This window comes from Paraburkholderia tropica (genome assembly GCF_914484835.1).
Taxonomy (GTDB): Bacteria; Pseudomonadota; Gammaproteobacteria; order Burkholderiales; family Burkholderiaceae; genus Paraburkholderia; species Paraburkholderia tropica_A.
Genome location: NZ_CAJZAR010000046.1, coordinates 56,498 through 110,706, shown reverse-complemented (window position 1 = coordinate 110,706; position 54,209 = coordinate 56,498). Strand labels below are relative to the sequence as shown.

Genomic DNA, 54,209 nt, shown 5'->3' with positions numbered 1-54,209 from the left:
CCGAGCTTCGTGCAGGTGCCGCGCGAACTGCGCGACGCGGCGCTCGTCGATGGTGCGTCGCCCGCGCGCGCGTTCTTCGGCGTGATCCTGCCGCTCGCGGTCAACGGCATTCTCGTCTCGGCGATTCTCGTGTTTTTGCAGTCGTTCGGCGAGTACGTGTACGCCCGCTCGCTGATCCTCGACGACCGCTATCAGACCGCGACCGTGGGGCTCTCGGCCTTCGTCGGCGCGACCAAGGTCGACTGGATCGGCATCATGACGTACTCGGCTATTTTCGTCACGCCCATCCTCGTGGCTTTCATGCTGCTGCAACGCAGGATCGTCGCCGGGCTCACCGCCGGCGCGCTCAAGTAACGCATACGGAGAATCGCAGTGGATCGCATACAGATCGAGCGCCTGAGCAAAAGCTACGGAGCCGTGCAGATTTTGAAGGACATCGATATCAGCGTGCCCGAGGGGTGTTTCGTCGCGCTGGTCGGACCGTCGGGTTGCGGCAAGTCCACCTTGCTGCGCACCATTGCGGGACTGGAGCCGATCACGGGCGGCACGCTGCGCATCGACGGCAAGGTCGTGAACGACGTGCCGCCGCGCAAGCGCGATGTCGCGATGGTGTTTCAGAGCTACGCGCTTTATCCGCATATGAATATCGAGCGGAACATGTCGTACTCGATGCGGCTGCGGCGCGCGGCGCCGCAAGTCATCCGCGAGAGTATCGACGGCGTCGCGCGCACGCTCGGGCTCGACCATCTGCTCACGCGCATGCCGCGCCAGCTTTCCGGCGGCCAGCGTCAGCGCGTGGCGATGGGTCGTGCAATTGTACGGAATCCGAAGGTATTTTTATTCGACGAACCGCTGTCGAATCTCGACGCGGCGCTGCGTGTGCACATGCGCACGGAGATCCGCAAGCTGCATCAACGCCTGGGCGCGACGTCGGTGTACGTCACGCACGACCAGATCGAAGCGATGACGATGGCTGATCACGTCGTCGTGATGCGCGCCGGAGAAGTCGAGCAGCAGGGCGCGCCGCTCACGCTGTATCGGCAGCCGGCCAATCGTTTCGTGGCGGGTTTTATCGGCTCGCCTTCGATGAATTTCGTCGAAGCGGTCATTGGTCCGGATGGACGCAGCGCGCGTTTTGGCGGCGCGCAAAGTCTCGATCTCGGCCGCGCGCTGCCAGCGGGCACCGAGGTCTGGATCGGCCTGCGTCCCGAGCATCTACAGCTGCATCGCGAGGCGCACGGCGTGCGCGGCGTGATCGACACCGTGGAAAGCACGGGATCGATGAACTTCATCGCCGTGAAGGTCGATGGCGTTGACGCGCCGTTGATGATCGCGCAGTCCGGCCCGTGCACGTTGCGCAGCGGCGAGGCGATCGGGCTCGACATGGCGAGCGAGCACATTCACGTTTTCGACAGGAAGACCGAGCGCGCGCTGTGAGCGCGTGCCGGTTGGCATGGACATTCACGTTCAATCAGCATTGAGCACATCTAAATGAAAATCAGCGACGGAAACTGGTTGATCCGCGAAGGGCTGGGCGTGACTTACGCAGCCTCGCCGCACAGCGTGGAGATCGTCGGCGACGAATTGCTCGTGCACGTCGCGCCGCGCGATGTGTCGAGCCGCGAGCGCCAGCTCGATACGGGGCTGTTCACGTGGCGGTTCTTCTCGCCGCAAAGCGGCGTGATCGGTGTGCGCGTCGAGCACTTCTCCGGCGTGCGCGATCGCGGTCCGCACTTCACGCTCGAGCGTGCGCCGACGCAAATCGTCACCACGAACACCGAGGACGCCGCGAGCCTCACCAGTGGCTCGCTCACGGTGCGCATCGTCAAGTCGGGCGACTGGTCGGTGGATTTCCTGCGCGACGGCGAGCGCATCACGGGCAGCGGCTTTCGCGCGAGCGGGCAGGTGCACGATGCGAGTCAGCAGGGCGCGGCTTTCATTTTCGAGCGGCTCGATCTGGGCGTCGGCGAGAACGTTTATGGGCTCGGCGAACGCTTTACCGCGTTCGTGAAGAATGGGCAGGTGGTCGAGAGCTGGAACCGCGACGGCGGCACCGGCACCGAACAGGCGTACAAGAACGTGCCGTTTTATCTGACCAATCGCGGCTATGGCGTGCTGGTCAATCACCCGGAGAACGTGTCGTTCGAAGTCGCCAGCGAGAAGGTCGCGAAGGTGCAGTTCAGCGTGGCGGGCGAGCGGCTCGAATACTACGTGATCGACGGCCCGACGCCGAAGGCCGTGCTGGACCGCTTTACCCGGCTCACCGGACGTCCCGCGCTGCCGCCCGCCTGGTCGTTCGGTCTCTGGCTCACGACGTCGTTCACGACGAATTACGATGAAGCGACGGTCAATCACTTCATCGACGGCATGGCCGAGCGCGGCATTCCGCTGCACGTGTTTCATTTCGACTGCTTCTGGATGAAGGCTTTCCACTGGTGCGATTTCGAGTGGAACCGCGAAACCTTCCCGGACCCGCAGGGCATGCTTGCGCGGCTCAAGGCGCGCGGGCTGAAAATCTGTGTGTGGATCAATCCGTATATCGCGCAGCCGTCGCCGCTATTCGCCGAAGGGATGGAGAAAGGATATTTGCTTCGGAAACCTAACGGTGATGTGTGGCAGTGGGACCGCTGGCAGCCGGGTCAGGGTATCGTCGACTTCACGAATCCCGAGGCGGCGCAGTGGTACGCGGGGCATTTGCGGCGCTTGCTGGAAATGGGCGTCGACTGCTTCAAGACGGATTTCGGCGAGCGCATTCCGACCGACGTGGCGTATCACGACGGCTCCGATCCGCAGAAGATGCACAACTACTACAGCTACCTTTACAACAAGGTGGTGTTCGACGTGCTGCGCGAAGTGCGCGGCGAAGGCGAGGCCGTGGTGTTCGCGCGCTCGGGAACCGTGGGCAGCCAGCAATTGCCCGTGCATTGGGGCGGCGATTGCAGCGCGACCTATGAATCGATGGCCGAAACGCTGCGTGGCGGGCTGTCGCTCGGATTGAGCGGCTTCGGCTTCTGGAGTCACGATATCGGCGGCTTCGAGCACACCGCGCCCGCCGACGTCTATAAACGCTGGTGCGCGTTAGGGCTGCTGTCGAGCCATAGCCGTCTGCATGGCAGCAAGTCGTATCGCGTTCCATGGCTGTTCGACGACGAAGCCGTGGACGTGGTGCGCCATTTCACCGAATGGAAATCACGTCTGATGCCGTATCTGTTCGACGCCGCACAGCAGGCGGTCGAGCACGGCACGCCGATGCTGCGCGCGATGCTGCTGGAGTTTCCCGACGATCCGGCCTGCGATCATCTGGACCGGCAGTATCTGCTCGGCGATGCGCTGCTGGTCGCGCCGGTGTTCAACGCAATCGGCGACGTGGACTTTTGGCTGCCCGAGGGGCGCTGGACGCATCTGTTCACGGGCAAGGCCGTCGAGGGCGGCAGGTGGTTGCGCGAGCGGCACGGCTTCACGAGCCTGCCGGTGTACGTGCGGCCGAACACGCTGCTGGCGATCGGGACTGAAAATCAGCGCCCGGATTACGACTACGCGTCGCGCAGCGAACTGCATCTGTTCGAACTGGCCGATGGCGCGAGCGCGACTGCAACGCTGCGCGACGAGCGCGGCGCGAGCGTGACGCAGGTGAGCGTGACGCGGCAGGGCTCATCGTTGAGCGTGCGCTATGCGGGCGTGAAGGACGTAAAGGGCGCGAATGGCGTAGATGGTGCATTGCCGTTGACGCTGCGGCAATGGCCCGAGTTGCGCGATGCGGGCGGACTGGCGACGCAAACGGGAGAACTGGGCGTGGTCGTGCAGTTGCCGGCGGGCGACGGGGAAGTCGTGTTGCACGTATAAGCCGAAGCGCCCTGGTGCGCTCGACGCACGCAGGGCTGCGATCAACGTTCCGCAGTCGGCGCAAGTACGTTGCCGACCGCGGAACGAGGGAAACTCAGCGATTCTGGAAGCTTTGCAGCACGGTGAGCAGGCTCGTCAGGTTGTCGGCGACACCGCCCTGCGCGACCTTCTCGGTGGCGGCCGCGCCCGCCATCGTGTTCATGCTGTAGATCTGCATCACGCCCTGATTCGCGGCAGCCTGCGCGAGCGTGTTCTGTTGCTGCTGCGCCGAAACCGCGTTCTCGAACAGAATGCCGGTCGAGTGCGCCATGGTCTGGTAGATCGAGCCCATCGCCATCGCGGGCGCTTCGCCGAGCACCTTCACGTTCGATTGGGTGACGGCGTCGGTGATCTGGTTATTCACGGAAGTCGGAAAGCTCATCTGGGTTCTCCTTTGACAAAACGTCGTAGCGTCGGCAGTGCGCGCTCAGCGCGCACAGTGCTTCAGCGGTTCTGGAACGCCTGCATCGTGGCGAGCAGGCTGGTCAGGTTGTCGGCAACGCCGGCCTGACTCACCTTTTCGGTGCTGGCAGCGTCGGCCATCGTGTCGACGCTGTAGATCTGCATGACGCCCGTGTTCGCGCCCGCCTGCGCGAGCGTGTTTTGCTGCTGCTGCGCCGAGACCGTGTTCTCGTACAGAATGCCGGTCGAGTGCGCGAGGCTCTGGAACAGCGAGCCGAGCGCGAGCGCGGGTGCCTGGGCGAGCACGTTGACGTTCGCCTGGGTGACGGCGTCGGTGATCTGCGCGTTGACAGAGGTGTTGTAGGCCATGGTTCAGCTCCGGTGTCGAGGCGGTCGATCAGCGGCGGAACGACTGCAACACGGTGAGCAGGCTCGTCAGGTTATCGGCGACGCCGCCCTGGGCGACTTTCTCCGTGCCCGCCGCGCCGGCCATCGTGTCCATGCTGTAGATCTGCATGACGCCCATGTTCGAAGCGGCTTGCGTGAGCGTGTTCTGTTGCTGCTGCGCCGAGACCGAATTCTCGAACAGGATGCCCGTCGAGTGCGCCATCGTCTGGTACAGCGAGCCGATGGCCATGGCGGGCGATTCGCCGAGCACCTTGACGTTCGATTGCGTGACGGCGTCCGTGATCTGGTCGTTGACAGAGGTCGGGAAAGACATGGTGTTGCTCCTTTGGTTGAAGAGTGGATGCACGGCGCTGACGGGCGGCAGCGCTGCATGTCGCGCCGTGCTACTGCATGGACGAGCCGCCGGACGGCTCGTGAACACCACCTGACTGCTCGGTGTGTGAGGGGGACGTGGCTGCGCCGGCGTCGTTCGCGCTGTGTGCAGTGTTATTTCCAGCGCTATTCGCCGTTGCGTCGGCACTGCCGTTGTTGCCGCTGTTGTTCCCTTGCGCGGCCTTCGCCGCTTCCTGCGCATTGATCCGCTGGATCAAATCCTGCAACTGCGTGACGAGCGGCCCGAATTGCTGGTTGAAGCAATTCTCGACTTCCTGCTTCGCAAGCCCAGCCAGATGCGCGGCGATCTGGGTGAGTGCGAGCTGGTTGCCCGGCTGCAATTGCGCGAGGTCTGGATTGAGCGTCGCGGGGCGCAGATCGGAGAGCGTCTTGCAACTCTCCAGCAACGCGAGAATGGCCTGCTCCTCCTTTTCCTGAACGTCGAGCGCCTGAGCGGAGCTTGCCTGGATCGTCTCCAGAATGTTGCGCATGCCGGACGTGGCCTGCGCCTGCCCCTGACCGATGGCGGACTGCACCTGACGGCGCGCCTGCTCGACGGCGTCGAGCGATTGCGTCGCGGGCGTCGTCGCTGACCGGCCCTGGAAGCCTTGCTGTAGCCGCAGCAAAGTGGCTTCTTCCTGCGCTTCGAGCGAGCGGTTCAGATACTGCTCGGCGATCTGGCGCAACGCCGGGTTGAGCGTGGCGTCAGCCATGACTCGCGTCCTGTTGCTGGCCGCCGATAAACGGCGCGAGTGCGCTGCGCACCGACAGCAATGCGTGCAGGATGCCTAAGTACTTGTTGTCGTCGTGACCGGCGGTGGCGTTCAGGAGCGATTCGCCCCATTCGGCCAGATGGCTGCTGACCAGTTTCGTGGCGATGTCGTGGAGCTGGTTCAGATCGTTTTGCATGGTGGTTTCTCCGGGAGTGAACGTGACGGGACAGACGCAAAGCGTGCACGCCTGTCGTGCTCAGGACGCTGCGTGTGCATGGGTTGTGAACGCTCAGCCTGCGAGTGGCGTCAGGAACAGCGCCTGTTCGGCCCGACGCCGTTTCAGCAGACCCGGCAACTCGCGGCCACCGGCCCGGTCCCAGCGTGGAAACTGGTTCGCGGCGGCCGCGTAGTCGCCCCGGTTCAGGTCGCGCAGCAGCGTCGAATTGCCAAGATTGCCGAGCCCGAGGTTGAAGCTGAAACTCACGAGCGCCGAAAACTGATTCGGATTGAGCGGCACGCGTGCGAGACGGCTAACGCCCTTTTCGAAGCGAGCGAGGTCGTCGTCGAGTAGCTGGTCGGCTTGCGTCTGCGTGATGATCAGTCCCGGCTTCACGTCGGCACCCGTGTGTCCGTATCCGATCGTCAATACGCCCACCACATCGGCGTAAGTGATCAGAAAAAGTCCTTCGTACTGCTTGATGAGTAAGATACCAGCGGAGTTGACTTTCATGATGGTTCCTCGGCGATCTTGTCGTAGGGGCCGGGTCAGGCGGGGTCGGCGTCGGTGTTTTCGGGAGCGCTGCGCTCATCGGGATCGTCGTCGAGCCATTGCTGAAGGCACGCCTGAAACGCAGGGGAAATGTCGCCGAACCATTGCATCAGCGCTTCGTTCTGGGCATCCCATGTCTTGCGCGCCGCCTGCTGGGCCTCGTTGGCGATCAGCGCGGCGTCGGCCTGGCCGCGTGCGTCGAGCCATTGCGGCAGCAGCGCGAAGCCTTGCGCGCGCCATTGCGCCGCTGCCAGCAGTTGCGCGTCGAGCCACTGCTTGCTGAGTTGATGGGTGGTCAGCGCGACTTGCCGTCCGAATTCGACGAGCCCGGCGGTGTCGTTGCGAAGATGCCAGGCGCGCGGCCATTGCCACGCGTTTTCTTCGATGCGCTCGACGAGGGCCTCGCGCCAGTCGAGCGCAGCTTTGAGCGCTGGCTTCCATTGCGCCGCCGACGGCGGCTGGGCCGCAAGCATCGGCGCGGGCACGTAGCGCACCAGCGCTTCGAGAAACGGCTCCATGAGTGCGCCCGCGATCGGCCCGAACATCGTGGCCGCAAGCGGTCCGCACGCGGGCGCAACCGTCGCGCTCGCTGCCTGATCGCCATTCGCGGCGGCCGTGGTGTGATGCGAAGTCGACGTGTTCATCGTGCCTCCTTTGCGTTGCGTGCGCTGAGCAAGCGTTGGACCATCGCGTCGATGGCGGCCATTTGCGGGGCCGATTTGATATAGAAGTCGGGATGCGCAGGATCGTCGCTGGTGTAGCCCCAGAAGTCCCAGCAGCCCTTGGGATTGCGCCGCGCATCGGTACGGATCTGCGGGTAGAGCACGATGATGCGATTGCTGTCCGCGAGCTGGTTGTAGCCCGTCGTCGTGTAGTAGCGATCCCCAAGGCGGCTGTCTTCCTGCGTGCAGCCGTGAAAGACGACGTGCACGCGGCATGTCTGCGTGAGGCAGTCGGCGGGGATGTAGACGTGGCCCACGTCGGACAGTCCCGTGCGCCGGCCCTGGAAAAACTCGGTCTGGTCGAAGTCGAGCAACTCGCCGCTCAGCTTGCTGGACGGCCGCTCCAGTTCGCCGTAAAGCTGGCGCAGGATGTCGTGCGATTGCACGAAGCCGCAGTTGTTGAGGTTGGGCGGCGCGTTGGCCGGGCAGGGCAGGTCGTTGCGGTTCGCGGTGATGAGCGCGTGACCGGCGTTGATGTTGTCGACATAGGCGATCTGCGCATCCGGGACGCCCGCGCTACGGTAGAACGCGCGGGTCTGCGCGACGACCTTCGGCAGGACGATCTTGTCCGAGGCGCCCGTGAAGATATAGAGGCGCTGGCGCTTGAGGTTCGCGACGTCGTCGATCAAGCCGTCGTCGGCGAAGCGCTGCGCGGCCTTGAACGCGGCGGCCCCGGACGGTGCGGCGCCCAGTGGCGTCATGCAGAGCGTGCTCGCGTTGATCAGAAAGTGGTCCAGGCCGCCGTGCGGGCCGAGCCCTGCGCAGTAAAACGGCCCGCCCGCGACGATCCCGGCGCCCGCAACGCTTTGCGAATACGCGACGCTGAATTGCGCGGCCATGAACGCGCCCGACGACAAGCCGGAGACGGTCACCTGGTTGGCATCGGCGGCGAGGGCGGGCAAGGGCGGCGCGTCCGCGGCCCGCGCGTCGTCGCAGGTCGCGCCGAGTGCGGCCAGCGTGCCGAGTGTGCCGAGTGTGAAGAGGGTCGCGACGGCGAAGCGTCGTGACAGGGTCATTAGCGAATCCACGGGACGTTCTCCTGTTGGGTGAGGGAAGAGGGGTGATCCGGGTTCGGCTCTCGCCGATGCTTCTGGCTCTGCTTCTGCAACTCGTTGATGCCCGACCAGCCGATGAACAGCATTCCCATTTCCGTCGCGCTGAAGGTGTAGGGCAGGCTGGCCAGCACGCCCATGGCCAGTCCCTTGGCGAGCGCGACGCCGGGCGAGTCCGTGTCGACCCGCGACTGCGTGAGCGTGGTGCTGACCGAGGTGACGACGAACAGCAACAGCCCCACGATCAGCAGGAAATGTGCTTTCTGTTCGAGCGGCATGGGTTTGACCATGTCGAGCAACATGCTGTCCCAGAGCTTGTCGACGGATACCGTGACGAGTGCGGATAGCAGATGAATCGGACTTCTGCTCAGCGAGGGCAAGCCGCCCGTTCGGGGCGCTTCGGGGCGCGATTCCGGTGCGGGGGGAGGCATGTCGGTCGATCCGTGAAAACTGCGAAGCGGTTGCTGAAAGGAACGCGCACGGTAAGTCGCTGTGAAGCGCGGTTTTTTATCGATGCAGGATCAATCGGATAACGAAGTATTTTCATGAGGCGGTGTAGCGCTCGTTGTGCTCGCGCGCCGTGCGCGCAAGCACAACCTGGGCGATGGACTCACGTCCGTGGGCGCTTACAATCCGCCCCACACGAGGCCGCCGCGTTGCTGTCCGGCCTGCTGCACGAGCAGCGCGAGATTGCGTGCCATGCTGTCCGCGTACTCGTCGATGGCGTTCTGCACACCACGGCTTTGCGTGCCCATCGGGATTTCCGCCGTCAGCGAAATCGGTGCGTCCGGCAGTTTGCTCGCGTAGAAAATACGGTAGTCCCCTTCGGGCTTCATGCTGAAGCGAAACAACGCACCGTGCTCGGTTTTCGCCGCGGGTGGCGTGCTGCAGATGTCGCGCCGCGCGCTCGCGTAGAACGAATCGTCGGCGGGCACGACGATGGTCTTGTGCGCCGACGGCAGCATCAGGCGCTGCACCGCCCACATCTGCCACGCGGACGGCAGGCTGCTCGCTTCGTCTCCGTCGTTGAGGCCGAGTGCGAGGATGTCGCGCTCAGCAGTCGGCCTGCCGATGATGCTATCGGCGAAGATCGGCGCTTCGATGGGCATGTTGCTCATGCAGCCGCCATCGGTGTAGAGGAAGTCGCGCAGCGACGGTGACGGCCCGAGCGGCGGCGCGGCGAACAGCAGCGGAAAGGCGCCGCTCGCCTGCGCGGCCGCGAGCAGGCAAACGCCCTCGTGACGCACGAATGCCTTGTGGACGGGATTGCGCTCGGACGTCCCTGCGCCCGGCGGCAACAGCGTCGATACATAGTTGAGCGAACCGAAGGTCTCGGCGCGTGCCGCGCTGTCGACTTGTGCCGAATAGAGCCGTGTGAGCGTGACGCTCAGGTGCTTCCAGCCGGCGTCGATGCCCGCGTCGCGCAGCAGTGTGACGATGCGGTGATGTGTGCTGACGAGATAGCAGCCGAAGCGCCGCAGATCGCGCAGGCCGGTCATCAGCGCGGTGCGCAGCGCGGCGATATGCGGGCCGCCCGGGTCGACGTCGTAGTCCCAGAAGAAGCCCATGCCGCGCCCGTGCAGCTCATTCAGGTAATAGCGCTCGCCGTCGAGCGCAAGGTAGCTGTCGCCTTCGTCGTCGAGGTCGATTTGCTCGACGATGCGGCGCATCAGTTGCAGCAGCGCGGTTTCGGCCCAGATCATCAGCACCGAGGGAATCGTCGAGCCGTCGAGCTTGTCGGCTGCGTAGTCGACGACGGTCGACGCGCGGCTCAGGGCGATGCGCGTTTCGCTGCGATTCGCGAACGATTTGGTGGCGAAGGGCAGCGCTTCGGTGATGGTCGGCGAAAGGCGCGCGATCGCTTCGGGCGTGCCGCCGAGCGCGAGGATAAAGCCGGTCAGCGCGCCTGCGCTCGCGCCCGCCACGTGGGGCACGGCGCGCAGGTCGATCTGGCGGTCGCGATGCAATTTCTGGAGTGCCTTGGGGTAGACCACGCCTTTGGCGCCGCCGCCGCCGAGCACGAGCGAATGTAGGTCGAGCATGTCGTTCTCCTGTCGATGAGATGGGTCGCCTAGCCGCCTTTGCGGTCCAGCAGCGACTGATACTTGTTGATGCTCTGGTCGATCTTTTCGAGTGCGAAATGCGCGGACTCGCCTTCGATGGCGCCCGCGGCCGCCGCGACGGCCGCTGCCGTGCCCACCAGCAGATCGGTGATCAGTACGCCGAGCGCATCTTCTGCCGCGCCCTTGATGTCTTCCTGGAGCAGCTTCTCGGTCATGTTCTTGAGCAGCACGCTCTTGCTGGCGAGCGCGAGCTTGCTCGCGCCGTCGAAGTAGTTCGCGGCCGACTGCGCGACGAGTCCGCTCGCCTGGCTGATCATCATGTTTGGACCGGCTGCGATCTGGCTGCTCGCGTAGGCGGTCGTCTCGGCGTTGCTCAACTGGACCGCCTGCACGATCTGACTGTTGAGCGCGTCGGTCGCGGGCGCCGCCGAGGCGCTTTGCATCTGCTCGGTGAAACCCGCAAGCGGGCTGGTTGGCGCGCTTGCGGGCGGCGTCGCTGCGCCGCTGTTCGTGCTACTGCCGTTTTGACTGGCGGCGCTCGCGCCAGCGTTGTCCGCGGTGGGCGAGGCGCTAGCGTTCGCCGCAGGCGACGATGAGGGCGGTGAGGGTGGCGAGGGCGGCTCGGCTGGCGCGACGGGCGGCGGCGTGGCCGGCGTTGCGCTGACCGCGCTCGCGCCGGACTTGCCGCCAAAGAGGTCCTTGAGGCTCATGGTTCAGGTCTCCTGGCGCGCGTCAGCTCTTGTCGCCGACGGCGAGAATCATCGTCACGGCCTTCGAAATCACGGCGCTGGAAATCTGGTTCAGCGCCTGCTGGCTGTGCACGGCGTTCTGCAACGACAAGCCCGCCGAATGGCTGGCGAACTGATAGAGCGAGGCAAGCGCCTGGGCCGGGGCTTCGGCCACGACCTTGACGTTGGTTTGCGTGACGGCGTCGGTGATCTGGCCGTTGACGGCGGTGTTGTCTGCCATGACGACTCCTTCGGTACGACATGGGGGTGGAAAAAGCGCGAGTCGACTGGCGCCGCGCTGCGTGGTTTGCATGAATACGGACGTGTCGTCGGCGCGCTTGTGAAGGTCGGTGAGCGTTGCGAAGCAGACCGGCGAGGCTCGCCTAGTCGAGTTTCTGGCGCAGCTTTTTGCGCAGCAGTTCGACGCGCTTGCGCGCGAGCGCTTCGCTGATGCCAAGCGCATCGGCGATTTGCGGATACGCCAGTTCATCCTCGAATTTCAGGGCGAACAGCGTGCGTTGCGCGGGCGCGAGTTCAGCGACGGCCTTCTCCATGCGAGCAAGTTGCTGCTTGAGCGCGAGTTGCTGTTCGATGGGCGGCGCACGATCGGCGATGGCAATGCATTGCTCGTCTTCCCATTCGCTGCCGTGCTCGATCACGCGATCCTCGCGGCTGCGTCGGCGTGCATGATCGAGAAACGCGTGGTTGAGCGCGAGGAAGAAAAAGCCGGCGAGATTCTTGACGCGATCCGGGGAGCGCTGCATGTAGAGATGCACTTTCAGCGCGGTGTCGGAGAGGAGATCGTCGGCGCGCGAAGGATCGCCCTTGCATAGCAGACGCGCGCGTCTGCGCAGCTTGCCTTGCACGTCCCGCCAGGTGCAATCGAATTGCTCGCGGTAGGCCGTGGTCTCGTCGCCGGCATAAGTTGTGATGTTCATTCTGCGTCCTCCGTGGGTGGAATCCGCAGAATCCGGCCAATCGTATGAGGAAATCAGTTGCGTACGTAACAACGTGCTCGACGCCCGCGCAATGTGCTTCATCGGGCCGCCGCAATGTGGCGAAGGCGTTCGGGATTTTCGATGCATAACGTGCGTGCGTGCGGCCGGATCAGACCTTCGCGTTGCCAGCGTTGCAGCAGCGTATTGAGGCGCGGGCGGCTTACGTTGAGCATCGCGGCCATGATGCTTTGATTGCCGGGCAGGCGGACTTCGTGACGCTCGCCGTCGTCCATGCGCGTAAGCAGATGGCGCGCGAGCCGCGCTTCGAGTCGATACAGACAGGCCGATTCGACGAAATCGCTCAATTGTTCTAGGCGGTTGCAGAGCAGTTGCTGGACGCGCAGCATGAAGAGTGGATTGGCCTGCAACGCGGCGAAATGCGTTTCGTGCAGCAGCGATATCTCGCAGTCGGGGCTCAGTTGCGCGTTGAAGCTGCGTCGGCGCGGATGCAGCAGCGCACCCTCGCCGACGAGCCCGCCCGCGAGCGTGTAGTCCAGGATGAGTTCTCGCCCGCCCGGTTCGTGCAGCGTGTGATAGATGTGTCCGCGATGGACAAGCGCCACGAAATTTTCTGCGTCGCCCTTGAAGAACAACAGCCGGCTGCGGTGCGCGGGCCAGGGCGTGAGGTGCTCGTCGATATGCTGCATGAGTGATTCGGGCAGCCCCTGTAGCAACGCAAATGAGCGAACCCCGTAATGGTCTTTGGCGGCTGGCATGACGTCCTTGCCTTGTCGTAATGTTGTCTGGTGACCCCCTCGCGGAAACGTCCTGTCATGCCGGATGTGAAGGGTCAGCGCCTTGACCCTGTCAATGTTGATAGTGAGTATTGCAAACGCAGCGAATGCGTGCGGTACGCGAGGAATGAACGAACGATGCGGGGCGCATTGCATCGCGCATAAGCGGACCGCCGGCTGGCGAGCGGTCATGCAAGATGCGTAATGTGCCTTGTTTCAAGGCATGGCTCGCGAAATCGCGGGGTGTGGACTACAGGGGGCGCGGGAGAAAGGGATGCGAAAGAATGCAGCCCTATGCGGCGGCGAAGATCGATGGGCCTTGTGACGCAATCCGATTTTGTCGCCAGGCCATTGTTTCGGGTTTTCGATGTCTTTCCCGGCGTGCGGGAAATTTTCGCAAGACAGGCGAAGTGAACGTCACCTGAATCGGTGACGGTCACGATTATCCAGTGAAGCGGGAAAGAGACGTGTAGTCATCCTGATCGTAGTGTCGGGATCAGGAGCGGCGCGGAGAGTAGGCTGCAACGGCGTTCCTCAGCCCTTGATTTGAGGAACGCACGCGTAGATCGTGTCAGTCACTGCGCAATGGCGGCATCAGCCAGTAGAAAGACATTTCATGATTGGCCGAAGAGGATGTGAGACGCGGAAATCTGCGGCGCTTAATGAGGTTATTGCACGTATCGCCGATGCACCGCGCTATTGAATGAAGCGCTGCAATTCCACCGTCGACGGCCGCTCGAAAATGGCTTCCGGCGGCCCGCTCTCCCACACGCGGCCTTCGTGCATGAAGACGACGGTATCGCTCACCGCTCGCGCGAAACGCATTTCGTGCGTGACCATAATGAGCGTCATGTGTTCGCGCGCGAGACTTTCCACCACGCTCAGCACCTCGCCCACGAGTTCGGGGTCGAGCGCCGAGGTGATTTCATCGCACAGCAGCACGCTCGGCTTCATCGCCAGCGCGCGGGCGATCGCCACGCGCTGCTGCTGGCCACCCGAAAGCTGATCGGGAAGCGCGTCGAACTTGTTGCCGAGTCCCACGCGTTCGAGCATCTGCTGCGCGGTCTCGCGCGCCTGGGCGCGTGACATTTTCTTGACCACCGTCTGTGCGAGCATCACGTTCTGCCCGGCCGTGAGATGCGGGAAGAGGTTGTATTGCTGGAACACCATGCCGACCTTCAGCCGCAGTGCGCGCAGGTCGGCGTGGCGTGCATCGACGTGTTCGCCGTCGATTTCGATCGAACCTGCGTCGATGCTTTCGAGACCGTTGAGCGCGCGCAGGAACGTGCTTTTTCCGGATCCGCTGCGGCCGATGATGCTCACGACCTGGCCTCGCTCCACGCTGAGGTCGATGCCCTTGAGCACATGATTCGCGCCGAATTGTTTTTCGACGCCCTGGGTTTTAACGAGCGGCATGCCATTTCCTTTGCAGCGAGCGCGCATACCGCGTGAGCGGGTAGCACAAGACGAAGTAGATCAGCGCGACGAGGCCATAAACGAGAAACGGGCGGAACGTCGCGTTCGAGATAGTCGTGCCGGCCTTGGTGAGTTCGGCGAAGCCGATGATCGAGACGAGCGCCGTGTCCTTGATCGCCTGCACGCCGAAGCCGACGGTCGGCCCGATGGCGATGCGCGCCGCTTGCGGCAGGATCACATGGCGCAGTTGCTCGAAGTAATTCATCGCGAGACTGGACGAGGCTTCCCACTGGCCCCTGGGCACCGCTTCCACGCAGCCGCGCCAGATTTCGGCGAGATAGGCGCTCGTGAAGAACGTGAGGCCGAGCGTGGCGGCGACCCAGGGCGAAACGTCGACGCCCACGAGCGGCAAACCGAAGAACACGATAAAGAGTTGCAGCAGCAGCGGCGTGCCCTGAAACACCTCGATATAGATTCGCACGATCGCGCGCAGCACACGCGAACTGGACACACGCATCACGAGCAGCACCAGACCGACGGCCCCGCCCGCGACGAAGGACACGAGCGAAAGCAGGACGGTCCAGCGCGCGGCCAGCAACAGCCCTTCAAGGATTTGCGCGAAAGTGAATTCGATCATCGCGTGCCTCGCGGGTTGCGTGCGAACAGCTTTCGGCCGGCCGCGTTGAGCGCGGCGCGCAGCACGAGCGCCATGGCCAGGTAGATGCCCGCGATCAGGAAATACGTTTCGAACGCGCGGAAATTACGCGACTGCACGTAGCTCGCCGCGTACGTGAGGTCGGCGACGGAGATCTGCGAGACGACGGCCGAGCCGAGCATGGTAATGACGATCTGGCTCGTGAGCGCCGGAAAGACCTTCGCGAACGCTTGCGGCAAGAGCACGTGCACGAAGGTTTCGCGCGGCGACATGGCGAGCGCGGCGGCGGCTTCGCGATGCCCGCGCGGCACGGCGTCGATGCCCGAGCGCAGAATCTCCACGGAGTACGCACCAAGATTGAGCGTCATCGCGAGCACGGCCGCCGTGTATTCGCCGATATGCACGCCGAGTGCGGGCAGGCCGAAGAACACGAAGAACAGCTGCACGAGAAACGGCGTGTTGCGGACCGCTTCGACATAGCCGTGAACGATCGCGCGCGCGGCCGTCTGGCGGCTCTGGTGCACGGCAGCGCCCGCCACGCCAAGACTCAAGCCGAGCGCCGTGGAGGCGGCGGTGAGCGCGAGCGTGACGGCCGCGCCGGACGCGAACATGCCGCTATAGGCGGCAAGGTCGCCGAACTGAAGCTGATAGCTCATGAACGGAAAAAGGACTCGCGGTGATGACGCGCGCCGCGCGCGGCGGCGGCGCGAGAGAGGCGTCAGAGATTGGCGGGCAGCGGCTGGCCAAACCACTTTTTCGACATCGACTGAAGCGCGCCGTCCTTCTTCGCTTCGTCGATCGTGGCGTTGACCTTCGCGAGCAGTTGCGGCTCGTTCTTGTTGAGCCCGACGAAGCAGGGCGAGTCCTTGATGACGAACTTCATCTGCGGCTCGCGCGGCGGATGCTTCGCGAGAATCGCCGCCGCGACGATGTTGCCTGCCGCGATCAACTGAACCTGACCGGAGAGAAACGCCTGGATGGTGGCGTTGTTGTCGTCGAAACGGCGGATCGTCGCGTTGGGCGCCATGTTGGTGAGCGCCACTTCTTCCAGCGCGCCGCGCGTCGCGCCCACGGTCTTGCCGGTGAGGTCGGCCGGGCCGCTCACCTTGACGTCGGCGGGGCCGAACACGCCCTGGAAATACGGCGCGTAAGGCGCCGAGAAGTCGATAACCTTCTCGCGGTCGGGCGTCTTGCCGAGCGACGAAATGACGAGATCGACCTTGTCGGTCTGGAGATACGGAATGCGGTTGCCGCTGTTCACGGGCACGAGTTGCAGCTTCACTTTCATGGACTTCGCGAGCAGCGCGGCCATGTCGATGTCATAGCCTTGCGGCTGCATGTCGGGGCCGACCGCACCGAACGGCGGATAGTCCTCCGGCACCGCCACGCGCAGCGTGCCGCGCTTCTGGATCGCGTCGAGCGCGTCAGCGTGCGCGCTGGGCGCGGCGAAAACGGCGAGTACGGGCGCGCTCAGCAGCGCGGCGAGCAGGCGTCGGCGCGACGCGAGTGTTTGGGCGAGAGCCATCCTGTGTTCCCCGGAAAGGTGGTTGGCGCGACGGGTGTTGCGCAGCAGGCGATGCACTAAGCAAGGGTCGAGCCAAGCGAAGCGGGGCGGGCGTGCGCGGGCCGTCAACGGGGAATGAGAGGCGATGAATTCGCGTCGATGGCGCGATAGTTCACGCTTTTGGTGCATTGCATTAGCGCAATGCGATGGCGGAGATCGAGGGGGGATCAGGCGGGGTACGCCTCATGTGGTGAGCAGCGAGGAAAGAGCATGTCATCGGTCGGCGGATCGTCCCGAAGGGAGCACTTGATCCACGATGGAATCGCCATCCTAATGGCGTGCGGCCGCTGCAATGGGGCTGATCTGGAAAACGACGTCGCGGCGATTACGATGATGAGTGCGCGCCGCCTGCCGCTCGTTGAGCTTCGCTAGTGCGGCGCGCTTCGGATTTTTTACTGGATGGTAAAGCTTTATTCCTCAAACCTTCGCGCAGCGAAACCCCGCGTACACGTACTGATATCGCGGCTGAAACCAGTTACGAAACGTCGGCCGCTGCATGCACCCCGCGGTGCGCGCGGAGCCGCCTTTCATCGCGTAGTGCTGACCGTCGAAGAAGTTGGCCGAGTAGCCTTCGTAGAACGGAAACGGCGTGAAGCCGCGCAGCGGAGCGAACACCGTCGAGGTCCATTCCCAGCCGTTGCCGAAAAGGCCTTCCACGCCCCAGGTGCTGGCGCTGTCCGGCGTCGAATCGACGGCGACCGGGTCCCAGCTGCGGAAGTCGAAGTTGTCGGTTTCAGCGGGCAGCGCGCCATGCGCCGCGCGCTGCCATTCGGCTTCGGTCGGCAGCCGCGCGCCGCGCCAGCGCGCGAAGGCGCTCGCCTCCGCGTGGCTCACGTAGACGGGCCAGGAGAGCGGCAGCGGAATATCCTCGAACATTGTGCGCAAACGCCAGCCCTGTTCGCCACGCACCCAAAAAACCGGATGCTCGATGCCTTCGGCCTCGCGCCAGGCCCAGTCGGCATCCATCCAGAATTCGCGGCGGCGATAACCGCCGTCGGCCACGAAGTCGAGAAACGCGCCGTTCGTGACCATAAAGCGGTCGATCTCGAACGCGGGCACGTCCACCTGCTCCTCGCCGAATTCGTTGTCCCAGCCGAACAGGCCGCGTTCGAGCGTCATGCCGAGTTCGGTGCGGCCGGCCGGCACGCTCACCGTTTCGGGCGTCACCTCATAGAGATGGTCCGCGCGAGCGCGGGCTGCGGCGGGCGCCTGCTTCTGCTCGAACGGTAGCTGATGCAGCATGTAGGACAGTGTCTCCACATGCATCAGCCGATGTTCGATCGCGACGTTGAGCAATTGCCCTGGCGTGTCGTGAATAAGCGCGCCGGGCGCCAGATCGAGTCCGGCGAGCCGCGCGTCGATGCGCGTGCGGGCGTCGCGCGCGTACTCGTGCACGGCGTCGAGGCTCGGCCAGTCCGAGGGCATGTCGGTCGGCAGCGCGCCATCGACGGGGTCGATGCCGAAGGCAAACAACTGGTCGAGACGGGCGTCGGCGGACGGCAGGTCGAACAGGCGCTGATCGAACAGATTACGGTCGAACGCCTCCAGATGACCGATATAGAACACGATGCGATGGCGCTCGCGAATCGGGCGTTCGTAGAGAAATTCGGGCTTGACGAGGGCGAAGAGTGCGTCGCTGGCCGCGCGGGCGTCGACGAGACGGGCGGCCAGCGAGGGCGTGGTCGGGAGCTGCATTGCGGCGAGTCTCCTGGCGTGGGCGGTGAGTGAGACTCTACCGCTGCGCACGCGCTGTGCCAATGCACTTCGAATCGCGATGCGGCGCGCGCGGGGCGCGCTCAGGACGACGCATACGGCTGCGCGCCGCCTTGCGGGGCGGCGCGCATGGGACGAACGGGCGGGCTTACAGGTGCCGCAATCCGTCGATATCGATAATACGGATGAGCTTGCCCTGGGCGTCGATCAGGCCGCGCTTTTGAAATCTTGACAGGGTGCGGCTGACGGTTTCGAGCGTCATGCCGAGATAGCTGCCCATGTCCTCGCGCGTCATGCGCAGGTTGAATTCCGCGTGCGAGTAGCCGCGCAGGCCGTTGCGCTCGGACACGTCGAGCAGGAAGGCGGCCACGCGTTCGTCGGCGGACAGCGAGCCCAGCACCATCATCTGCGACGATTCGCGGATCAGCTGCTCGCTCATGAGCCGGTGCAGCCGGTCCTGCATCGCGCAGGTTTCGCGGCACAGATGCTTGAGCGCGGGGTAGGGGATGATGCAGACCGAACTGTCTTCGAGCGCCACGGCGCTGCACGTGTGGGTGTCGGTGCTGATGCCGTCGAGGCCCAGCGGATCGCCCGCGAGGCGCAGGCCGGTGACCTGCTCGCGCCCGTCGCGATGCGCCATGACGGTTTTCAGCGAGCCCGAACGCACGGCATAGAGGCTGTCGAACGGGTCGCCGGCGCGGTAGAGGGATTCGCCGCGGCGCACGCTGCGCGCGGTGCAGATGAGCGCTTCGAGCTTGGGCAGGTCGTCGAGCGCGAGACCTTGGGGCATGCACAGATGCCGCATCGCGCAACTCGAGCAGCGCGCCGAGGAGCGCGGGCTTGTCACAGGTGCGCGGCTGCCTCGACGCACGGTGGTGGTATGAGTAACGACGGTAGGGGTCAGCATTTGCACGCTCCTGTTATCGGTTTCGGAGCATTCTCCCACCAGGGTCGAATCTCAAAATGGAGGCAAAAGGTCGCGCTTTTGAGATGAAGCCGCTTGCGCCTTGTCAGAAGGCGCTTTCGCGGCAAATGACAAGGCGCAAGCGGCACTTGAAATGCATTATTTCTTTGATTATCTCGATATTATTCCGAGATATTCGCGGTGCCTGCCGCACTCGGAATAAGCAAAACCGGCAAGGTCGCCTGACGCACGCAGCGTTCGGCCACGCTGCCGAGAATCAGACGCTGAAAACCGCGGCGTCCGTGTGTGCCCATGACGATCAGATCGGCGCCGCTGGACTTCGCGGCGTTGAGCACGAGCGTCGGCACGTCGTCGAGCGAGGACGCTTCGCCGGTCAGCATTTCGCCGGTCACGCCGCGTTCGCGCATCAGCTTGTTCATTTCCTCGGCAAGCTCGTTGCCCTGGGCGATCATCTGATTGCGCAGGATCGACGGGTCGTAGCCGGGCGCGTCGAAATACATCGGCGTGTTTTCAACGACATAGAACGGTTGCAGCGTCGAACCCATCGCCTTGGCGAGTTCGAGCGCGGCTTCGAATGCGCGGCGCGACGTTGCGCTGCCGTCCACCGCTACCAGGATGCGTTTGTACATGGAACCTCCGCGTAAATGAGCCCGAAAACAGGCGCGGCTGCGCGCGTCCGGGCATCGTCGGCCGGGTGCGGCATGTCGCGATCTGCGATGAGCTTAAAGGATCACTGACAAAGATGCAGTGCCGCTGTATGAAAGATGGAAGCCGAGGGGAGGCGGATCAAGAGCGCTGCGTCAGACGGCCACGGGCGAGTTCCGTCAGGATAAACTGACAGATGGCGACCGTTTCTCTTAATGGTCTGGTTGCGCGCGCACCGTGAGGCCGCTATCGTTGCGTCTCTTTAGTCCTTGCGCGCCGCAGCAAATCCCCGCCGTGACCTCTACCCACACTCCCTTGCCGTTTCGCAACGCGTTGCTGGCCATGCTCGGCATCGGCCTCGTCAACATGCTGGTTGCCCTCGATCAGACCGTTGTCAGCACCGCTTTGCCGTCGATCGTCGCCGAACTGCACGGTTTCGAGTATTACGCGTGGATTGCCAGCGCCTATCTGCTGGCTTCGGTGGTGACGGTGCCGGTGTTCGGCCGCCTCGGCGATTATTTCGGCCGCAAGCGCTTCGTGCTCGCCGCCGTGATCGTGTTCACCGTAGCCTCGGCGCTGTGCGGGCTCGCGACCGACATGCCGTTTCTCGCGGCCGCGCGCGCGTTGCAGGGCGTGGGCGGCGGCATGATGGTGGGGACCGCGTTCGCGTCGATTCCCGATCTCTTCCCCGATCCGCGCGCGCGCGTGCGCTGGCAGGTGGTGATGGCGGCCGCCTACGGCATCGGCACGGCGGCGGGGCCGTCGCTGGGCGGCTGGCTCAGCGAACACTTCGGCTGGCGCTCGACCTTCATGGTCAATCTGCCGGTCGGCGTGCTCGCGCTGTATTTCATCTGGGCGCATCTGCCGAACTATCGCCACGCGCGCACCGGCGAGGTCAAGATCGACTGGACCGGCGCCGCGCTGGTCGCGCTCGTGCTGGGCGGCTTTCAGACCGTTATCGAGGCGGTGCCGAAGGACGGCTTCACGAGCGCCAATCTCGTCCTGATCGCGCTGGTGGCGGTGGGAGCGGTGGCCTTGCTGGTGTGCGAGCGGCGCGCGACGCATCCGATCATTCCGCTCGACCTGTTCCGCGATCCGCAGCTCGTCACGCTGTTCACGCTCTCGGTCCTCTCCGGCTTCGTGATGTTCTCGCTGATCTTCTTTGCGCCGCTGCTGCTGCAAGGCGGCTTCGGTCTGTCGCCGCAGGTCGCGGGTCTGCTCGCGACGCCGATCGCCGCCTGCATCGCGCTCGGCAGCCTCGTGAACACGCGCATCGTGATCCATCTGAAAAAGCCCACGTCGATCCTGACGGTCGGCTTCGGCCTGCTCGTGGCGGCGTCCGTGGGTCTCGCGTTCGCGACGCGCACGACGGCGCATCTATGGCTCGAACTGGCGATGGGTGCGGTCGGCATCGGCCTCGGCTTCATCCTCAACAATCTGAACGTGTTCGGCCAGGAGATCGCCGGGCGCGAGCGTTTCGGCATCACGACGGCGCTGCTGCAATCGACGCGGATGGTGGGCGGCATGCTCGGCACGAGCATCGTGGCGACGATCGTGAATCACCGCTACGCGGCCGGAATCGGCGACGCGCTCGCGGTGCTCGGCGCGCCCGGCGCGGCGCGCTGGCAGCCGCAGCTTTCCGATCCGCGCGTGCTGATCGATCCGGCGCTGCGTGACGGCCTGACGGCGCAGATGAAAGCCGCGGGCCTCGACGGCGCGGCGCTCATCGAGGCGGTGCGGCACGTGCTGGTCGACGCGATTCACCTCGGCATCGGCCTGACCGGCCTCGCGGCGCTGGTGGCGGCGTTGTGCGTGCGCCGCATTTCGCATATCCGTTTTGGCAAATCCGCCGCGAAACCGGCACCGGCTCAGCCGGAATGACGGCAAAAATCCGGCAAAAGACGGGAAAAACGCGGCGCTGATCCCCGGATTCGCGTGAGCGGCTCGCCCGCTGCGACGTTTTTCGGCCGTCTTTGGCGCAATTCGTCAGACAAAAGCGTATGATGTCTGACGCCGCACCGCGAACCGTGACGCGAAATCCGGGGTTTTTCGTCGCGTTCTGAGCGCGATTCAGGCGGCCGCAGCCATCGGGCCGAAGATCGCGTTATGCGTCTGCTCGCTCATGGCGATGTCGAGCGCGACCGCATTTTCCACGCCGATGCGCATCGGCGCGCCGAGCCGCGTGATCTCCATGCCGGTGCGGCGAAGCATGCGTTCGATCGGCGTGGTGGTCACCGTCACGTAGCGCGAAATGCCCATGCGGTCGGCAAACTGGATCGCCGACTGGATCGCGTGCATGGTCAATTCGGCGAAGCCGAAGGCCTGATCGTTGCCCGTTTCGATCGCAAAACGGCTCAATTCCCAGATGTGGCGGCCCGTGGGCGCCGTTTCGCCGTGCAGCAGTTGCGGGAAGGTGTCGCGCAGCATGTTCGGCCCGTCCGTCGGCATCAGGCGCCAACAGCCGCGCACCTGCCGCTCGTCGTCCTGAATGAGCATGTAGTGGGGTCCGAGCGCGTCGTACCCGTCGATCTCCATGCCGGCAATGGTGGGAATATCCCAGCCCATCCGGTCGCGGAACACCCGCGCTCGTAGCCGGTACATTTCGTTGATGTCCTCGTTGTCGAACTCCTGACGCAGTCCGATCCTGATCGCAGCTTGCATGACAACTCTCCCTTGAACTGGTGGAGGGGGCAGCGGTATGGATCGAAAGCTATGCGTTATGAATATAAAAAAACACCTATCCAGATAGGTAGGTGCGGAGGGAGGGTCACTTCTGGAGAATGGCTGGGCGGCAGTCACTCATCAGGCATATCTGACAGCGAGGTCAAAATGGAACTTCTGGACAATCATCAATGGCAGGCAGGCACGAATTCCCTTCATAACGCGGGGGACCTGTCGTCGGTAATCGACCGTGTCCTGATCATCGCGTATCGGAAAAAGAAGAAGGAAAGTCAGCGCCGCTTCTGGGCGCGTTTCGGCGTGACGCAGTCGCGCGGCAGCCGTTTCGAGTCGGGCGCGGAGATTCCGCCGCCGGTGTCGATCCTGCTGGGTCTGTACTTCAACAAAACGATTTCGGACGGCGATCTGGGCCGTGCGGAGCGCGTGCTGCGACGTCCCGAGGCGTCGATGATGCTTAGCCCGGGTCAATAAGGCCCATCTGCGTCGCAATCACGGCTGCCGCACGCCGTGAGTTCACGCCGAACTTCCCGCGAATATTTTTCATGTGGAAGTTCACGACGGCCTCGGAGCAATTGAGGATGTGCGAAATCTCCCAAGTGGACTTGCCGAGGGCAGTCCACTTGAGGCATTCCTTTTCGCGCGGCGTGAGCTTGGGAACCAGCGACTGGGCGTGATCGTTCAGATGGCGCTGGCTCGTGTCGAGCACGAGATCCCGCAGCAAGACCAGGTTCGGCAGCGCACGATTCACGTCCTGCCAGAACTGGTCCGACGGATTCACGTCGTTCACGAAGCACAACATGCCGGTTTCCTGGCGCGGGCCATGGATCGGCAGCGTAATGCCGGCGCGCAGCCCATGCGAGCGGGCTTCCTCATACATGGTTTGCTGCTGCTCGGTGGCAAACAGTTCCGGCGACCAGATGAGCGGCGACGAACGCGTCGTGCAATGCGTCACCGTCGGGTCGAAATACGCCATCCCGTTGTCGTTATAGGTCTGCCGCCAGGCAGCCGAATAGTTCGTTCGGATGAACGCGTCCTCGAGCCGCATGCCGGCACGCGGCAGGATCGCCAGCATGACCTGGCCGAAACCCCACGAAACGGCAAGCTGCGACACCGCGTCGAACCACGCGGCCTCTTCGGGCGCGTCGAGCACGGGCGACATCTGCTCAATGAAATGTAGAGGCACGTCAACACTCTCCGTCGGCGGTGGGCCAGTCCGCTACCAGCGCCCGGCGGGCTCTGGCCTCGCTTCTTATGGCTTCTTATGATGTAACAATTTATCACTAAATTCCGTCATGCTCGTCTTTATCCCGCAGCGCTGTGGGCTTTGATCCAGGGATTTGCCCGCCGTTGGGGAAAATCCCTGGCGAGTATCTCGTCGGCGGCTGAACAAAAGTGCCGATCGGGAGCGAGCGCCGCGCGCGTTCGGGCGCGGAAAACGGAACTGGATTGCCGCTTTCATTACCGATTCTGTAATTCGCTTAATCAAATTCGGTAATAAAGCGACGAGCGCGGCGGGATTTTACCGTCGGCGCAATGACATGCGAATGGCTGCAATGACAGTCATCCGTGCTTGAGACCGGCTTTACGAAAAAACGGCGGCGCGCCGATATCGGCGCATTCGGTGTCTTTAAATCGGCGTATGCGCGCGCATGACGGATTGATTGCGTCATGCGCGCGTCATGTTTTCCAGCATTCCCGCATTCGAGCGTTACGGTTTGCGTTGCAATTCGATGATGCGGGTCGGCCGCAGATGGTTGATCGCGTAGTGGATGCGGCCGGGGCTGCGGCGTGCGCCGCGCTCGCCCGGCTCGGCGAATTGCCGCTCGGCGTCGAGGGTCGTTTCCGGCGGGGCCATGCCCTTGTCGACAGCTTCGAAATCGGCCTGCGTCGCGAACGGATGACGATGCGCGCCGCTGCGGCTGTCGAAGCCCGCGAAGCCGTCGTTCGCTTCGGGCATGCTGTTGTCGAGCGTGGCGTTGCTCGTGGTGATCTCGTCGGGGCCGATGTCGCCGGCGCCCGCGAGCCGCGCGGCTTCGCGATTCTTGCCGTCGGTGTCCACCGTGCTGTCGTGCGTGCGATCGTTGTGCAATTCGGCGCTGCGCGGCGCGCCGGGCTGCGTGGCGTGCGTGTCGTCGGGGCGATTCATGATGTCCTCCGTCAAAGAGGCTGGCTCAGAAGCGGTACTCCCTGGTTCAGCAATTGGCGTTCCACACGGTTTTGAAATCTGGAATCGGACCGAAAATCAAGCCGGTACGCCAGGAGAACGCCTCCAGCGATTTCGCATTTTTTTCGTTGGATCGCCGTATTTCCTCGGAGTATGATCCTCTTTCAACGAGTTGGCGCGCTTTAGATTAACGGCCTGAAATCACGGCCGGGCTGTGGCTTTGCCGCATCGATCCTGCACGCGCCTGACAAAAAACGAACGAGGCAGTCAGGGGCGGACGAGACACATGCACTTCGACGCTGCATTCACGCATCGCGGTTACCTGCTCAACTGTGCACCGGCGCGCACCGGCGACGGCACGTATCAACCCTATGTCGTGATCTCGCGTTCGAGCGACGGCGAACTCGTGGCCAATCGTTTTTTTCCCTCCGATCTCCGTTTCGACGACGAACGCGCCGCCATCGCCCACGCACGCGACTGGGCCGTGCGCTGGATCGACGCCAGCAGCGTCACGCTCTGATCCGCGTATCGCCCCGCGCCTTGCCGCTTGCCGATGCTGAATCGATGCGTTCCGCGCCCAGGCGGACCTCGGCGAACTATCGAGAAAAGCGGTAATCTCTGGGGTCGATACACTCCTGTGCGGTGCCTGCCGCCGCCGCCGCATTACCATGTCCACACCTGCCAGCCCCGACTGGGGCCTCGAACAGATCGTCGCCGATCTGCGCGCGTCGCGCGAGGAACGCCACCGCACGCGCCATCCGCTCGGCATCCGCGAATTGCCGTCGCGCGACGCCGTCATCAATATCGTGCAGGGGCTGCGCGCGGCGCTGTTCCCGACGCATTACGGCGCGCCCGACCTGACCGACGAGAGCGTCGATTACTACGTCGGCCACACACTGGAAAGCACGCTGCGCCTGCTTGCCGAACAGATCCGACGCGCGCTGCGCTTCCTGCCGGAATACGCCGATGCCGCCGACGACATCCTGCGCACGCGCGCCTTCGAAGTCGCGCGCGAGTTCGGCCATCAGCTGCCCGGCATTCGCGCGCTGCTCGTGAGCGATATTCAGGCCGCCTTCACGGGCGACCCCGCCGCGCAGCACATCACCGAAATCCTGCTCTGCTATCCGGGCGTGTGGGCGATGACGCATCACCGGCTCGCGCACGCGCTGCATCGGCTCGGCGTGCCGTTGCTCGCGCGCTTCATCAACGAGATCGCGCATTCGGCCACCGGCATCGATATTCACCCGGGCGCGCAGATCGGCCCGAGCTTCTTCATCGATCACGGCACGGGCGTGGTGATCGGCGAAACGGCGATCATCGGCGAGCGCGTGCGCGTTTATCAGGCGGTGACGCTGGGCGCGAAGAGTTTTGCCGCCGATCTCGACGGCACGCTCGTGAAGGGCAACGCGCGTCATCCGATCGTCGAGGACGACGTGGTGATCTACGCGGGCGCGACGATTCTGGGCCGCGTGACCATCGGCAAGGGTTCGGTGATTGGCGGCAACGTGTGGCTCACGCATAGCGTGCCGCCGGGCAGCAGCGTGCGTCAGGGCAAGATCCGCGAAATCGAGCGCGGCAACGACGGCCAGTAATCTGGCGTTGGTTCGCGTTCGTTCGATAGGGCGGACGCCGCGGGCGCGGCGTCCGTCTGATCGCGAGGATCAGGTATTCGCCACGCTCATCGCGCCCGGATTGCCGACGATCGCGAGAAACTCGCGGCGCGTGGACGGGTCGGTGCGGAACGTGCCGAGCATGCGCGACGTGACCATCGACACGCCCGCCTTGTGCACGCCGCGCGTCGACATGCATTGATGCGCGGCTTCGAGAATCACGCCCACGCCCTTCGGCTGCAGCACGTCGTTGAGCGTGTCGGCGATCTGCGCAGTCATCTTTTCCTGAATCTGCAGGCGCTTCGCGAAAGCGTCGACGAGGCGCGCGAGCTTCGAGATGCCCACCACGCGATGCTCGGGCAGATACGCCACGTGCGCGCGGCCGATGATCGGCACCATATGGTGCTCGCAGTAGCTCTCGAAGCGGATGTCCTTCAGCACGATCATCTCGTCGTAACCGTCGACTTCCGAGAACGTGCGCGACAGGATCTCGCGCGGATCGAGCTGATAACCCGCGAAGAATTCCTCGTAGGCGCGCACCACGCGCCCGGGCGTATCGATCAGACCTTCGCGCGTGGGATCGTCGCCGGCCCAGCGCAGCAGCACGCGCACGGCGTCTTCCGCTTCGGTGCGCGACGGGCGCGCGGCGATCTCCACGGCGTCCTTCGACGGGCGTTTCTTACCTTTCTTTTCAGTGTTCTTTGCGTCGCTCATGCATCGGCTCCTGTCATGTGGCCGACGCCCGCTCGGCGCGCCACGAACGCGCATTGTTCCATGAATCCTGGATGACCGTGCGAGCGCGCGAATGTTCGGAGGCCGCGCTCACTTCGGCCATTCGTCCATCGCGTCATTGAAGAGTTCGGCGACCACGCTGCGCAGCCACGCGCCGCGCGGCGCGTTGTGATACTTGCGATGCCAGTACTGCTTGAGGTCGAAGTGCGGCAAGGGCAGCGGCGGCTCGACGAGCGTGATCGACGCGTGCTCGGAGACATACGCGAAGCCGATCGCGTGCGGCACCGTCGCGATCAGGTCGGTGCGCGTGAGGATGAACGGCAGGCTCATGAAGTGGGGCGTTTCGAGCACGGCGCGGCGGCGCAGGCGCTTCTTCTCCAGGAAATGTTCGAGCACTTCCTGGCTGCGTCCTTCGGCGCGGACCACCGCATGGCCGAGCGCGAGAAATTGTTCGAGCGTGATCGGCTTGCCCGCGAGCGGGTGGTTGCTGCGCATCAGGCAGATGAAGCGATGCGTGAAAAGCCGCTGCTGGAAAAAGTTATTGCCGCCGAGGTCGGGAAAGTAACCGACGGCCAGATCGATGTCGCCCGATTCGAGGCCGCGTTCGACCTGGCTGGGCGGCAGCGACACCGAGCGCAGATTCGCATGCGGCGCGCGCTCGGCGAGCATTTGCAGCAGCCGCGGCAGAAACACGATTTCGCCGACATCCGAGAGCGCGATCGAAAACGTGTGCGTGCTGGTGGCCGGATCGAAGGCCTGATCTTCGAGCATGCCTTTTTCGATGCGAATCAGCGCGTCGCGCGCGGCGGGAATCAGCCCGAGCGCGCGTGGCGTGGGCTCCATGCCGCGCGACGTGCGCACGAACAGCGGATCGCCGAAATACTCGCGCAGCTTGCCGAGCGCCGTGCTCACGCGCGGCTGGCTCACGCCGAGCCGTTCGGCGGCGCGGCTGACGTTGCGCGTGTCCTCCATCGCAACGAGATAGGGGATCAGATTCAGGTCGAGGTCTTGCATCGGGCGGGAGCGCGCGGGCAGCGCCGCACTATGTCTAAACGGGATAGACCTTAGTGCAAACATGCGGATTCCAGATATTGGGGTATGTGCCCGGGTCGGGGCGCGGCGGTGGACGGCGTGCCGCCGCGCACATGCATTTCAGTGCATTGTTGTAGGTCAATGCACGATATTTCCGCTGAAGAATCCGCGCGCGCTCGGGGTTGCCCTAAGGAAGTCCCGCCTTGACAAGCGCGCCTGGGCGCTCCGATAATGCGCTGGACGTTCGCTAAACGAATCAGTGTTCGTATATAGAACTTTTTCGCGATCGAGTGGCGTGGACTTTCCGCGATGCGCATCGCTTTCAGGAGCAGGCATGATCAACAAGATTTTCGACTCGCTTCAAGCCGCCGTCGCCGACATTCAGGACGGCGCCACGGTGATGATCGGCGGCTTCGGCACGGCCGGCATGCCGGCGGAACTGATCGACGCGCTGATCGCGCAAGGCTCGAAAGAGCTCACGATCGTGAACAACAACGCCGGCAACGGCGACACGGGCCTGGCCGCGCTGCTCAAGGCCAAGCGGGTGCGCAAGATCATCTGCTCGTTCCCGCGCCAGACCGACTCGTACGTGTTCGACGGCCTCTATCGCGCCGGCGAAGTCGAGCTTGAACTCGTGCCGCAAGGCAACCTGGCCGAGCGCATCCGCGCGGCGGGCGCCGGTATCGGCGGTTTCTTCACGCCCACGGGCTACGGCACGAAGCTGGCCGAAGGCAAGGAAACGCGCCTGATCGACGGCCGCCAATACGTGCTGGAAGCGCCGCTGCACGCCGACTTCGCGCTGATCAAGGCGTACAAGGGCGACCGCTGGGGCAATCTGGTCTATCGTAAAACGGCGCGCAACTTCGGCCCGATCATGGCGAGCGCCGCCAAGGTGGCGATCGCGCAGGTGTCGGAAGTGGTCGAACTCGGCCAGCTCGATCCAGAAAACATCGTGACGCCGGGCATTTTCGTGCAGCGCGTCGTTGAAGTGCCGCAGGCCGCGCATCAAGCGCAGCAAGCCGGCCAGGCCGCCTGACGCTACGGAGTTATGCAATGAAACGGTTGAATCGCGACGAAATGGCTCAACGCGTGGCTCAGGACATTCCTGAGGGCGCTTATGTGAATCTCGGCATTGGCGTGCCGACGCTGGTGGCCAACCACCTCGATCCGAGCAAGGAAATCTTCCTGCACAGCGAGAACGGTCTGCTCGGCATGGGCCCGGCGCCCGCGCCCGGTCTGGAAGACGACGAACTCATCAACGCAGGCAAGCAGCACGTCACGCTGCTGACCGGCGGCGCCTTCTTCCATCACGCGGACTCGTTCGCGATGATGCGCGGCGGCCACCTCGACTACTGCGTGCTCGGCGCGTTCCAGGTGTCGGTGAAGGGCGACCTCGCGAACTGGCACACCGGCGCACCGGACGCCATCCCCGCCGTGGGCGGCGCGATGGACCTCGCGCTCGGCGCGAAGCAGGTGTTCGTGATGATGGAACTGCTGACGAAGCAGGGCGAAAGCAAGCTCGTGAGCGAATGCTCGTACCCGGTCACGGGCGTGAACTGCGTGGGCCGCATCTACACGGACCTCGCCGCGTTCGACGTGACGCCGGACGGCCTCGCCGTGCGCGAGATCTATTCGGACATCGACTTCGACGCGCTGCAAAAGCTTGCCGGCGTGCCGCTGATCGACGCGACGCAGAATCGCCGCGCGGCGTAAACTGCGGCAACGCGCGTTCCTCTCGCAGATGAACACCAGCGTGGCGCGGGTCTGGCGGCAACAGTCGCCGGGCGCCGCGCCATCTGCGTTTGCGCGCATCCATATCTTTTTCATATCGATCCATGATTGAACGCCTGACGAGCCTCATTTGCGGCACCGAGCCGATGAACGCCGCGTGGTCGAGCGAGGCCACGCTCCAGCGCATGCTCGACGTGGAAGCGGCGCTTGCCCGCGCGTCGGCGCTGCATGGCGTGATTCCGCAGACGGCCGTGGCGGCGATCGTCGCGACCTGCCGTGCGGATCGGCTCGATGCCGAAGCGCTTGCGCGCGACGCCGCACTCGGTGGCAATCTGGCGATTCCGCTCGTCAAGCAACTGACCGCGCGCGTGAAAGAGGCCGATCCCGAGGCCGCGAAATACGTGCATTGGGGCGCGACGAGCCAGGACATCATCGACACGGCGACCGTGCTGCAACTGCGCGACGCGCTCGCGCTGATCGAAACGGGTCTCGACGCCACCTGCGCCAATCTCGCCGAACTCGCCCGCGCACACCGCGCGACGCCCGCAGTCGGACGCACGTGGTTGCAGCAGGCGCTGCCGATCACGCTCGGTCTGAAATTCGCGCAGTGGCTCGATACGCTGCTGCGTCATCGCGAGCGTCTTGCGGCCTTGCGCGAACGCGCGCTCGTGTTGCAATTCGGCGGTGCAGCGGGCACGCTCGCGAGCCTGCGCGACGCGGCCGTGAACGTCAGCACCGAACTCGCGAAGGAACTCGGCCTCTCGCAGCCCACGCTGCCGTGGCATACGCAACGCGACCGCATCGCCGAAGCGGCGGCGTTCTTCGGCATGCTGATCGGCACGCTCGGCAAGATCGCGCGCGATATCTCGCTGCAGATGCAGACCGAGATCGGCGAACTCGGCGAGCCGGCGGCGGCGGGCAAGGGCGGTTCGTCCACCATGCCCCACAAGCGCAATCCGGTCGGCTGTGCAGCGGTGCTCACCGCCGCCACGCGCGCGCCGGGTCTCGTCGCCACGGTGTTCGCAGGCATGGTGCAGGAGCACGAACGCGCGCTCGGTGGCTGGCAAGCCGAATGGGACGCGCTGCCCGAACTCGCGCGTCTCGCGGGCGGCGCGCTCGCGCAGATCGAACAGATTACCGGCGGACTGGAAGTGCGGCCCGAACGACTCGCGGCCAATCTCGACGTCACGCATGGCCTGATTCTCGGCGAGGCCGTGATGCTCGCGCTCGGCGACCGCATTGGCCGCCTCGATGCGCATCACCTCGTCGAAAAGGCCTCGAAACAGGCGGTGCAATCGCAACGCACGCTCTACGACGTGCTCGCGGACGATCCCGCCGTCACGCAGCATCTAGACGAAAATCGTCTTAAAGCGCTGCTCGACCCCGCTCATTACGTGGGCGAAGCGCACGCCTTTGTCGACGCGGTGCTCGCGTCGTACGCGAAGCGTTCGCCTCATTCTTCATCGCAGACTCATCAGGAGTAACCGCATGCCTTATGCAGCCGTCAACGACACGCAGCTGTTCTACCGCATCGACGGTGCGCAAGACAGCACGGCGCCGTGGCTGGTTCTGTCGAACTCGCTCGGTAGCGACGTGTCGATGTGGACGCCCCAGCTCGTCGAATTCTCGAAGCATTTCCGCGTCCTGCGTTACGACACGCGCGGTCACGGCCATTCGGCCGCGCCGCAAGGTCCGTACACGATCGAACAACTGACCGGCGACGTGATCGGCCTGCTCGATCATCTCGGCATCGCGCGCGCGCATTTCGCGGGTGTCTCGATGGGCGGCCTCACGGGCGTGGGCCTCGGCGCGCGCTTCGCCGACCGCATCGACCGCCTCGTGCTGTGCAACACCGCCGCGAAGATCGGCACGCCGGAAGTGTGGGTGCCGCGCGCCGCGAAGGCCCGCGCCGAAGGCATGCTCGCGCTCGCCGACGCCGTGCTGCCGCGCTGGTACACGCCGGAATTCATCGCGCGCAACGCGCTGGTGATGTCTCAGGTGCGCGACGTGTTCGTGCACACCGACAAGGACGGCTATGCTTCGAACTGCGAAGCAATCAACGCCGCCGACCTGCGTGGCGAAGCCTCGTCGATCAAGGCGCCGACGCTCGTGATCTCGGGCACGCACGATCTGGCCGCGACGCCCGCACAAGGCCGCGAACTGGCGGAGTCGGTGCCGGGTGCGCGTTATGTCGAGCTGAACGCCGCGCACATTTCGAACGTCGAACTCGCGGACGAATGGAACAAGGTCGTGCTCGCCTTCCTGCAGGAGTCGAAATGAACGAAGACGATCGTTACGAAGCCGGCCTGAAAGTGCGCCGCGCCGTGCTGGGCGACGCGCACGTCGACCGCTCCATTGCGAACCGCACCGACCTGACCGAAGAATTCCAGAAACTCATTTCGCGCTATGCGTGGGGCGAGATCTGGACGCGCGAAGGTCTGCCGCGTCACACGCGCAGCCTGCTCACGATTTCGATGATGGTCGCGCTCAACCGCAACGAGGAGCTCGCGCTCCATCTGCGCGCCGCGAAGAACAACGGCGTGACGCGCGACGAAATCAAGGAAGTGCTGCTGCAAACGGCCATCTATTGCGGCGTGCCCGCGGCCAATTCGGCCTTCCATCTGGCCGACCGCATTTTCCGTGAGGAAGACGCTGCACCGGCAGCCGGCGCGTAAAGCGGTTTCATCGCTTCAAACGCTTTAGTCCATCGACGGCGAGCTCACGCCCAGCACTTCGTGCAGGCGTGTACTCGTCGTCGTGTATTGCAGATGGATTTTCTTCTCGGGAAAGACATGGCGCGCTGCGCCGAAAGCCGCGAGCGCGGTTTCGTGAAAGCCCGAGAGGATCAACTTCTTCTTGCCCGGATACGTGTTGATATCGCCCACGGCGAAGATGCCGGGCACGCTCGTTTCGAAGCGCGCGGTATCGACGGGCAATTGCTTGCGGTCCAGTTCGACGCCCCATTGCGCGATCGGTCCGAGTTGCGGCGAGAGGCCGTAAAACACGAGCAAATACTCAAGTTCGAGCGAGCGCGTAACGCCGTCGCCGCCCGTGACCTTGATGCGCTTGAGCGTGCCGTCCTCTTCATCGAAACCCGTGATCTGGCCGACGATCGATTGCATGCGCCATTCCTCGCAGAGCGTGCGCATGCGCGCAACCGAGGCGGGCATCGCGCGAAACTGCTCGCGCCGGTGTAGCAGAATCACGCTCTGCGCGACGTCGACGAGGCGCAGCGCCCAATCGAGCGCCGAATCGCCGCCGCCGCAAATCACGATGTCCTTGTCGCGGAACTGCTCGGGATCGCGCACGCGATAGAACAGTTGCGTGTCGCGATAGCGTTCGATGCCGCTCAATTTCAGCGTGCGCGGCTGAAACGATCCTACGCCTGCCGCGATGAACACGGTTTTCGTGAGGAACTGCGTGCCTTTCGAGGTTTGCACGAAAAAGCGTCCGTCGCCGCGCCGCTCGACGATCTGCACTTCCTCGCCCAGATGAAACGTTGCGCCGAACGGCTCGATCTGCTTCATCAGCGAATCGACGAGTTGCCGCCCCGTGCAGACGGGAATCGCCGGAATGTCGTAGATCGGTTTGTCGGGATACAGCTCGGCGCATTGACCGCCGACCATCGGCAGCGAATCGACCACGTGCGCGCGGATTTCGAGCAGCCCCAATTCAAAGACCTGAAACAGCCCCACGGGACCGGCGCCGACGATCAGCGCATCGGTTTCGATGGGCGTCGCGTGCGCGGCGGCGGGCCGCGAGCGCGCGGAGATGGCGGGCTCGGGCAAACGTTCGGCGCCGTCGGTCATGGTCACTCCTCGGGATTGCGCTCGGCCACGTAATGTTTGAGGACGGCGAGCACGGCGGCGTCCTCGGCGCGGCTCGCATCGTCGCTCGCGGAGCCCGCGTCGGCTTCGTCGCCGAACAGCGAGGTGGGCGCCGCGATGGTTTCGATTTCGCGGCCTTCGCGGAACACGCGGATTTGCAGTGTCGGCGCGAGATATTCGGCCACCCAGTGAACGCCTTCGATATGCGTTCCCACGCGGATTGGTGTCTTCATCGCAATCCCTCCGGCCGCTGCCGCGTGCGGCCCGGCAGCGCATTGATGTGTCGATAACCCCACGATACGCCGATGGCGCGCGGCTTGCCCGAACCGTGCGCGCGCCAGGCGGGCGGCGAAAAAAAAGCGGCCCGAAGCGGGCCGCCCGATTGCCTTGCGCGCCGCGCCGAAGCACGGCAGCGAAGCTGCGTTATTGCACCTTGGCGAGCACGTCGCGCACGGTGCCGAAGAGACGCTCGATCTCTTCTTCCGTGACGATCAGCGGCGGCGAGAACGCCAGAATGTCGCCGGTGAAGCGGATCAGCACGCCCGCTTCGAAACACTTCACGAACACTTCATAGGCGCGCGCGCCCGGTGCGCCGTCGCGCGAGTCCAGTTCGATGCCCGCGACGAGGCCCAGATTGCGGACGTCCTTCACGTGCTTCGCGTCGCGCAGCGCGTGCGCCGCGGCTTCGAACTTCGGCGCGAGGCTGTTGGCGCGCTCGAACAGGCCGTCGCGACGATACAGATCCTGCGTGGCGATCGCGGCGGCACACGCGAGCGGGTGCGCCGAATAGGTGTAGCCGTGGAAGAGTTCGATCGCGCCCGGCGCGCCGCTGTTCACGACCGTGTCGTGGATCGTGCGGCTCACGGCCACGCCGCCCATCGGCACGGCGGCGTTGTTGATCGCCTTCGCCATCGTGATGATGTCGGGCGTGACGCCGAAATACTCGCTCGCCGTGGCCTTGCCGAGACGGCCGAAACCCGTGATCACTTCGTCGAAAATCAGCACGATGCCGTGCTTCGTGCAGATCTCGCGCAGACGTTGCAGATAGCCTTGCGGCGGAATCAGCACGCCCGTCGAACCGGCGACCGGCTCCACGATCACGGCCGCGATGGTCGAGGCGTCGTGCAGGGCGACGATGCGTTCGAGGTCCTCGGCGAGATGCGCGCCCCAGGCCGGCTGGCCCTTCGAAAACGCGTTGTGCTCCAGATTGTGCGTGTGCGGCAGATGGTCGATGGCGGGCAGCAACTGGCCCGAATACGCCTTGCGGTTCGGCCCGATGCCGCCGACCGAAATGCCGCCGAAGCCCACGCCGTGATAGCCGCGCTCGCGGCCGATCAGCTTGGTGCGCTGGCCTTCGCCGCGCGAGCGATGGTAGGCGAGCGCGATCTTGAGCGCCGTATCCACGGACTCCGAACCCGAGTTCGTGAAGAAAATGCGGTCGAGCCCTTCCGGCATGATTTCGGCAATCTTGCTGGCCGCTTCGAAGGCGAGCGGGTGACCCATCTGGAAGGTCGGCGCGAAATCGAGCGTGCCGGCCTGCTGGGCGATCGCCGCGACGATTTCCTCGCGCGCATGGCCTGCGTTCACGCACCACAGACCCGCGCTGCCGTCGAGCACCTCGCGGCCGTCGGTCGTGCGGTAATACATGCCCTTGGCCGATTCGAGCAGGCGCGGCGCGCCCTTGAACTGACGGTTGGCCGTGAACGGCATCCAGAACGACGACAGGTCGTCGATGACGGGGCGCGAAGTCATGGGTGTTCCTCCTGAGGTGGTTTGACAGACTCTATCGCCGGGGCTTGAAGCGCGGCAGATACAGTCTCTATACTGCGCTGATAACTGTGCTGGACAATTTGTCTCAACTGTATTGGTCTGTACTCGGTACGGCAGGGTACAGTCGACGCCACCTTATGATCGAAATCGAACTGGAACGCGGCCGCCAGGCCTCCACGACGCTCGTCGAACAGATCGTGCGTGCTTTTTCACGCGCGATCGAAGCCCATACCTTGCGCACGGGCGCGCTGCTGCCTTCGGTGCGTCAGCTCGCGCAGTCGCACGCGCTCTCGACCTATACGGTGACGGAAGCGTACAACCGGCTGGTGTCGATGGGACTGGTCGTGGCCCGGCGCGGTTCCGGCTATCGCGTGGCGCAGCGCACCGAGGCGCCGCGGGCCAGTGCGGCGGGCTGGCAGCCGCCCGCGCTCGCCGCCACCTGGCTGCTGTCCGACGTTTTCGCCGATCACTCGGTGCCGATCAAGGCTGGCTGCGGCTGGATGCCGGGCGAGTGGATCAACGAAACGGGGCTGCACCATGCGCTGCGCGCGACGAGCCGCGTGCCGGCCGTGCGTCTGGGCGACTACGGGCATCCGTACGGTTTCGCGCCGCTGCGCGAACGCGTGGCGGCGCAACTGGATCGCCAGGGGCTGCCGGTCGAGGTCGGCAACGTGCTGCTCACGCAGGGCGCGACGCAGGGGCTCGATCTGATCGTGCGCACGCTACTGCGGCCCGGCGACACTGTACTGGTCGAAGACCCCGGCTACTGCAATCTGCTGCAGATTCTCAAGCTCGCGGGGCTGACCGTGCACGGCGTGCCGCGCACGCCCGCCGGGCTCGATCTCGACGCGCTCGAACAGCAGGTCGCCGCCCATCGGCCCAAGGCGATCTTCGTGAACACGACGCTGCAAAATCCCACCGGCGCGACCTTCACGATGGCGAACGCGTTCCGCCTGCTGCAGATCGCCGAGCGCGAGCGCATGTGGGTGGTCGAAGACGACGTCAGCCGCGAACTCGCGCCGCCGGGCGCGCCGCTGCTCGCGGCGATGGAGGGCCTGCAGCGCGTGCTCTACGTGGGCGGATTTTCGAAGACGGTCACGCCGTCACTGCGTTGCGGCTATGTCGTCGCGGAGCGCGACGTGCTGCGCGAACTGGCCCGCGCGAAGATGGCGGTGGGGCTCACGTCCTCGCAAACAATCGAGCGCATCGTCGACAAGGTGCTGCTCGAAGGGCGCTATGCGCGCCATGTCGAAATCGTCAACGAGCAATTGAAAAGCGCGCACGCGGCGTTCGAGGAGCGCATCGACGCGCTCGGGCTCGAACCGTTCTGCCGGCCGCGCGCGGGACTGTTCGTCTGGGTGCGTCTGCCGGTGGAAGCCGCGCGTGCGGGCGCACTCGCGACTGCCGCGCTGCGCGACGGCATCTGGCTCGCGCCGGGCTCGTATTTCCGGCCCGACGATGCGGCCAGCAGCTGGTTCCGCTTCAATGCGCCGTACTCGCTCGACGACGCACTCTGGCGTTTCATCGAGCGCGTGAGCAGCGGAAACTTCTAAGTCATCCTGACGAAATGCTCAGCCTTGCACGAGCTGGGCAAGATGCGCGAGCAGCGGATACATCGAAGCGACCAGCGACAGCGCCATGGCGATATTGAACGCGCGCAAGCGGCGCGGATCGGCGAGAAAGCGGCGCATGCCGGTGCCGAACGCTGCCCACACGCAGATGCAGGGCAGGCCGATCACATAGAACAGCGCGGCCATCACGACGGTATTCATGCCGAAGTCGGCCGAAAGACGAATCGTGGTCGCGGCGGTGAGCACCATCATCCACGCCTTGGGATTGATCCACTGGAACGCGATGGCCTCGTGAAAACGCATGGGGCGGCGCTCGCCGCTTTTCATCTTGAGGTCGCCCGAGGTGCCGATCTTCCACGCGAGCCACAGCAGATACGCCACGCTCGCGGCTTCGAGCGCGGTGTAGAGCATGGGGACGTGGCGAAACGCCTGACCGAGCCCAAAACCCACCGAGAGCATCAACACCACAACGCCCGCGCTGATGCCGAGAATATGCGGCACCGTGCGCCGGAAGCCGAAATTGACGCCCGAGGCGAGCAGCATGGTGTTATTGGGGCCGGGCGTGATGGTCGTGACGATGACGAACAGCATGCCGGCGGGCAGGGCGCTGAGCATGTCTGGCAGCATGAGGCGGTGACTCCGGTGAAACGAGGGCGATCGTATCGATCAGGATGGAGCCAGTCTAGCTGCGTGTCTCGGTACAGTACCGGTACAGATTGCAGGGTGTCTGCCGGTACGGCGTGGGGACGGGTGGGCGCGAAGTGTCCGGCCGAAGTGTCCCCCGGAACTGTCCGCTGAAAGTGTCTGCGGGAAGCCGCCGCCGTGCGGACAGTGCGCACGGCGAGCGCTTCAGTGTATTGCCGATCAGGTGGTCTGCCAGCGCGCCTCGGCGACCACGAGCTTGCGCGGGATGAGCTTGAGTTCGGTGAAAGTGTCCGCGATCTGCTGCTGATAGGCGAGCGTGGCCGCATCGATGGGCCGCACGCCGTAACCGGCGCGCTTGAGGGCCACTTCGAGCGTAGCGGTATCGAGCCCGACCAGCGGCGACAGTTGCGCGGCGACGGCCGGGATGTTGTCGCGCGCGAAGTTATCCACGGCGATCAGTTCGTCGAGCAGCGCGCGCACGGCCTGCGGCTGCGCATCGGCGAACTTGCGGGTCGCGATGTAGTACTGCACGTTGTCGACGAGATGCTCGCCGTTGGCGATCGTGCGCGCGTTCGCCTGACGTTCGATCGCGGCGAGGTACGGGTCCCAGATCACCCACGCATCGACGCTGCGGCTCGTGAACGCGGCGCGCGCGTCGGCGGGCGCGAGATAAACGGGCTGAATATCCTCGTACTTGAGATTGGCCTTTTGCAGCGCCTTCACGAGCAGATAGTGCACGTTCGAGCCTTTATTGAAGGCCACGCGTTTGCCGCGCAGATCGGCGACCGTGCGAATCGGCGAATCCTGCTGGACCACGATGGCCTCGCCCTTCGGCGCGGGCGGTTCGCTCGCGATATAAACGAAATCCACGCCGCCTGCCTGCGCGAAGATTGGCGGCGTTTCGCCGACCGTGCCCACATCGACAGCACCCGCATTAAGACCTTCGAGCAATTGCGGACCGCCGGGAAATTCAAGCCATTGCACCGAATAACCGAGCGGCGCGAGGCGCTTTTCGAGCGTGCCGCGCGCTTTCAATACGACGAAATTCCCGTACTTCTGAAAGCCGACGCGCAGCACCTTGTTGCCTTGCGCGCGTGCCGCGCCGCTTTGCAGCGCGAGCGCGGCGGCACCGCCGATGCCCGCGGCGGCGCGGATCGTGGCCAGCGTGGCCGCCCCCGCAGCGGCTTTCAGGAGTTGGCGGCGCGAGCCGCTGGCGCGGTGGCCGTCGTGTTGATCGTTCGACATCGTGTGGTCTGCCTTTGAATGACGCTATTCGAAAATGATTGCGCGCCCTGAACGTCCCATTCATCGCGCATGGTGTGTCACCTTAAATCCGTTTTAGCGTCGGCCTAACCAAGATATCGTCAGATGCTTATCTGCCGCTTTGCATATCGCATTGCACGCGGCATCGTCATAACGATGTGCGAATCCGTTATTGGAGCGCCGCGCGACGCGTCCTTATACTGCGGCCTCATCGTGGGTGAAGTGGCAGGCGGCAAACATGGCGGAATATTTCGACGCGGAGCACGCGCAGGCAGTGGCCGCGCTCGAAGCGCGCTTCGCGGCGCGCACCGAATGGCCCACGTGGCTGCTGATCGCGGGCGTGTACGGCGGCTGGTTCGCCACACTGTTGATGGTGCGCCATCACGTGCTCTCGCTGCTTGCCGCCGCGCCTTTGCTTGCGGTGTTGTGCGCGTGGCATATGTCGATGCAGCACGAATTGCTGCACGGCCACCCAACACAATATGCATTCCTGAATAAACTGCTGGGCTTCGCGCCGCTGACGATCTGGTTCCCTTACACGCTCTATCGCGACACGCATCTCGAACATCATCGCGACGAAGCGCTCACCTTGCCGGGCCTCGATCCCGAGACGAATTACGTCCCCGCCGAACAGTGGCAGCGCTGGCCCGCATGGCGGCGCGCGCTGTGGCATGCGCGCAAGCGCTTCGTAGGGAGAATGGTGGTGGACCCGCCGATGAGCGCCGCCGCCGTGCTCGTCGCGGCCTTCGACGCGCTGCGCACGCGCGATCGCCGTTATGCGCCGATGTGGATCGTGCATGCCGTGTGCGTCGTGGCGCTGCTGTTCGCGCTGCAGCGCTGGGCGGGCGTGCCGTGGTGGTTTTATCTGCTGGCCGTGACGTGGCCCGCGCTGTCGCTCGCGACCATCCGCTCGCTGTACGAGCATCGCGCCGTGCCGGACCCGAAGGCGCGCATTGCGATCAACGAGGCGGGCGCCGCCATGCGGCTGCTCTTTCTGAACAATAACTACCATCTCGTTCATCACGATCTGCCGTCGCTCGCGTGGTACAACCTGCCGCGCGCCTACCATTTGCGCCGCGCGGATTACGCGGACAAATGCGCGGACTTCGTGATTCGCGGCGGCTACGGCGAATTGCTGCGGCGCTACGCCTGGAAGGCCACCGACGCACCGGTGCATCCGTTCGGCAACGGCGTGGTCTGATTCAGTTCCCAGCCTGGCTCGCGTCTTACCCAAAAGATCGATATACATCGACGCGCGAGATTGATAGGCTGGAACCTATGGATTCTTTACTCACTTCCGCATCGCTGCGGCGCCTGCAGGTGTTTCTCGCCGTGTGCGAGACGCTGCACATGGCGCGCGCCGCCGAGCAACTCGGCGTGGCCCAGCCCGCGCTCAGCCAGCAGATCAAGGGCCTCGAAGAGGCGCTCGGTGTGCGCCTTTTCCATCGCCGCAAGCGCGGCATCGACCTGACCGCTGCGGGCGAGGCGTTCCGCGCCGAGGCGCAGAAACTGCTCGCGCTGCACGGTCACGCAATCGACGCGGTGCGGCGCACGGCGCGCGGCGAACTGGGCACGCTGGCCATCGGCTATGTTGCGTCGGCGATGTTCGAGCGCAGTTTTCCCGCGCAATTGCGGACTATGCGCGAGTCGCATCCGAACGTGGAACTGGAGTTGCGCGACGAGAATTTGCGCACGCTGTTCGCGGCGCTGGAGGCGGGCGAACTCGATGTGGCGCTGGTGCGCGCGCCCGTGCCCGCCGAGGCGCCGTTGCGCCATCGGGTGCATTCGAGTCAGGAACTGGTGGTGATCTTGCCGAAGCGTCATCCGCTCGCGGCGCTGGAGAAGATTCCGCTGGCGCGGCTTGCCACGGAGCCGATGGTGGGCTTTCCCGATCCCGATGATGTCGGGACGATGCGCGTCGTCACGGACCTCGCCGCGAAGGCGGGCGTGAAGCTGCAACCGAAGTGGAAAGTGTCGGACGTGGGCAGCATCGTCGGCCTCGTGGCCGCCGGGCTGGGATTCGGCATCGTGCCGCAGGAGATCGCGCGGCTCGCGGGTGCCGATATCGTCGCGCGTCCGCTTGCGGGACGCGCGGCGCGCGCCGAACTCTGGCTCGTCTGGCACGAGGCGCGTGAGACGCCCGCGCTGAGCCGGTTTTTGGCGATCGTCGGGAAAGGCCGCGTAGCGAAGGCCGCGGATTAACGCAGGCGTGGCGTCTTGCGCGGAAAGCGCGCACTGACGCCGCGCGCCGAATCATCAACGACCGGCGCGGTCACGTTGCGAACGTTGACCGCGCGATCGAACAGCGGGCAGGCGACGGCCTGCCTCGAAGCCTGGGCTTCTTCGCTTAGTAGCTGCGGCGCTGCGCTTCGGCGAGCAGTTCGCAGTATTCGAGGTGGCGATTCAGCGCCACGGTGCTCAGACGGCGTGCTGCTTCAAGAAATCGAGCCACATTCGACGAAATTGCAATAATCACTGCGCCCATGATGTCCTCGTTTTGGCTGTGGGTTTATACCTAAGGGTTATCCCTAATCATACGCCGTTCGCCCGAGAATGCAACGGCTCCAGTGTGTCTATTTGCAACACTCGGGTGTTTTCAAAGCCAAAAAGGGGCAAATCGTGGAGCCAGGCCGGCTGGGGACTATGCCAATCGGCGTAACGGTTACGGCTCCGGCTGGCGGCGCGCCGTGATCCCGCCCTGCAATCCAATATGCAGCTCCACGAGCCAGCGGCGCGGACAGTCGCCGTGCACGCGCACCGTCGCGCCGCTTGCGATTGCGCGTGGCTCGACAAAACCGCTGGCGCGCGCGTCGCGCCAGGCGTGCCGCGCGTCGGAGCGAATCCAGGCGCTCAACGCGGCGCAGGTCATGAAACAGAACAGCGTGGTGAGGCCGAGCGCGAGATCGGGATGACTGCCGCGCGCCACGAAGGCAAACGCGCAGGTGAGAATCGGATTGATCAGCAGGATCAGGACGACGAGGCGCGCGACCGCGCGCCGGCGAGGGGCCAAAGCGGGGCCGAGTCGGAGCAAATGGGGGGTACCGGTGTCGGGCATGGTGGATCGATACGAATTCGATATAGAGTCGGTGTCCGATGTATTAGCGGGATCATTGCAGCAGCGTGACGGGCGCGGTGCACAGTCGCCGGAGTTGCGCGAGCATGCCCCATTTGCGCAGAAAACCCAGACGGCTCGCGTCGACTACGACGATATCGGCGCTGGCCGTTTCCACGCACGCGGCAATGCTGCGCGCGGGCGGCCCGAACACGCTGCGGCGCGTGTACGGCACGCCTGCGTCGTCGAGAATCGCGCAAGTCTGCGCGAGCGCGGCGCTCGTCGAGCGGCGGTAGCGTTCGCGCAAAGCGTTCGGTGACCAGAATGCGGCGGCGCGGTCAGTCGTGGCATCGCCGAGCACTTCGACGACTTCGACTTCACTCACGCAACGTTCGGCGAACAGAAACGCGCTATGGCGCGCCGCTTCAGCGGCGCCGTGCCGGTCGAAGATGGGAATCAGCAGTTTGAGCACGAAGACCTCGTGGGAAAGCGGAACGCGGGCGATGCGGCGGGAAGGCGAGGCGGTGCGCTCAGTCGCGCACGAACACGAACGGGGCGAGCGCGGCCACGCAGAGCGCGAGGCCGGCGACGGCGGAACCGAGCGCGATGCACGTCGCGGCTGCGCCCACGCCGGTCAAGGCGACGGCGTCCAGACGCCGCCGACGCGTGCGTCGGCATTCGATTTCAGCCAGCGATGCGGAGCGCGAGTACGACGCTTTGAGCAAGGTGAAGACCGCCATGAATCCTCCATCGGCGCGCGAGGCGCGAAGGTTGCAGACGCTGCAACCATGGAGGAAATCGTAGCGGGCGCGCCGTAAAAACCGTGCAAAAAGTTGGGGCGGCCGTTATCAACGCGCCGTATCGAGGCGAGTTCAATCGACGCGAAAGAGAACGTTCACGCGCCGAACACGGCGCGCGCGACGTCGGCGGTAATCGGTTCGCGCATGCGTTCGATCAGATGCGTGGCGGCGTGCTCGTAGCCGCAGGCGAGCACGGCCTGCACGTGACCGAGTCGCGAATAGATCGCGCGAAAGCGTCCTTCGGCGAGACTGCCCGTGATGTCGAGGTCGTCCCACTGCGTGGCGTGGCCGAGATAGTCCACGCGCTGACCGAAATGCTCGGTCCAGAAGAAAGGCACGCCTTCGTAGCGGACCTCGCGTTCGAGCATGTTGAGCGCCGCGACGCGCGCGAGTTGCTGTGCCACGCGCCAGTGTTCGATGCGCGCGGTGCGCGCGAGGCCCGAGCCGTCGGCGAGTGGAAAGCGCGCGATATCGCCGGCGACGTAGACGCGCGGCGCGGCGCACATCGAGGCATCGACGCTCACGCCGCCGTCCTGATCGAGTTTGAGTCCGGCCAGCAGTTGCGTCGCGGGGCGCACGCCCACGCCTGCGATGACCGCGTGCACGGGCAATGTCGCGCCGTCGTCGAGCTGGATCGATTCGACGCGTTCGCGGCCGTCCAGACGCAGCGCCTTCGCGCGATGAAACACCACGCCGTGCGCCTCGTGCCATTCGCGAAACAGACTGCCGACGCGCGCACCCAGCGCGAGGCGCAGCGGCACGCCGCTCGGTGTGACGACGGTCACGCGCACGTCGCGCTTGCGCAGCGCCGACGCGGTTTCCAGCGAAATAAAGCTGTCGCCGAGCATGACGACGTGTTCGCCGGGCGCGGTCGCCTCAAAGATCGCTTTCGCGTCGAGCAGCGTGCGCAGCGTGAACACGCGCTCCAGTTCGGCGCCCGGCATGTCGGGCCGCCGCGCGGTTGAGCCGGTTGCCACCAGCGCGGCGTCGAATGCGGTTTCGCGGCCATCGGCGAGCGTGACGCGCTTGAGCGCCGTATCGAAACGCAGAACCTCGGTGTGCTCGATGCGCAGCCGCTTGTCGCGGGCCGTTTCCTCGGACAAAAGCGGCGGCACTTCGTCGGGCTTCATCTCGCCCGAGGGCACGTATTTGCTGAGGCAGGTGCGATCGTAGGGCGCTTCGGGTTCGGCGGCGAACACGGTCAGCTCGCCGTCGAAACCGTTGTCGAGCAGCGTGGCCACGGCTGACGCTGCCGCCGCGCCGCCGCCGATGATCGCGAAGCGCTGCGGCGAGCCGCGCCGTACCGCAGCAGCAGCGGGCGCGCCGGGCCGCAGATCGACGAACACACTCGACGATTCCACCTTGACGGGCCAGGTCTTCAAGCTCGCGAGCGCGGGCGGTTCGATCCACGCGCCGCTGTCGGCGGCGAACACGGCCTTGTGCCACGGGCAGACGATGCGCCCGTTGCAGAGCGCGCCTTCTTCGAGCGGCGCGCCCGCGTGCGGGCAATCCGCCTGAAATGCGCGCAGGCATTCGCCGTCGCGCACGAGCAGGACGGCTTCGTTTTCGACCTGCACGCGCGTCATGCCCGAAGCGGGCAATGCCGCCAGTTCCGCTGCCTTGATCCATGCATTCATGGCGCGCTCCTGCTTGAATGTGCCGAAGTTGCGAGCTTGGAGCGCAAGCGCCGTGCCGCCGCGAATCCCGGGGTTTCTGCGAACGGGCAGAGGCATGCTTCGTGCGGTGACGGTCACGAGCGTGTGATCGAACGTGGATCGACACGTTTCGCCGATCTACTGTCTGGGTAGATCGTCCATCACTATTTAATCAGGAGTCCAATCCATGACGATGACGAAGAAGACACTCGCGGTTGCGATCGTCGCGGCCATGACGGCGGTTTCGGGCGCTGCATACGCGCAAGGCAACGGCGGCGGCAGCAGCAGCAGTAGCGGCACCGGTTCGCAAGGTGCGGGCGGCAGCGACGCCAATAGTTCGACGCAAAACATGAATATGGATCAGAGCCAGCCTGCCTCATCGGCTCATGCGACGACAAAGCATCACAGCACGAAGAAGCACCACGCGAAGAAGCCCATGAACGACAGCACGAATACGCCGGGCGCCGATGCCAGCAGCGATTCGAAGGGCCAGTAAGCAGGCAATAAGCGGCCTATAAGTATTCGGGCATTCGTTGAAACACCGTGCGCGAGCGGCCCGTAAGGGCCGTTCCCGCTTAAAGCGGGGTCGTAAAATAATTTCCGGATTCAGGCCTCATGCCGAAAAAAATTCAGAAATAAATACCGAATAAATGAGGGAATTAACGAACTGGAACATTTTTAAGTTTGATTTAAGAAACCCTCGTTAGCCTCGACCCTTTCGCCCATCGGCGCCGCCTTGGTTGCCGATGTCAATTCGAAAGTCGCGCGTCACGCGCGTGGCTTTTCGCCAGCATTCCGTATCCAGCAGATGCCCAAACTCGTCTTGTCGACATCTCCGGGATTCGCGGGTAAAGCGTTCATCGTCGCTGCCATTGGCACGCTCAGCACCGCGTGGCTCATGCACGAAGCGCCCACGCAAAGCGCCGACGTTTCGCTGCACGCATCCGACGAAATCCCGGCTCATGCCACGCGCGACCGCGCGTCCACGCCGCCCGCCGCACAAGCGGCCCAGGCCGCTTCCGCAGTCCCGCCCGCCGCGCCGGCTTATCGCGTCGAAACGGCCCAAGTCACGCACAGCTTTTCCGAAGCGGCGAGCAAGCTGGGCATCGATGCCGCGACGGCCGCGCAACTGGCGCGCGCGCTCGCGGGCCGGATCGATTTCCGCCGCGATCTGCATCCGGGCAGCGAAGTGCGCTTTGTGTTTCGCAACGACGCGCAAGCCGACGCGAACACGCAGGCGGGCGCGCAAGGTAATGCGCAGACGAATGCACAGCTGAATACGCAAACCGGCGCTGCAACCGCCGCTTCCGCGACCACGACCGCGAACGCAGACGACGATCTGCCGCTCGCCGTGCGCATCTCCACCGGCAAGACCTCGCACGATCTGTTCCTCTATCGCAATCTCGACGGCAAGGCGTTCTATTACGGCGCCGATGGTCAATCGAACGCGCCGTCGTTCGCGCGCTATCCGCTCGATTACACGCGCGTCTCGTCGTCGTTTTCACCGCATCGGCTCGATCCCGTCACGCATCGCTGGGCGGCGCACGACGGCGTCGATCTCGCCGCGCCCGCGGGCACGCCCGTGCACGCGACCGCGCGCGGCACGGTGACGTTTGCAGGCTGGGAAACCGGCTACGGTCGCGTCATCAAGATCAAGAACTCCGGCGACTATTCGACGACTTTCGCGCATCTCTCGCGTTTCGCGAAATCGCTGCGCGCGGGCGCGCAGGTGCGCGAAGGGCAGGTGATCGGCTATGTCGGTTCGACGGGCTGGGCCACGGGGCCGCATCTGCATTACGAGGTGCACGTCGATCACGTGCCGAAGAATCCGCTCACGGTTGCGCTGCCGAAACGCTCGGGCATGAGCGCGGAAGAAAAGGAACATTTCGCAGAGCAGGTCGCGCAGTTCGAGCCGTTGCTCTGAACGGCGCGCGGCGGTCGAAGCGATGTCGAATCGATCCGCCGCCGTATTGCCGCCGTATTGCCGCCGTATTGCCGCCGTATTGCCGCCGTATCCCCGCCGTATCCCCGCCGTATTCCTGGTGTCAGGTTAATGGACTAGAGTGCGTGAGCACGCACGTGCGTTGTCGTCCCGTTGTCGTCCGTTACTGTCCGTTCTCGTCCCCGTGGGAGCCAGGTCATGACCGAACACAGGCAGCACCCTTCGTCCGTGGTGTCCTTCAAGAGTGCCCACGATTTCGATACGACCATCGCGCAACTGAAAAAGGCGCTCGACGGTGTAGGCGCGGCCGTGTTCGCCGATGTGGACCAGCGCGAGGCGGCGGCGCTCGCCGGCCTCGAGTTGCGTCCCACGCGGCTCATTCTGTTCGGCAACCCGAAGGCGGGCACGCCGATCATGGCGGCCAATCCGCACGCGGCGCTCGAATTGCCGCTGCGTCTCGTGGTCTGGCAGGACGACGAGGGCCACGCAATCGTCGATTACCGCGACGTTGCGCAGACGCTGGGTCCGCTCTACGCCATCTCACCCGAACTGCTCGCGCCGATCCAGCGCGTGGCGAGCTTGCTCCAGGCCGCCGTGCAGTGACGAACGTCGCGCGCCATCGCCCCTGAAATAAGAGGCGAAGGACGTGCGCGAGCGTTCATCGGGTTTCGCGCTTCCTGATCGGAAAGCGCGCGCCTCACTGACCAAAAAATATATCGCACTGCGAACGAGGCCAGCACGGCTTGACGGTGCGCTGACCGGCCGCGCTGCGCGTGTCGGTCGTGCCGCCGTACGACATGTCGGTGGCGGCCTGGGCCGACGCGTTGGCGTCGTCGATCAGGGCGCGATGAGCGGTGTCCTGCGAAACAGGCTCGTCTTTCGCGAGTGACGTGCCGGGCATGCCGGCCGCCACGGCGCACACGCATGCGGCGCATATCGCCAATCGGATTTTCATTTCGACACTCCTTCTTCATGCGCCGCCGCACAACTCGGTGCAGGACGGCGCGCGCGCACGGCACGCGCCACCGCGCCGTGCGCATTCAGGTGGAGTCGGGATGCCGGCACAACGCCAGGGCTGCCGAACGTGTTAGCTGACTGCCTACACCGTCGCGCCCTCGCCAGGCGGGAGGGCGGCGCAGCGCGGCGCGGCGCAAGATGAAGGCAAAAGCGAGGCAAAAGCGGGCGCGCAGAGAACGTCCGCGCTGCACTTTCTGTTATAGCGCGCGCACGCGAGAGTGCAAAACCGGGCCCCTTTCCGTATTTCGCTAATCCTTCCCATTTCTTTCGGCATTGAAATGTAGTGAAAGCTTAAGGAAATTGAATGGTCGCTGTCACGTCATGTTGTGGTGTTGTAATTCGCTCGCCCTGATGTCTGGCGCATTAACCCGGTGAAACCTGATTGACGCGCAAGCATGGCCACACGTATTCGACGCGTCGAACAGGACTCAGAAAACCAACTCGAAAAATCGATGGAGCCCACAAAAATGTACCGCCGAGCATTACTCGCCGTGCCGTGCGTCGGCCTGGCCGCCGCACTGTTCGCGTGCGGCAGCAGCAATTCGAATCCGACTTCGACGACCGCGTCGCAGTCCGCTCAAGACGCGCTCACGACCGCTACGCCGATCAAGCACCTCGTGGTGATCTACGGCGAGAACGTCTCGTTCGATCACTACTTCGCGACCTATCCGAGCGCGACGAACCCGTCGGGCGAGCCGGCGTTTTCGGCGGCTTCGGGCACGCCGACGGTCAACGGCCTGTCGGGCACGCTGCTCACGTCGAACCCGAACTTCACGAACACCGCCAACGGCACGGACGCGGCCAACCCGTTCCGTCTCGACCGCACGCAGGCCGCCACGGCCGACCAGAACCACGCCTATACGGCCGAGCAGCAGGCCGGCGACAACGGCGCGCTCGACCTGTTCCCGAAGTACACGGGTAACGGCACGAGCGGCGGCGCAGGCGCCTTCGGCACGAAGGGCCAGGTGATGGGCTTCTACGACGGCAACACCGTCACAGCGCTCTGGAACTACGCGCAGAAGTACGCGATGAGCGACAACGCATGGACGACGACCTACGGTCCGTCGACGCCGGGCGCGCTCGAAGTCGTGTCGGGCCAGACCAACGGCCTCGAACTCGTGAACACGTCGAAGCAGCCGGCCACGGCCACGACCTCGTCGTACTACATTCAGGACGGTGCGGGCGGCTTCACGATGATCAACGACGTCGATCCGGGCTACGACACCTGCTCGAGCACGACCGACTCCGGCATGATCAACGCGCAGAACATCGGCGACCTGCTGAACGCGCAGAAGATCACGTGGGGCGGCTTCATGGGCGGCTTCAACCTGCAGACGGTGAACTCGAACGGCACGACGGGCTGCAAGCGCAGCACGATCGCGACGGCGGTGAACGCGGCGACGAGCGACTACATCCCGCACCACAACTGGTTCCAGTACTTCAAGTCGACGTCGAACCCGCAGCATCTGCGCCCGAGCTCGACGGCCGCGATCGGCAGCACGCTCGAAGCGGACGGCAAGACGGCCGATCCGGCGAACCACCAGTACGACACGGATGACTTCTTCGCTGCGGTGAAGGCGGGCAACTATCCGTCGGTGAGCTTCCTGAAGGCGCCGGCCGCGCAAGACGCGCACGCAGGCTACTCGGATCCGCTCGACGAGCAGGCGTTCGTCACGAAGGTCGTGAACTTCCTGATGCAGCAGCCGGACTGGAAGAACACCGCCGTGGTCGTGACCTATGACGACTCGGACGGCTGGTACGACCACCAGTACATGGCGCCGGTGCATTCGTCGCTCGCCAGCGCCGACCAGCTCAACGGCAGCGCCGTGTGCGGCACGGGCACGCAGCCGACGGGTGTGAACGGCGCGCCGGTCAACGGCCGCTGCGGTCCGGGCACGCGCATTCCGTTCCTCGTGATCTCGCCGTGGGCGAAGACGAACTACGTCGACCACACGTTCATCGATCAGGCTTCGGTGGTGCGTTTCATCGAAGACAACTGGCTCGGCGGCGCGCGTCTCGGCGGCGGTTCGTACGATGCAGCCGCGGGCGACCTGCGCGGCATGCTCAACACGACCGGCACGGCTGTCACGTCGCCCCTGTATCTCGACGAGACGCTCGGCACGCAGCTGAGCGCCGCGCCGGCGATGTAAATCGAGCGGTGGCGCGAGGCCGGCGTTGTGCAGGCCTCGCGCCGTGTTTGCCCGCCATCGACGGCTTTCGATGACGATCGATGACGAGATGACTATCGCTGACCCGCTTGCCGTGCATGCGCTCCCGTAGCGCTCACGGCAATTCGGCTTTTCAGCGCCAACACGAAAAAACGCATCATGTCCGAGCTTTCCGCATCGCCCACTCCGTCTTCTCCTTCGCCCAAATCCCGTGCGCCTGCGCGTCCCGTGCGCCTCGTGCTGCGCGCCGCCGCCGCCGTGCTGGTCGCCGGCCTGGGCTTCTGCGCCTATGCGGTGGCGTTTCCCGCGCACGTGCCCGAGGCGGTCGGCGAAGTCGTCGAGAATCTCACCGGCGCGAATCCGCATCCTGTCGTGTTGCAGCGTCCGCCGGTCGCGCCGCTCTCGGCGATGGCGCAACTCGGCAAGCAACTGTTCTTCGATCCCTCGCTCTCGGGCTCGGGTCAGCAGTCCTGCGCCTCGTGCCATAGCCCCGATCACGCGTACGGCCCGCCCAACGCGCTCGACGTGCAAAAGGGCGGTCTCGCGATGACGCAGCAGGGCTACCGCCCGCCGCCTTCGCTGATGTATCTGTATCGCCAGCCGAATTTCAGCATCGGTCCCGATGCCGGCGAGAACGACGATGCGCCCACGGTGCAGCAGCAGGCGTCCGCCTCGGCGAATGTGGTGAAGTCGCAGAAGACCGCGGGCGGTCCGTCGACCTCGGTGGAAATGGTGCCGCAGGGCGGTCTGTTCTGGGACGGCCGCGCCGACACGCTGCAGCAGCAGGCCTATGGCCCGCTGCTCAATCCGGTGGAAATGGCGAACAAGGATGTGGACAGCGTTGCGCAGAAATTGCAGCAAGCGCCTTACGCGAAGCACTTCAACGAATTGTTCGGATCCCGAATCTTCGATAACCCGAAGATGGCGGTCTCGGAAGCGATGTTCGCGATCTCGCGCTATCAGGTGGAAGATCCGTCGTTCCATCCGTATAACAGCAAGTACGACCGCTGGCTCGAAGGGCACGCGCGTCTCTCGCAGGCCGAGCTGCACGGGCTGCGTCTGTTCAACGACCCGGACAAGGCGAACTGCGCGGGCTGCCACCTTTCGAAGCCCGGCAAGGACGGCCTGCCGCCGATGTTCACCGACTACCAGTACGAAGCGCTCGGCGTGCCGCGCAACCGCAATCTCGCGCAGAATCAGGACCCGAAGTTCTACGATCTCGGCGTGTGCGGGCCGTTCCGTTCCGACATGAAGGCCCAGCAGCAATATTGCGGCATGTTCCTCACGCCCACGCTGCGCAACGCGGCCACGCGCACGGTGTTCTTCCACAACGGCATCTATCACGACCTCGACCGCGTGATGGCGTTCTACAACGAGCGCAATACCGACCCCGGCAAGTTCTATCCGCACGGCGCCGACGGCAAGATCGATAAATACGACGATCTGCCGGCGGATCTGCAGAAGAATGTCGACGTTGCCGATGCGCCGTTCGACCGCAAGTTCGGCGACAAACCGGCCATGACCGCGGACGATATTCACGACATCATCGCGTTCCTCAAAACGCTCAACGACGATCCGGCGCCTTCGCACTGATCCACGCGACGTCGCGCGATAACGCGCAACGTATTCAAGGCGCGCCTTCGGGCGCGCTTTTTTATCGCCGACGTTTTGTCGATGCCGGATGCAATCAGGTCGCGCCGTTGCCGATCAGCGAGTCGCGCGGATCGGGCGGCGCGCCTTCGAACACTGTCGCCTTGACCTGATTGCGACCCGCTTCCTTGGCGGCGTAGAGCGCCTCGTCGGCGGCGCGCAGCAGCGCATGCGCGCCGGTTGCCTCGCGTGGCGTGCAGGTCGCGCAGCCCACGCTCACGGTCACCGAACCGTGCTCGCTGTGGCCGTGCGCGATGCCGAGCGCGGCCACGTTCTCGCGGATCTGCTGAGCGATCTTCCACGCGCCGTCGGCGGACGTGCTGGACAGCACCACGGCGAATTCCTCGCCGCCGTAGCGGGCCACCATGTCCGTGGCGCGCTGCACCGTGGCGCCGATCGCGTGCGCAACGGCGGCGAGCACTTCATCACCGGCCGCGTGGCCGTAGAAGTCGTTGAACAGCTTGAAGCGATCGATGTCGATAAAGAGAATCGAGAGCGCCTGGCCCGCGCGGCGCGCGCGCTGCCACTCTTCCACGAGCCGCAGATCGAGCGCGCGGCGATTCGACAGGCCGGTGAGCGCGTCGGTGACCGAGAGCCGTTCTAGCTCGGATTCAGCGCGCAGGCGCGCGCGCAAACCGAACGCCAGCAGCCACGACGACAGCGCGACGAAGACGCCGAACGCAATCGAAGTCGGCTCGTAGATCGCGATGCGCGCGCGCCAGCGTTCGAGCGCGTCGTCGAGCGCGGGCGCGACCACCACGATCAGCGACGCGTGCGGCACGCGCTGATACGTGTAGATGCGCTCGGTGCCGTCCTCGTCGTCGCGCGAAATAAACGAGCCGAACGTCGACTTGAGCATCGGCGCGATCTGCCGCTGCGAGGCGAGATTGGTGCCCACGTCGTAATCGGAATAGGGCTTGCGCGCGAGCAGCGTGCCGTCGTCGAGCATGATGAAGACGTTGCCGCGCTTGCCCACTTCGAGCCGGTCGAACAGATGCTGGAAATACGCGAGCCGCAGCGTGAGCACCACCACGCCGCCGAAACCGCCCTCGTAGTCGTTGATGCGGCGCGAGAGGCCGATCGAATACTGGCCTTCGTTCACGCGCGAGCGGAACGGATCGGAGAGATACATGCCCAGCGAGCGGCTGCGCTCCTGCACGCGGAAATAGTCGCGGTCCGAGAGATTGACGTTCGGATAATCGCGGCCGTCCTGCGCATCGACGATATGCCCGTGTGCATCGACATAGAGCGCGCCGTCGATATAGAGCACGCCCGCGAGTCGGCCGAACAGCACCTTGCGGCGCAGGTCGGCGGGCAGCGACGCGGTGCGCGGGTCGCGGATCGCATCGATCGCGTCGCTGAGCATCAGGTCGTACAGGCCGAGATTGGTTTCGAGGTGCGTCGTGATCAGCGAGGCGAGCATCGCCGAGGTTTGCCGCGAGTTTTGCAGGGCTTGCTCGCGCTGCTGCGAAAAACCGACGAAGGCCAGCGCGACGATCGCGATGCCGACCAGCGTGCCGGACGTGCCGATCGCGAACGGATGCTGGCCGAGCCAGCGAAACGTGGCCACATACCCGGCGCGCGCGGCGGCGAACGCGCGTCGAAGCAACGACGGGACTGTCATGCAGACTCTCCGGGGCGCGCCTCTCAGGGCCGCATTAGAGCATGGTGCCGCAGCGGGGCGCGCGAGGGAAGCCGTCGGCCCGCAATGATGCGCGATAGGTGGAGCGGACGCGCGGGAGGATGTCTATCGTAACGTTCAGTGCAACGAATGAATCGGGCGTTTCTAAATCCGCAACGCTGTCGCGGCGCGCGGGCTTACTGGCCGTCGTGCGCGAGATGGATCGTCACGAGCACCGAGGCGTCGTCGAGCGATTCGAGCGCGTGCGGCACGCCCGCGTCGAGCAGCAGCATGTCGCCCGCGTGCATCGTGCGCGGATCGCCGTTGACGAAAAAGCGCAGCACGCCTTCGAGGCACTGCACGGTGATTTCGCCGGGCGCGCGATGCTCGGGTACATGCTTGCCCGCGGGCAGCACGAGGCGGATCACTTCGAGCTGCTTCGCGCGGATCAGCGTGGTCGACTTCGCGCCCTTGAGCGCACCGCCGAGCGGACGGGCGTCGAAGATCTCGCCGGGCGCGGCATGCGGAATGGCCATGATGAGGTCTCTACGAAACGGGAGTCAGCGGATCGATGCCGGGGCGCGGCACCGAACCGGTCAATCAAAAAGCGCCCGAGCGTCAGGCCGCGAGCGTCGCCTTCAGCGTGATTTTGGCGTTGTTGGCGAACAGCTTCGACACCGGGCAGTTTTCCTTCGCGCCGTTCGCGAGCTGGTCGAACTTCGCCTGATCGATGCCGGGAATCTTCGCGGTCATGTCGAGCTGGCAGGCCGTGATCGAAAAGCCGTCGCCCACTTTCTCGAGCGTGACGGTCGATTTCGTTTCGATGCTGTCGGCCTTGAAACCGGCTTCGGTGAGAAACAGCGAGAACGCCATCGTGAAGCAGCCCGCGTGCGCGGCGCCGATCAGTTCCTCGGGATTGGTGCCGGGGCCGCCTTCGAAACGCGAGGCGAATCCGTAGGGTGCGTCGCGCAGCACGCCCGTCTGGGTCGAGATCGAGCCCTGGCCGTCCTTGATGCCGCCGTGCCATCTGGCGCTTGCCGTCTTTTGCATGATGCTTCTCCGCGTGAAGGGTGGGACGGCGAGTCACGCAAGCCGCGTGCCGCGCCGGTCGTTCGGGGTTTCAGTTCGATGCTTCGGTTCGGCGACGAGCGCCACGCAGTGCGGGACAGATCGGCACCACGCGACCCCGGGCGCTCAATGCTGCGTCGCGCCCGCGTACCAGGCGGCGGCCGCGTCGATTTCCTCGGGCGTCATGTTGCGCGCGATGTTGCGCATCTGCTCGGAAATGTCGTTGTGACGCGTGCCGTTCGCGAAGGCCGCGAGTTGCGCCTTCGTGTAGACGGCGGGCAGACCGTCGAGCCACGGACTGCCGACCTTGTGATCGACGCCGCCGTGACACGACGCACAAGCCGGAATATTGCGCATCGGCGCACCCTTCGAGACGATCTCGGGCGGGTCGCCCGTGAGGTGCACGAACGGCGGCAGCGACGCGTAATACGCGGCCAGATCGCGCAAATCC

Annotated in this window: 60 protein-coding genes and 1 pseudogene (2 of these 61 running past the window's edge); 20 read left to right on the top strand and 41 right to left on the bottom strand. The window is 64.7% G+C overall.

Going from position 1 to position 54,209, the window contains the following annotated elements:
• The 3 genes in view from LDO54_RS15290 to yicI are tightly spaced (at most 54 nt apart) and all read left to right on the top strand, a layout consistent with a single transcriptional unit that may run on beyond the window.
• Window positions 1-354 carry the 3' end of a carbohydrate ABC transporter permease gene (locus LDO54_RS15290; RefSeq protein WP_224011528.1) on the top strand. The gene continues 459 nt to the left of window position 1, outside the view, so only the last 354 of its 813 coding nucleotides appear in the window; the start codon falls outside the window, past its left edge; its stop codon occupies window positions 352-354.
• 18 nt (window positions 355-372) lie between these two features.
• The gene (locus tag LDO54_RS15285; protein ID WP_224011527.1) at window positions 373-1,437 is read left to right on the top strand and encodes an ABC transporter ATP-binding protein; all 1,065 of its coding nucleotides are present in this window, start codon (window positions 373-375) and stop codon (window positions 1,435-1,437) included.
• Between the two features lie 54 nt (window positions 1,438-1,491).
• Window positions 1,492-3,843, top strand: coding sequence for an alpha-xylosidase (gene yicI / locus LDO54_RS15280; RefSeq protein WP_224011526.1), 2,352 nt, complete (start codon window positions 1,492-1,494; stop codon window positions 3,841-3,843).
• Between the two features lie 94 nt (window positions 3,844-3,937).
• On the opposite strand, the gene LDO54_RS15275 is transcribed toward yicI, so the two are convergent.
• From LDO54_RS15275 to LDO54_RS15175, 21 genes are all read right to left on the bottom strand, one after another.
• On the bottom strand, window positions 3,938-4,264 hold the full coding sequence (locus tag LDO54_RS15275) for a RebB family R body protein (protein ID WP_224011525.1): 327 nt from the start codon (window positions 4,262-4,264) through the stop codon (window positions 3,938-3,940).
• A 62-nt stretch (window positions 4,265-4,326) separates the two neighbouring features.
• The gene (locus LDO54_RS15270; RefSeq protein WP_224011524.1) at window positions 4,327-4,653 is read right to left on the bottom strand and encodes a RebB family R body protein; all 327 of its coding nucleotides are present in this window, start codon (window positions 4,651-4,653) and stop codon (window positions 4,327-4,329) included.
• A 28-nt stretch (window positions 4,654-4,681) separates the two neighbouring features.
• The gene (locus LDO54_RS15265; protein ID WP_065061677.1) at window positions 4,682-5,005 is read right to left on the bottom strand and encodes a RebB family R body protein; all 324 of its coding nucleotides are present in this window, start codon (window positions 5,003-5,005) and stop codon (window positions 4,682-4,684) included.
• Window positions 5,006-5,075: 70 nt separating this feature from the next.
• Window positions 5,076-5,777 carry a hypothetical protein gene (locus LDO54_RS15260; RefSeq protein ID WP_224011523.1) on the bottom strand — a complete coding sequence of 234 codons (702 nt, stop codon included), beginning with the start codon at window positions 5,775-5,777 and terminating at the stop codon, window positions 5,076-5,078.
• Entirely contained in the window at window positions 5,770-5,973 is a 204-nt protein-coding gene (locus LDO54_RS15255; protein ID WP_224011522.1) for a hypothetical protein, read from the bottom strand. The genes LDO54_RS15260 and LDO54_RS15255 overlap by 8 nt, the downstream gene beginning before the upstream one ends.
• A gap of 93 nt (window positions 5,974-6,066) precedes the next feature.
• Window positions 6,067-6,507: a lysozyme gene (locus tag LDO54_RS15250; RefSeq protein ID WP_224011521.1), complete on the bottom strand. Its 441-nt coding sequence runs from the start codon at window positions 6,505-6,507 to the stop codon at window positions 6,067-6,069.
• A gap of 35 nt (window positions 6,508-6,542) precedes the next feature.
• Complete coding sequence (locus LDO54_RS15245; RefSeq protein WP_224011520.1) at window positions 6,543-7,190, bottom strand: hypothetical protein; 648 nt, start codon at window positions 7,188-7,190, stop codon at window positions 6,543-6,545.
• A complete protein-coding gene (locus LDO54_RS15240) occupies window positions 7,187-8,284 on the bottom strand; it encodes an extracellular catalytic domain type 2 short-chain-length polyhydroxyalkanoate depolymerase (RefSeq protein ID WP_224011519.1) in 1,098 nt (365 codons plus the stop codon). Before LDO54_RS15240 ends, LDO54_RS15245 begins: the two co-directional genes overlap by 4 nt.
• The gene (locus LDO54_RS15235) at window positions 8,284-8,751 is read right to left on the bottom strand and encodes a hypothetical protein (protein WP_224011518.1); all 468 of its coding nucleotides are present in this window, start codon (window positions 8,749-8,751) and stop codon (window positions 8,284-8,286) included. Before LDO54_RS15235 ends, LDO54_RS15240 begins: the two co-directional genes overlap by 1 nt.
• Before the next feature lie 195 nt (window positions 8,752-8,946).
• Window positions 8,947-10,362 (bottom strand): patatin-like phospholipase family protein, encoded by a 1,416-nt coding sequence (locus LDO54_RS15230; RefSeq protein WP_224011517.1) that lies wholly within the window; start codon window positions 10,360-10,362, stop codon window positions 8,947-8,949.
• A gap of 29 nt (window positions 10,363-10,391) precedes the next feature.
• The gene (locus LDO54_RS15225; protein ID WP_224011516.1) at window positions 10,392-11,093 is read right to left on the bottom strand and encodes a hypothetical protein; all 702 of its coding nucleotides are present in this window, start codon (window positions 11,091-11,093) and stop codon (window positions 10,392-10,394) included.
• 22 nt (window positions 11,094-11,115) lie between these two features.
• Window positions 11,116-11,352: a RebB family R body protein gene (locus tag LDO54_RS15220; protein WP_065061686.1), complete on the bottom strand. Its 237-nt coding sequence runs from the start codon at window positions 11,350-11,352 to the stop codon at window positions 11,116-11,118.
• A gap of 142 nt (window positions 11,353-11,494) precedes the next feature.
• Window positions 11,495-12,049, bottom strand: coding sequence for an RNA polymerase sigma factor (locus LDO54_RS15215; protein ID WP_224011515.1), 555 nt, complete (start codon window positions 12,047-12,049; stop codon window positions 11,495-11,497).
• A gap of 98 nt (window positions 12,050-12,147) precedes the next feature.
• The gene (locus LDO54_RS15210) at window positions 12,148-13,035 is read right to left on the bottom strand and encodes a Crp/Fnr family transcriptional regulator (protein ID WP_224011514.1); all 888 of its coding nucleotides are present in this window, start codon (window positions 13,033-13,035) and stop codon (window positions 12,148-12,150) included.
• Between the two features lie 504 nt (window positions 13,036-13,539).
• Window positions 13,540-14,259: an amino acid ABC transporter ATP-binding protein gene (locus tag LDO54_RS15205; RefSeq protein ID WP_224011513.1), complete on the bottom strand. Its 720-nt coding sequence runs from the start codon at window positions 14,257-14,259 to the stop codon at window positions 13,540-13,542.
• A complete protein-coding gene (locus LDO54_RS15200; RefSeq protein WP_224011512.1) occupies window positions 14,246-14,896 on the bottom strand; it encodes an amino acid ABC transporter permease in 651 nt (216 codons plus the stop codon). Before LDO54_RS15200 ends, LDO54_RS15205 begins: the two co-directional genes overlap by 14 nt.
• Entirely contained in the window at window positions 14,893-15,570 is a 678-nt protein-coding gene (locus LDO54_RS15195; RefSeq protein ID WP_224011511.1) for an amino acid ABC transporter permease, read from the bottom strand. Before LDO54_RS15195 ends, LDO54_RS15200 begins: the two co-directional genes overlap by 4 nt.
• Window positions 15,571-15,632: 62 nt before the next feature.
• Window positions 15,633-16,439 carry a transporter substrate-binding domain-containing protein gene (locus LDO54_RS15190; protein ID WP_224011510.1) on the bottom strand — a complete coding sequence of 269 codons (807 nt, stop codon included), beginning with the start codon at window positions 16,437-16,439 and terminating at the stop codon, window positions 15,633-15,635.
• Between the two features lie 456 nt (window positions 16,440-16,895).
• Window positions 16,896-18,173 carry an SUMF1/EgtB/PvdO family nonheme iron enzyme gene (locus LDO54_RS15185; RefSeq protein ID WP_224011509.1) on the bottom strand — a complete coding sequence of 426 codons (1,278 nt, stop codon included), beginning with the start codon at window positions 18,171-18,173 and terminating at the stop codon, window positions 16,896-16,898.
• A gap of 166 nt (window positions 18,174-18,339) precedes the next feature.
• Complete coding sequence (locus tag LDO54_RS15180) at window positions 18,340-19,098, bottom strand: helix-turn-helix domain-containing protein (protein ID WP_415774387.1); 759 nt, start codon at window positions 19,096-19,098, stop codon at window positions 18,340-18,342.
• Between the two features lie 179 nt (window positions 19,099-19,277).
• Window positions 19,278-19,745: a universal stress protein gene (locus LDO54_RS15175; RefSeq protein WP_224011507.1), complete on the bottom strand. Its 468-nt coding sequence runs from the start codon at window positions 19,743-19,745 to the stop codon at window positions 19,278-19,280.
• Window positions 19,746-20,103: 358 nt separating this feature from the next.
• Between LDO54_RS15175 and LDO54_RS15170 the strand changes: the two genes are divergently transcribed.
• Window positions 20,104-21,642, top strand: coding sequence for an MFS transporter (locus LDO54_RS15170; protein WP_224011542.1), 1,539 nt, complete (start codon window positions 20,104-20,106; stop codon window positions 21,640-21,642).
• Window positions 21,643-21,831: 189 nt separating this feature from the next.
• Here the strand turns inward: LDO54_RS15170 and LDO54_RS15165 are convergent, their stop codons facing one another.
• Window positions 21,832-22,422, bottom strand: a complete 591-nt coding sequence (locus LDO54_RS15165; RefSeq protein WP_224011506.1) for an acyl-homoserine-lactone synthase — start codon at window positions 22,420-22,422, stop codon at window positions 21,832-21,834.
• Between the two features lie 168 nt (window positions 22,423-22,590).
• Between LDO54_RS15165 and LDO54_RS15160 the strand changes: the two genes are divergently transcribed.
• Window positions 22,591-22,911, top strand: a complete 321-nt coding sequence (locus tag LDO54_RS15160) for an XRE family transcriptional regulator (RefSeq protein WP_310630394.1) — start codon at window positions 22,591-22,593, stop codon at window positions 22,909-22,911.
• On the opposite strand, the gene LDO54_RS15155 is transcribed toward LDO54_RS15160, so the two are convergent.
• The gene (locus LDO54_RS15155) at window positions 22,895-23,599 is read right to left on the bottom strand and encodes a helix-turn-helix transcriptional regulator (RefSeq protein ID WP_224011541.1); all 705 of its coding nucleotides are present in this window, start codon (window positions 23,597-23,599) and stop codon (window positions 22,895-22,897) included. The two genes, LDO54_RS15160 and LDO54_RS15155, sit on opposite strands and share 17 nt — an antisense overlap.
• Window positions 23,600-24,148: 549 nt before the next feature.
• Window positions 24,149-24,586 carry a DUF3005 domain-containing protein gene (locus LDO54_RS15150; protein WP_224011504.1) on the bottom strand — a complete coding sequence of 146 codons (438 nt, stop codon included), beginning with the start codon at window positions 24,584-24,586 and terminating at the stop codon, window positions 24,149-24,151.
• Window positions 24,587-24,890: 304 nt separating this feature from the next.
• On the opposite strand from LDO54_RS15150, the gene LDO54_RS15145 reads away from it, so the two are divergent.
• Window positions 24,891-25,124, top strand: coding sequence for a hypothetical protein (locus tag LDO54_RS15145; protein WP_224011503.1), 234 nt, complete (start codon window positions 24,891-24,893; stop codon window positions 25,122-25,124).
• 148 nt (window positions 25,125-25,272) lie between these two features.
• A complete protein-coding gene (gene epsC, locus LDO54_RS15140) occupies window positions 25,273-26,196 on the top strand; it encodes a serine O-acetyltransferase EpsC (protein WP_224011502.1) in 924 nt (307 codons plus the stop codon).
• Window positions 26,197-26,265: 69 nt separating this feature from the next.
• Here epsC and folE read toward each other — a convergent pair whose 3' ends face one another.
• On the bottom strand, window positions 26,266-26,928 hold the full coding sequence (gene folE / locus LDO54_RS15135; RefSeq protein WP_224011501.1) for a GTP cyclohydrolase I FolE: 663 nt from the start codon (window positions 26,926-26,928) through the stop codon (window positions 26,266-26,268).
• A 108-nt stretch (window positions 26,929-27,036) separates the two neighbouring features.
• Window positions 27,037-27,960, bottom strand: a complete 924-nt coding sequence (locus LDO54_RS15130) for a LysR family transcriptional regulator (protein ID WP_224011500.1) — start codon at window positions 27,958-27,960, stop codon at window positions 27,037-27,039.
• Window positions 27,961-28,312: 352 nt separating this feature from the next.
• Here LDO54_RS15130 and LDO54_RS15125 point away from each other — a divergent pair, with 352 nt between their 5' ends.
• The 5 genes from LDO54_RS15125 to pcaC all read left to right on the top strand — a co-directional run bounded on the left by LDO54_RS15125 (window position 28,313) and on the right by pcaC (window position 32,384).
• Window positions 28,313-29,014, top strand: a complete 702-nt coding sequence (locus LDO54_RS15125) for a 3-oxoacid CoA-transferase subunit A (RefSeq protein WP_224011499.1) — start codon at window positions 28,313-28,315, stop codon at window positions 29,012-29,014.
• Between the two features lie 17 nt (window positions 29,015-29,031).
• Window positions 29,032-29,691 carry a 3-oxoacid CoA-transferase subunit B gene (locus LDO54_RS15120; RefSeq protein WP_224011498.1) on the top strand — a complete coding sequence of 220 codons (660 nt, stop codon included), beginning with the start codon at window positions 29,032-29,034 and terminating at the stop codon, window positions 29,689-29,691.
• 122 nt (window positions 29,692-29,813) lie between these two features.
• Window positions 29,814-31,193, top strand: a complete 1,380-nt coding sequence (locus tag LDO54_RS15115; protein WP_224011497.1) for a 3-carboxy-cis,cis-muconate cycloisomerase — start codon at window positions 29,814-29,816, stop codon at window positions 31,191-31,193.
• A 4-nt stretch (window positions 31,194-31,197) separates the two neighbouring features.
• A complete protein-coding gene (pcaD, locus tag LDO54_RS15110; RefSeq protein WP_224011496.1) occupies window positions 31,198-31,989 on the top strand; it encodes a 3-oxoadipate enol-lactonase in 792 nt (263 codons plus the stop codon).
• Window positions 31,986-32,384 carry a 4-carboxymuconolactone decarboxylase gene (pcaC, locus tag LDO54_RS15105; RefSeq protein ID WP_224011495.1) on the top strand — a complete coding sequence of 133 codons (399 nt, stop codon included), beginning with the start codon at window positions 31,986-31,988 and terminating at the stop codon, window positions 32,382-32,384. The genes pcaD and pcaC overlap by 4 nt, the downstream gene beginning before the upstream one ends.
• Before the next feature lie 24 nt (window positions 32,385-32,408).
• Here pcaC and LDO54_RS15100 read toward each other — a convergent pair whose 3' ends face one another.
• The 3 genes from LDO54_RS15100 to LDO54_RS15090 all read right to left on the bottom strand — a co-directional run bounded on the left by LDO54_RS15100 (window position 32,409) and on the right by LDO54_RS15090 (window position 35,288).
• Window positions 32,409-33,518: an NAD(P)/FAD-dependent oxidoreductase gene (locus LDO54_RS15100; RefSeq protein WP_224011494.1), complete on the bottom strand. Its 1,110-nt coding sequence runs from the start codon at window positions 33,516-33,518 to the stop codon at window positions 32,409-32,411.
• Window positions 33,519-33,520: 2 nt separating this feature from the next.
• The gene (locus tag LDO54_RS15095) at window positions 33,521-33,769 is read right to left on the bottom strand and encodes a hypothetical protein (RefSeq protein ID WP_224011493.1); all 249 of its coding nucleotides are present in this window, start codon (window positions 33,767-33,769) and stop codon (window positions 33,521-33,523) included.
• Window positions 33,770-33,959: 190 nt separating this feature from the next.
• Window positions 33,960-35,288, bottom strand: coding sequence for an aspartate aminotransferase family protein (locus tag LDO54_RS15090; RefSeq protein ID WP_224011492.1), 1,329 nt, complete (start codon window positions 35,286-35,288; stop codon window positions 33,960-33,962).
• Between the two features lie 155 nt (window positions 35,289-35,443).
• Here LDO54_RS15090 and LDO54_RS15085 point away from each other — a divergent pair, with 155 nt between their 5' ends.
• Window positions 35,444-36,859 carry a PLP-dependent aminotransferase family protein gene (locus tag LDO54_RS15085; protein ID WP_224011491.1) on the top strand — a complete coding sequence of 472 codons (1,416 nt, stop codon included), beginning with the start codon at window positions 35,444-35,446 and terminating at the stop codon, window positions 36,857-36,859.
• A gap of 18 nt (window positions 36,860-36,877) precedes the next feature.
• Here LDO54_RS15085 and LDO54_RS15080 read toward each other — a convergent pair whose 3' ends face one another.
• Both LDO54_RS15080 and LDO54_RS15075 read right to left on the bottom strand, forming a co-directional pair.
• Window positions 36,878-37,504, bottom strand: a complete 627-nt coding sequence (locus tag LDO54_RS15080) for a LysE family translocator (protein ID WP_224011490.1) — start codon at window positions 37,502-37,504, stop codon at window positions 36,878-36,880.
• Between the two features lie 237 nt (window positions 37,505-37,741).
• A complete protein-coding gene (locus tag LDO54_RS15075) occupies window positions 37,742-38,767 on the bottom strand; it encodes a sulfonate ABC transporter substrate-binding protein (protein WP_224011489.1) in 1,026 nt (341 codons plus the stop codon).
• Window positions 38,768-38,957: 190 nt separating this feature from the next.
• Between LDO54_RS15075 and LDO54_RS15070 the strand changes: the two are divergent.
• Window positions 38,958-39,968 (top strand): annotated as a pseudogene (locus LDO54_RS15070) (fatty acid desaturase); the annotation flags it as partial.
• 95 nt (window positions 39,969-40,063) lie between these two features.
• Window positions 40,064-40,987, top strand: a complete 924-nt coding sequence (locus LDO54_RS15065) for a LysR substrate-binding domain-containing protein (RefSeq protein WP_224011488.1) — start codon at window positions 40,064-40,066, stop codon at window positions 40,985-40,987.
• A gap of 145 nt (window positions 40,988-41,132) precedes the next feature.
• Here the strand turns inward: LDO54_RS15065 and LDO54_RS15060 are convergent, their stop codons facing one another.
• The 5 genes from LDO54_RS15060 to LDO54_RS15040 form a co-directional block, all read right to left on the bottom strand.
• Window positions 41,133-41,270 carry a hypothetical protein gene (locus tag LDO54_RS15060; protein WP_224011487.1) on the bottom strand — a complete coding sequence of 46 codons (138 nt, stop codon included), beginning with the start codon at window positions 41,268-41,270 and terminating at the stop codon, window positions 41,133-41,135.
• A 177-nt stretch (window positions 41,271-41,447) separates the two neighbouring features.
• Complete coding sequence (locus LDO54_RS15055) at window positions 41,448-41,795, bottom strand: hypothetical protein (protein ID WP_224011486.1); 348 nt, start codon at window positions 41,793-41,795, stop codon at window positions 41,448-41,450.
• A gap of 97 nt (window positions 41,796-41,892) precedes the next feature.
• Complete coding sequence (locus LDO54_RS15050; RefSeq protein WP_224011485.1) at window positions 41,893-42,309, bottom strand: universal stress protein; 417 nt, start codon at window positions 42,307-42,309, stop codon at window positions 41,893-41,895.
• A gap of 58 nt (window positions 42,310-42,367) precedes the next feature.
• Entirely contained in the window at window positions 42,368-42,577 is a 210-nt protein-coding gene (locus tag LDO54_RS15045; protein WP_224011484.1) for a hypothetical protein, read from the bottom strand.
• A gap of 155 nt (window positions 42,578-42,732) precedes the next feature.
• Window positions 42,733-44,274 carry an FAD-dependent oxidoreductase gene (locus LDO54_RS15040; RefSeq protein WP_224011483.1) on the bottom strand — a complete coding sequence of 514 codons (1,542 nt, stop codon included), beginning with the start codon at window positions 44,272-44,274 and terminating at the stop codon, window positions 42,733-42,735.
• 205 nt (window positions 44,275-44,479) lie between these two features.
• Between LDO54_RS15040 and LDO54_RS15035 the strand changes: the two genes are divergently transcribed.
• From LDO54_RS15035 to LDO54_RS15025, 3 genes are all read left to right on the top strand, one after another.
• Complete coding sequence (locus LDO54_RS15035) at window positions 44,480-44,788, top strand: hypothetical protein (RefSeq protein ID WP_224011482.1); 309 nt, start codon at window positions 44,480-44,482, stop codon at window positions 44,786-44,788.
• A gap of 327 nt (window positions 44,789-45,115) precedes the next feature.
• Window positions 45,116-46,216 (top strand): peptidoglycan DD-metalloendopeptidase family protein, encoded by a 1,101-nt coding sequence (locus LDO54_RS15030; RefSeq protein WP_224011481.1) that lies wholly within the window; start codon window positions 45,116-45,118, stop codon window positions 46,214-46,216.
• A 216-nt stretch (window positions 46,217-46,432) separates the two neighbouring features.
• The gene (locus tag LDO54_RS15025) at window positions 46,433-46,837 is read left to right on the top strand and encodes a DUF302 domain-containing protein (protein ID WP_224011480.1); all 405 of its coding nucleotides are present in this window, start codon (window positions 46,433-46,435) and stop codon (window positions 46,835-46,837) included.
• Window positions 46,838-46,931: 94 nt separating this feature from the next.
• Here the strand turns inward: LDO54_RS15025 and LDO54_RS15020 are convergent, their stop codons facing one another.
• On the bottom strand, window positions 46,932-47,189 hold the full coding sequence (locus tag LDO54_RS15020) for a hypothetical protein (RefSeq protein ID WP_224011479.1): 258 nt from the start codon (window positions 47,187-47,189) through the stop codon (window positions 46,932-46,934).
• 529 nt (window positions 47,190-47,718) lie between these two features.
• Here LDO54_RS15020 and LDO54_RS15015 point away from each other — a divergent pair.
• A complete protein-coding gene (locus LDO54_RS15015; RefSeq protein ID WP_224011540.1) occupies window positions 47,719-49,401 on the top strand; it encodes a phospholipase C in 1,683 nt (560 codons plus the stop codon).
• A 177-nt stretch (window positions 49,402-49,578) separates the two neighbouring features.
• Window positions 49,579-51,012 (top strand): cytochrome-c peroxidase, encoded by a 1,434-nt coding sequence (locus LDO54_RS15010; protein ID WP_224011478.1) that lies wholly within the window; start codon window positions 49,579-49,581, stop codon window positions 51,010-51,012.
• Between the two features lie 94 nt (window positions 51,013-51,106).
• Here LDO54_RS15010 and LDO54_RS15005 read toward each other — a convergent pair whose 3' ends face one another.
• From LDO54_RS15005 to LDO54_RS14990, 4 genes are all read right to left on the bottom strand, one after another.
• Window positions 51,107-52,693 carry a sensor domain-containing diguanylate cyclase gene (locus LDO54_RS15005; RefSeq protein WP_224011477.1) on the bottom strand — a complete coding sequence of 529 codons (1,587 nt, stop codon included), beginning with the start codon at window positions 52,691-52,693 and terminating at the stop codon, window positions 51,107-51,109.
• A gap of 194 nt (window positions 52,694-52,887) precedes the next feature.
• The gene (locus tag LDO54_RS15000; RefSeq protein ID WP_224011476.1) at window positions 52,888-53,226 is read right to left on the bottom strand and encodes a cupin domain-containing protein; all 339 of its coding nucleotides are present in this window, start codon (window positions 53,224-53,226) and stop codon (window positions 52,888-52,890) included.
• An 82-nt stretch (window positions 53,227-53,308) separates the two neighbouring features.
• Complete coding sequence (locus LDO54_RS14995) at window positions 53,309-53,740, bottom strand: OsmC family protein (RefSeq protein WP_224011475.1); 432 nt, start codon at window positions 53,738-53,740, stop codon at window positions 53,309-53,311.
• Between the two features lie 144 nt (window positions 53,741-53,884).
• Window positions 53,885-54,209, bottom strand: partial view of a c-type cytochrome gene (locus tag LDO54_RS14990; protein WP_224011474.1) — the end only. It continues 464 nt past the right edge of the window; 325 of the gene's 789 nt are visible here — the last part of the coding sequence; its start codon lies beyond the right edge, outside the window; it ends in the stop codon at window positions 53,885-53,887.

Excerpts from the sequence above, each read along its gene's own strand:
- yicI (WP_224011526.1), top strand. The coding sequence starts at position 1,492 with ATGAAAATCAGCGACGGAAACTGGTTGATCCGCGAAGGGCTGGGCGTG.
- LDO54_RS15275 (WP_224011525.1), bottom strand. The coding sequence starts at position 4,264 with ATGAGCTTTCCGACTTCCGTGAATAACCAGATCACCGACGCCGTCACC.
- LDO54_RS15270 (WP_224011524.1), bottom strand. The coding sequence starts at position 4,653 with ATGGCCTACAACACCTCTGTCAACGCGCAGATCACCGACGCCGTCACC.
- LDO54_RS15265 (WP_065061677.1), bottom strand. The coding sequence starts at position 5,005 with ATGTCTTTCCCGACCTCTGTCAACGACCAGATCACGGACGCCGTCACG.
- LDO54_RS15260 (WP_224011523.1), bottom strand. The coding sequence starts at position 5,777 with ATGGCTGACGCCACGCTCAACCCGGCGTTGCGCCAGATCGCCGAGCAG.
- LDO54_RS15255 (WP_224011522.1), bottom strand. The coding sequence starts at position 5,973 with ATGCAAAACGATCTGAACCAGCTCCACGACATCGCCACGAAACTGGTC.
- LDO54_RS15250 (WP_224011521.1), bottom strand. The coding sequence starts at position 6,507 with ATGAAAGTCAACTCCGCTGGTATCTTACTCATCAAGCAGTACGAAGGA.
- LDO54_RS15245 (WP_224011520.1), bottom strand. The coding sequence starts at position 7,190 with ATGAACACGTCGACTTCGCATCACACCACGGCCGCCGCGAATGGCGAT.
- LDO54_RS15240 (WP_224011519.1), bottom strand. The coding sequence starts at position 8,284 with ATGACCCTGTCACGACGCTTCGCCGTCGCGACCCTCTTCACACTCGGC.
- LDO54_RS15235 (WP_224011518.1), bottom strand. The coding sequence starts at position 8,751 with ATGCCTCCCCCCGCACCGGAATCGCGCCCCGAAGCGCCCCGAACGGGC.
- LDO54_RS15230 (WP_224011517.1), bottom strand. The coding sequence starts at position 10,362 with ATGCTCGACCTACATTCGCTCGTGCTCGGCGGCGGCGGCGCCAAAGGC.
- LDO54_RS15225 (WP_224011516.1), bottom strand. The coding sequence starts at position 11,093 with ATGAGCCTCAAGGACCTCTTTGGCGGCAAGTCCGGCGCGAGCGCGGTC.
- LDO54_RS15220 (WP_065061686.1), bottom strand. The coding sequence starts at position 11,352 with ATGGCAGACAACACCGCCGTCAACGGCCAGATCACCGACGCCGTCACG.
- LDO54_RS15215 (WP_224011515.1), bottom strand. The coding sequence starts at position 12,049 with ATGAACATCACAACTTATGCCGGCGACGAGACCACGGCCTACCGCGAG.
- LDO54_RS15210 (WP_224011514.1), bottom strand. The coding sequence starts at position 13,035 with ATGACCGCTCGCCAGCCGGCGGTCCGCTTATGCGCGATGCAATGCGCC.
- LDO54_RS15205 (WP_224011513.1), bottom strand. The coding sequence starts at position 14,259 with ATGCCGCTCGTTAAAACCCAGGGCGTCGAAAAACAATTCGGCGCGAAT.
- LDO54_RS15200 (WP_224011512.1), bottom strand. The coding sequence starts at position 14,896 with ATGATCGAATTCACTTTCGCGCAAATCCTTGAAGGGCTGTTGCTGGCC.
- LDO54_RS15195 (WP_224011511.1), bottom strand. The coding sequence starts at position 15,570 with ATGAGCTATCAGCTTCAGTTCGGCGACCTTGCCGCCTATAGCGGCATG.
- LDO54_RS15190 (WP_224011510.1), bottom strand. The coding sequence starts at position 16,439 with ATGGCTCTCGCCCAAACACTCGCGTCGCGCCGACGCCTGCTCGCCGCG.
- LDO54_RS15185 (WP_224011509.1), bottom strand. The coding sequence starts at position 18,173 with ATGCAGCTCCCGACCACGCCCTCGCTGGCCGCCCGTCTCGTCGACGCC.
- LDO54_RS15180 (WP_415774387.1), bottom strand. The coding sequence starts at position 19,098 with ATGCTGACCCCTACCGTCGTTACTCATACCACCACCGTGCGTCGAGGC.
- LDO54_RS15175 (WP_224011507.1), bottom strand. The coding sequence starts at position 19,745 with ATGTACAAACGCATCCTGGTAGCGGTGGACGGCAGCGCAACGTCGCGC.
- LDO54_RS15170 (WP_224011542.1), top strand. The coding sequence starts at position 20,104 with ATGCTCGGCATCGGCCTCGTCAACATGCTGGTTGCCCTCGATCAGACC.
- LDO54_RS15165 (WP_224011506.1), bottom strand. The coding sequence starts at position 22,422 with ATGCAAGCTGCGATCAGGATCGGACTGCGTCAGGAGTTCGACAACGAG.
- LDO54_RS15160 (WP_310630394.1), top strand. The coding sequence starts at position 22,591 with ATGGAACTTCTGGACAATCATCAATGGCAGGCAGGCACGAATTCCCTT.
- LDO54_RS15155 (WP_224011541.1), bottom strand. The coding sequence starts at position 23,599 with ATGTCGCCCGTGCTCGACGCGCCCGAAGAGGCCGCGTGGTTCGACGCG.
- LDO54_RS15150 (WP_224011504.1), bottom strand. The coding sequence starts at position 24,586 with ATGAATCGCCCCGACGACACGCACGCCACGCAGCCCGGCGCGCCGCGC.
- LDO54_RS15145 (WP_224011503.1), top strand. The coding sequence starts at position 24,891 with ATGCACTTCGACGCTGCATTCACGCATCGCGGTTACCTGCTCAACTGT.
- epsC (WP_224011502.1), top strand. The coding sequence starts at position 25,273 with ATGTCCACACCTGCCAGCCCCGACTGGGGCCTCGAACAGATCGTCGCC.
- folE (WP_224011501.1), bottom strand. The coding sequence starts at position 26,928 with ATGAGCGACGCAAAGAACACTGAAAAGAAAGGTAAGAAACGCCCGTCG.
- LDO54_RS15130 (WP_224011500.1), bottom strand. The coding sequence starts at position 27,960 with ATGCAAGACCTCGACCTGAATCTGATCCCCTATCTCGTTGCGATGGAG.
- LDO54_RS15125 (WP_224011499.1), top strand. The coding sequence starts at position 28,313 with ATGATCAACAAGATTTTCGACTCGCTTCAAGCCGCCGTCGCCGACATT.
- LDO54_RS15120 (WP_224011498.1), top strand. The coding sequence starts at position 29,032 with ATGAAACGGTTGAATCGCGACGAAATGGCTCAACGCGTGGCTCAGGAC.
- LDO54_RS15115 (WP_224011497.1), top strand. The coding sequence starts at position 29,814 with ATGATTGAACGCCTGACGAGCCTCATTTGCGGCACCGAGCCGATGAAC.
- pcaD (WP_224011496.1), top strand. The coding sequence starts at position 31,198 with ATGCCTTATGCAGCCGTCAACGACACGCAGCTGTTCTACCGCATCGAC.
- pcaC (WP_224011495.1), top strand. The coding sequence starts at position 31,986 with ATGAACGAAGACGATCGTTACGAAGCCGGCCTGAAAGTGCGCCGCGCC.
- LDO54_RS15100 (WP_224011494.1), bottom strand. The coding sequence starts at position 33,518 with ATGACCGACGGCGCCGAACGTTTGCCCGAGCCCGCCATCTCCGCGCGC.
- LDO54_RS15095 (WP_224011493.1), bottom strand. The coding sequence starts at position 33,769 with ATGAAGACACCAATCCGCGTGGGAACGCATATCGAAGGCGTTCACTGG.
- LDO54_RS15090 (WP_224011492.1), bottom strand. The coding sequence starts at position 35,288 with ATGACTTCGCGCCCCGTCATCGACGACCTGTCGTCGTTCTGGATGCCG.
- LDO54_RS15085 (WP_224011491.1), top strand. The coding sequence starts at position 35,444 with ATGATCGAAATCGAACTGGAACGCGGCCGCCAGGCCTCCACGACGCTC.
- LDO54_RS15080 (WP_224011490.1), bottom strand. The coding sequence starts at position 37,504 with ATGCTGCCAGACATGCTCAGCGCCCTGCCCGCCGGCATGCTGTTCGTC.
- LDO54_RS15075 (WP_224011489.1), bottom strand. The coding sequence starts at position 38,767 with ATGTCGAACGATCAACACGACGGCCACCGCGCCAGCGGCTCGCGCCGC.
- LDO54_RS15065 (WP_224011488.1), top strand. The coding sequence starts at position 40,064 with ATGGATTCTTTACTCACTTCCGCATCGCTGCGGCGCCTGCAGGTGTTT.
- LDO54_RS15060 (WP_224011487.1), bottom strand. The coding sequence starts at position 41,270 with ATGGGCGCAGTGATTATTGCAATTTCGTCGAATGTGGCTCGATTTCTT.
- LDO54_RS15045 (WP_224011484.1), bottom strand. The coding sequence starts at position 42,577 with ATGGCGGTCTTCACCTTGCTCAAAGCGTCGTACTCGCGCTCCGCATCG.
- LDO54_RS15040 (WP_224011483.1), bottom strand. The coding sequence starts at position 44,274 with ATGAATGCATGGATCAAGGCAGCGGAACTGGCGGCATTGCCCGCTTCG.
- LDO54_RS15035 (WP_224011482.1), top strand. The coding sequence starts at position 44,480 with ATGACGATGACGAAGAAGACACTCGCGGTTGCGATCGTCGCGGCCATG.
- LDO54_RS15025 (WP_224011480.1), top strand. The coding sequence starts at position 46,433 with ATGACCGAACACAGGCAGCACCCTTCGTCCGTGGTGTCCTTCAAGAGT.
- LDO54_RS15020 (WP_224011479.1), bottom strand. The coding sequence starts at position 47,189 with ATGAAAATCCGATTGGCGATATGCGCCGCATGCGTGTGCGCCGTGGCG.
- LDO54_RS15015 (WP_224011540.1), top strand. The coding sequence starts at position 47,719 with ATGTACCGCCGAGCATTACTCGCCGTGCCGTGCGTCGGCCTGGCCGCC.
- LDO54_RS15010 (WP_224011478.1), top strand. The coding sequence starts at position 49,579 with ATGTCCGAGCTTTCCGCATCGCCCACTCCGTCTTCTCCTTCGCCCAAA.
- LDO54_RS15005 (WP_224011477.1), bottom strand. The coding sequence starts at position 52,693 with ATGACAGTCCCGTCGTTGCTTCGACGCGCGTTCGCCGCCGCGCGCGCC.
- LDO54_RS15000 (WP_224011476.1), bottom strand. The coding sequence starts at position 53,226 with ATGGCCATTCCGCATGCCGCGCCCGGCGAGATCTTCGACGCCCGTCCG.
- LDO54_RS14995 (WP_224011475.1), bottom strand. The coding sequence starts at position 53,740 with ATGCAAAAGACGGCAAGCGCCAGATGGCACGGCGGCATCAAGGACGGC.